The sequence below is a fragment of the Portibacter marinus genome, assembly GCF_021533195.1.
Taxonomy (GTDB): Bacteria; Bacteroidota; Bacteroidia; order Chitinophagales; family Saprospiraceae; genus Portibacter; species Portibacter marinus.
The window spans coordinates 57,672-115,342 of the sequence record NZ_JAJNKB010000010.1 but is presented as its reverse complement, the minus strand read 5'-3'; the positions used below and the strand labels follow the sequence as shown (position 1 = coordinate 115,342).

The window sequence follows — 57,671 nt, the reverse complement described above, 5'->3', positions numbered from 1 at the left end:
ACAGGAAGTATTTATTCAGTATCTGGAGAACCAATTGTAGAAGCTTACATTTTCACTTCAGAAAAAAATATTCATAGTCATTCTGATATTTCAGGAAATTTTATTTTAAAAGGTGCAGAAGTAGGAGACACAGTTCATTTCAGCTACTTAGGTTTTGCCACTGCTAAGCACATCGTCACGGATGAGGATTTTGAGCGAGAAGTAGAAATCAAGATGAAGCCTAAATATTTCGAGCTCGATCAGGTTTATATATCTAATTCAGTTAAAACACCTTACCAGGTAGCAAATATAGACCTTAGCGTTGACCCAGTTAGTTCTTCTCAGGAAATTTTGAGAAAGGTTCCAGGATTATTTATTGGCCAACATGCAGGTGGAGGAAAAGCAGAGCAGATTTTTTTGAGGGGCTTTGATATCGATCATGGAACTGATATTACGTTATCAGTAGATGGTATGCCTGTAAATATGGTGTCACATGCACATGGTCAGGGATATGCAGATCTGCATTTTGTAATTCCTGAAACCATTGACCAAATTGATTTTGGAAAAGGTCCATATTATGCTGATCAAGGTAATTTTAATACTGCTGGTTACGTAGCTTTCAAAACAAAGGATAAGATCGATGAAAGTAAAGTTGGTGTAGAGTATGGTCAATTCAACACATCGAGATTTTTCGGATTGTTCGATATTTTAGGTTCAGAGAAAAACAAGAACGCTTATGTCGCCTCTGAGTATTTGTTGAGTGATGGTCCGTTTGAAAGTCCTCAGAATTTTTCCCGGTTAAATGTGATGGCGAAATACAATCAAACTTTCAATTCAGGAAACAGGCTTTCTTTACTTTTCAGTCGGTTCCAAAGTAAATGGGATGCCTCTGGACAAATTCCGCAAAGACTGGTTGAAAACGGAACGATATCAAGATTTGGAGCAGTAGACGATACCGAAGGGGGGAATACTGCGAGAACCAACGTTTTATTGGATTATACGAAAATTATTGGCATGAACAGTTTCGTAAAAACCAAGTCATACTATGTCAAGTATGATTTTGAACTGTTTTCCAACTTTACATTTTTTCTGGAGGACCCTGTTAACGGAGATCAAATCAGACAACATGAGGATAGAGAAATATATGGATTAGAATCCAGTCTTTTTCAGACCATTGACAATAGTTTTGGTGACATTGAACTCAATTTTGGGGTGGGAGTTAGACATGATGATATAGATGATAACGAATTATCGTGGACGATAAATAGGAAGACATTGAGGGAGAGGGTCGCTTTCGGAGATGTAAATGAAACCAACTTTTATTCCTTTGCCAATGCGGAATTTGACTTTGGACCATTTATGATTAATCCAGGACTTCGATTTGATTATTTTAATAGTCATTATGTAGACCGTCTCAGTACGGCATATAGCTCTGAAAAAGCCTCTAATGCAATAGTTTCTCCTAAATTAAATGTGATCTATAATCCTGGACCTACGCTTCAATTGTACCTGAAATCTGGAATAGGTTTTCACTCGAATGATACTAGAGCTGTTGTTGTTAAAGATGGTTTGGAAATACTACCTCCAGCCTACGGGATCGACTTGGGGACTACATGGAAACCGATAAAAAGACTTTGGATCAATACAGCTCTCTGGTATTTATTTTTGGAACAAGAATTTGTATACGTAGGAGATGCAGGGATCGTGGAGCCAAGTGGTAGAACCAATCGTAGAGGCATTGAATTTGGCATGAGATACCAGATTGTGGATGAAGTTTTCTTTAATTCAGATATTACCTATACCCATGCTCGGTCTGTAGAAGCCGAAGGAGAAAATTATATTCCTCTTGCGCCCTCATTTACGGCAACTGGAGGGCTCAACTACAAATCATTTAACGGGCTGCAAGGAGGGCTGCAATATCGATATATCAGTGATAGGCCTGCAAATGAAGACTTTTCGATAACAGCATTAGGTTATTTAGTCATGGATTTGAATATGAGCTATCGGATTGGTCAGGTTACTTTGGGTTTTAACATAGAAAACCTGTTTAATACTGAATGGAATGAAGCACAGTTTGCCACAGAATCAAGGCTGAGAAATGAAAGTGTACCTGTGGAGGAATTACACTTTACTCCAGGTGCTCCATTTTTCTTCAGAGCTAATGTAGCCTATAGTTTTTAGATTGGGATTCTGATTTAGGTTGGTTTGGGAGAAAAGAATGAATGACCTCCATATATTCATTGATGATAAGACTTTCATCATATTGTCTGATCATTTTTTTTCTCCCAAGCTTACCCATCACAATTTTATCCTCTTCTGAAAGCGCTAAGAACAGCTCAATTTTATGGACTAGATCTTCTACACTCTTCGGTTTAGTAATAAAACCATTAACTCCATCATCTACAAGATCTCTGCAGCCTACATTATCGGTTGTAATAATTGGAGTTTCCATTGCGGCGGCCTCCATTAAAATTCTTGAAATGCCCTCCCTGTAAAACGAAGGGAATACTAAGCATGAGGCTCTTTGCAGGACTGGCCTGATATCTGAAGTTTCTCCTAGATATCTAATTATTTTCTGCTTTTGCCACTCTGCAATTTCATCGTAGCTAACAGCCTTAGGATTTGAAGAATCTATAAATCCTATCATTTCAAATCTCGTTCTCGGATGTCTGGATCTAACTATTTTAGCTGCTTCAACAAACTCACGTATTCCTTTATCCCAAATTAATCGACCGGCAAAAAGAAATCTTTGTACACCCTGAAAGCTTTTATTCTTTTTGGGTGAAAACCATTCAGTATTAATGCCTTCACTTTTTAGAACTCTGGCTTTTTTGGAACGAACGATTCGCTTATAAACAAAAACATCCCGATCATTTTCATTTAAAAACCAAAGCTCTTTGCTGACGTATGCAGCAAATCGATAAAGAAAAACGGTAATCCACCTGATCATGAAATTCTTAAATTCAAATAAGTGACCTAATCCTGTTGTAATGGATATAGAAGGAATTCGATGCCAAAAGGCCGCGATGCTCCCGTAGATATTTGGTTTGATTGTATAATGAAAAATGAGTTGAGGACGAATAGTTCTGTATATTTTCGACAATTGGAATATAATTTTCAGATCGTCGATGGGATTAATACTATAATTTTTGATGAATATTTCTCTGTAAGTGATACCCTCGGAAATAAGTTTAGAAGTAAATCTGTCTCGTGGCGCTACCACAGTTATATCAAAACCTTTTCTGGTCAAGGCACGGATTAGCCCTAATCTGAAATTGTAAAGACTCCATGAAGTATTGGAGACCAGTATTATTTTTCTCTTGTTTTTCAATCTTTTGTAAAGTACAAAGACTTTACCATTTTTATTTTAGCTTCTTTACTACTGCTTTGATCTCTTGCTCACCCTTTTTCGGATAAATCAAAAGTGCTCCAGGTTCGTCTACTACGATAAAGTCATCCAAACCCTTTAAAACCACGACTCGTTCGTTTTGAGCCCTAATAAAGGTATTTTTAGTTTCTGTGACATGATATTTACGAGCTTGAATCACATTTCCGTTTTCATCCTTTTCTAAATATGCATGAAGGCTATTCCAGGTTCCCAAGTCACTCCAGCCAATGTCAGAAGGAATGACATAGGTATTGGTAGCCTTTTCCAAAATGGCATAGTCCACTGAAATTTTAGAAGTCTTAGGGTAGACTTCGTCAATGTAATCTTGCTCATCTGCGGTTCCAAACTTTTGTTCTTCTTCACAAAGTGTTTTCAAGATATCTGCTGCATATTTTTCGTAGGCGTTTAAAATAGTCTTCAAACTCCATACAAACATGCCAGCATTCCAATAGTAGTTTCCAGCCGCCAGGTACTGTTGTGCAGTTTTGCGATCAGGTTTCTCACGGAAAGATTGAACTGGAAGAGGAGTATTTTGATCAGAGAGCTGAGAGGCTGCCTGTGGGGGAGCTGAGCGTTCTAAGTGCTTACCATCAAGATCGAGCTTCGAGCTTTTGTTCGTTTCGATATAACCGTAACCAGTATCCGGCCTGGTCGGCTGAATGCCTAGTGTCACAATGGCTTCATGGGCAGCAGCAAACTCAAAAGCGGCACTCAACTTCTTCAGATATTCGGTCTCCTTCAAGATCACATGGTCAGACGGTAATACCGCAAATACCGCATCGGGATTTATCGCTTTAATATGAAGTGCAGTATAAGCAACACAAGGTGCGGTATTATTCATTGATGGCTCACATAAGATGTTTTGCTCAGGCAGCTCAGGCAAATGTTTTTTCACCAGCGATTTATACCGAATATTGGTCACAATCAAAATCTGTTCCACAGAAACCAGTTCAATGCAGCGCTCAAATGTCAGTCGGATCAATGATTTTCCTACTCCTAGAATATCCAGGAATTGCTTTGGATGATCTACAGTGGATGCAGGCCAAAATCTGGATCCAATCCCTCCGGCCATAATGGCGATGTAATAATTATTGTTTGTCACTTCGATGAATTAATGGATATTTTTTGCTTAATAGTATACTCATCATTAGGTTTGATTTTTACTGGATCCAGATGTGTATTCGCAGCTTCTACACATACAAATTGCTCGAATCCATCGTCAGGCAGGTCTTTGATCTCTCGTGATTTTTTTGCTCCCGGATTCCAAATCACTGTGGATCCTGATCCTTCTTTGCTCACGGTAATCTCCCTTTTAAGAATAGGATCTTTTATAATGGATGGTTTAGCTGTCAAGTAGATGCGATCTGTCTCCCCATTGAAAATTAAGGTTCCCTTTTGCTGTTGATGTTCGTTCAAGACTTTATCGTAGTAAGCATTTTCCTCGTGTCCGTGAATACTGATCTTATGAATATTTCCTACTTGAAAATAAGTATGTAATGCTTGAGTGACCTCAAAGGTACGAAACATCGTGTTTTTAGTGATAAGGGTTAAGGTCAATGTTGGCCCGTCTTCCTCCACCAGCAAGGTAAGTGTTGCTTCATTAGTGAACAATTTGAATTTGTTTTCAGACTTTCTTTGCCAGGGACTGATTCTCGCTGTACCATGGGATGGTTTGCCTTGTCGTGGTCCAAACCACGGCCAACAAATGGGAACACCACCTCTGATGGCTTCACCCTCTTTCATGATCGCATTTGGACTTAGGTAAAGCACCTCTTGGTGTCCTTCAGGAATCCAGGAAACTAAATGAGCGGTATGTTCTGCAAATTTTAGCATAATAAAGATTTTTAAATAGGGCTACTTTAGAATGAACAGCCAAAAATGAATCAATAAAATGTTACTCAGGTTAAAATTCAAAGTGTACGTCGCAAATCTAATTTACAACCCCAACATTGATCTTAATTCCGAATCTTCAAATTCTCCACCTGCGAAATCATCGAAAACCTTTTTTGTTGCTTCGATGATGTGGCTGGCAATGAAAGGTGCTCCTTCTCTGGCACCTTGTTCCGGACTCTTGATACAACACTCCCACTCCATGACAGCCCACACATCGCGTCCGTATTGGGTAAGTTTCGAGAAGATGGTTTTCCAGTCGATCTGACCATCACCTGGTGATCGGTACCTTCCAGCCCTTTCACTCCAGTCCAGGTAACCACCAAAAGCGCCTTTCTTTCCTGTAGGGTTAAACTCAGAATCTTTGACGTGAAATGCTTTGATGAATTCATGATAGTGGTCTATGTATTCTAGATAGTCCAATTGCTGTAGTATAAAATGACTGGGATCATATAGAATACTCACTGCTTCATGATGGTCGGTTTCTTTCAGAAATCGCTCAAAGGTTACACCATCATGTAGATCTTCACCAGGATGTATTTCATAGCAACAGGCGACACCATTATCCTTAAATACATCCAGTATCGGTAACCACCTATGGGCTAATTCTTTAAATCCGAGATCAACCAATCCTTTTGGTCTTTGTGGCCAGGGATGGGCTGCATACCATAGCAAAGCTCCTGAAAAGGTGGCATGTGCATTGAGCCCTAATCTTCGGCTGGCGATCGCTGCATCTTTCACTTGTTGGATTGCCCATTCCGTGCGCTTTTGAGGATTTCGCTTACAGTCATCGGGCGCAAAATTGTCAAACATAAGATCATATGCAGGGTGTACTGCGACAAGTTGACCTTGCAAGTGCGTAGATAGCTCGGTGATTTCTAAGCCGTAACCGTTCACTTTCCCTTTAAGCTCATCGGCATAAGTTTGGCTTTCAGCTGCCAGACTAAGGTCCATCAGTCGAGACTCTCCTGTCGGAATTTGTATTCCCTTGTAGCCTAGGTCTGCTGCCCATTGACATAAACCGTCTAAAGAGTTAAAAGGAGGATGGTCATCCATGAATTGTGCTAGAAAAATGGCGGGTCCTTTGATTGTTTGCATATGTTTAAAGTTTTAAGTTATAAGTATTGAGTTGAAAGTACTTAGCTAGATTTTTTTATTGCAGAGATTTAATCAGACCGTTGAGCATTTTATTTACCTCTATATTCTTTTCTTGCAATCGAATGAAAGTTTCTTCCGATAAATATTCTAAATCTCTGGCTAGTAAAAGTAAATAGCTTGCTTCCTGATTAGAGCCTCTAGCTATATATAAACCTCAAAAAGTCTTTCGTTGTGTTTCTGGCTTGTCCTTCTACTAAGTTGATCCCAACGGAAGCAGACGCCCTTCTCAATTGACTAGTCAACCCATACATTTCTTCCTTAGGAAATTGTTTTGTAGCCTCGTATATATCTATCGAATTCAGATGAGCCTTTTGCCATACTTTTAATTGTTTATAATCACTCAAAACTCAAAACTTACATCTAGCAACTAACATCTAACTACTCCTCCTTATACCTCACCTCCTCATTTCTAAAAAATATAGAAAATAATATCATTACAAGTAAAGCAAAAGCCGCTGGTAAGAGCCATACACCTTGCCAATTATGTACACTTTCGCTTAAAAGATAGTAATCGGTGATTTTTCCGGCGACCCAGAATCCTATCAACATACCCACTCCATAGGTTGCCAAAGTGATTAATCCCTGAGCAGCGCTCTTTACTTTTTCGCCTGCCTTTGAGTCGGTATATATCTGGCCGGAAACAAAGAAGAAATCATAGCATATACCGTGCAAAGCGATGCCAATGATCAACATGAAGGCCAGCTCACCAGCATTACCGTAGGCAAAAAGGATATACCTGATTACCCAGGCCAACATGGCAACTAAAATGGTAATTTTAAATCCAAATCTCTTAAAGAATACCGGTAAGAGCAACATAAATATGACCTCGGATACCTGACCAATGGCCATTTTCCCTGTTGGATTATTAACCCCGATCTCTGCTAAAAAAGGATTGGTCGTCTGATAATAAAAAGCCAGTGGAATACAAATTAAAACAGATGAAATAAAGAAGATCAAGAAGTTGCGATCTTTCAGTAACCTCAGAGCATCCAGGCCCAATATAGTTCCCAGGTCAACCTTGTCCTTTTTATCGTACTTAGGAGGCGTTTTCGGGAGGGTAAAGCTGTAGAGGCCAAGAACCGCAGATGCTATGGCGGTCACGAGAAATGTATTTCTGAGTAGCCCTTGTTCTATTTGTTCGGGTGAATCCCAATGAAATAAAAAACTGATGGAAAGACCAGCTAATATCCAGCCTACGGTACCCCAAACCCGTATCAATGAAAATTCCTTTTCCGGATCTTCCATTTGATTAAAAGAAATACTATTCACCAATGCCAAAGTGGGCATATAAGCGATCATGTAACCCAGAACATAGGGATAGAAGCTGGTAAAATCAGTGCTATTATACATTTGATACATCAGAAAAGCACCAAGAAGGTGAAGAATGCCCAGAATTTTTTCTGCATTGATGAACCGATCGGCTATGAGTCCGATGATAAAAGGTGCAATGATGGCACCCCAGGATTGAGTAGAGAATGCCATGGCCGTTTGGCTTCCATTGGCCCCCAAATTATTAAAAAGGAAAGTACCTAAAGTGACGAACCAGGCCCCCCAGATAAAGAATTCGAGGAACATCATGATGGATAGGCGGGTTTTAATGACTGTTTTCGCGTTCAATTGTTATTTCTGTTTTGATTTCATGACTAAAATAGCATTAGAAGAAAAGTACGGATTATTTATCTTTCTGATAATGAGACAGTATAACTTTTCTATTTCATGTAGCCATTTAATGCTGCCGAGGTAACTGTGACCCAGGTAGCCATCAAAGGAGAGGACTTTGTAGCCTATGGAATCAAACCAACTAATTGTCGATTTAAGAGGTCCAGTACATTTTTTATAATAAGCTTTGAATTTTCCATGATCAATGGGATCGCGTTTCTGTAGCTTATAAACTATGAAATTCGAAAGCCGAGAGGGAAGTAGGAGATTCAGCAAGCTGGGAAGTCCGTATTTTGTAGCGAAGAAATGACAGACTATACTTTCGGGTTTCATCATGGACAAGATATTTTGATGAAAAGACATTGGATCATTAAGATGCTCAAGTAGCATTTGGGAGAAAATCAGGTCGAATTTCTGTGAGAGGGGCTCTATACTAAGATCATGAACAACTCTGGTTGATTTTGCAGTCGTAGCCTTTTGAAGCTCTAGCGGGTCTATGTCAAGAATGGTATACTCGAGTTTTAACGCCTCGACTTGTTGATCCGAAAAGAAAGGGTTTGCTCCTGCGCCTATCTCAAGAACAGAGGAGATTTTGTCATCTTTTGCTACCTCAGTGATCAGCTTTTCAAAATCCAGCCAGGAATAGTCAACAGACTTCAGCAACGGATCATAATTTTGAAATAATCTGTACTATCCGCTTCGCTGTTTGCCCGTCCCAAAGTTCTGGTATTTCACCCTTCTTCCATTGACCTGAAAGAAGCTTTTCTAAATAAGGAAGAATGTTCTTCGGATTGGTACCCACAATTTCATTGGTACCGATCGTTACTGTTTCAGGACGTTCAGTCGAGTCTCTCAAAGTCATGCAAGGAATACCCAGCACAGTAGTTTCTTCGGTGATGCCGCCAGAATCCGTGATGACACCCATGGAATGTTTTATAGCATGAATAAATTCTAAATAAGGCATTGGACCGGTGATAACGAGTTGATCATAATTCATGTTCAGTTGGTCGTACATTTTCTTCGTCCTGGGATGCATAGGGAAAAGTACTTTATGGTCTTTAATGTTCTCGTTAATGAGCCCCAGTAGATCACCAAGGTTTTTCATTGCATCTACGTTAGAAGGTCGATGAAGTGTCATAACGAGGTATTTTCCTTTCGTTAATTCCAGTTCAGGATCTTTAAGTCTTTCCAAATTCCCTAATAAGGAGTCGATCATGGTGTTTCCCACAAAAAAAACCTTTTCATCAGCGTGTCCCAGATCCTTGAGGTTTTGATTAGCAACCTCAGAAGTGGTGAAGAAAAAATCGGTAATAGCGTCGGTTACCATTCGATTAATTTCTTCCGGCATAGACTCATCGCCAGATCTGATACCACCTTCTACATGAGCCACTTTAACACCTTCCTTCTTAGCGGTGATGGAGCAAGCCATGGTAGAGGTTACATCTCCCACGACAATGCACAGTTCAGGTTTCCAATCCTGGATGGCTTCTTCATATCGAAGCATGATTTTTCCTGTCTGTTCAGCTTGAGTCCCGGATCCAACGCCCAGATTGATATGTGGTTCAGGGATGTTCAGCTGTTCGAAAAAGTCCTCAGACATTTTTTTATCGTAGTGTTGACCAGTGTGGATAAGGCGGTATTCGATGGGCGTCGAAGCAGTTTCATTAAACCGGTGAATAGCATGTATGATGGGACCTATTTTCATAAAGTTAGGTCGTGCGCCGGCGATGATATCTATTTTATTCATTTAAATGGCTTATATGATTTAACATGGTGGCTGCAAGTCTTTTTCTACTATAATCACTGGAAAGCTTTTGGCAACCTATTACCAGGTCCTTATAAATATGCGGATTTAGCATTTTATCTAATGTATGAATGAAATCTGCCTTGTTTTCTGGTTCAAAGCATAAACCAGCATTATATTTTTCAATTATCTTTTTTGACTCTCCTGAAACACCAAGAAGTATTGGTTTTTGCATAGCTGCGTTTTCGAAAATTTTCGAAGGAATTACGGACTTAAATGTATCATCCTTTCGAAGATTTACGAGAGCCACATCGAGGAGACTGATATAGTCAGGAATACTTTCCTTGGAAACAAAAGGCAAGAATGAAGTATTGCTTAATTTCAATTCTTTCGACCTTTTAATGAGTTTTAATTTTTCAGAGCCATCACCGAGGAAAATAAAGTGAAATTTATCTGATAAATTAGGATCGTTTATGGACTCAACAATAAATTCCAGGGCATGTGCCATTCCAAGGGTTCCAATGTATCCAACAATAAATTTTCCCTGAAGACCAAGGTGGTGCAAAAGCTGCTTATTTTTAGGAATAGGTTTGAATAATTCATGATCAACACCATTTTTAACTACATGTATTTTAGATGTATTTGTGAATTTTGAGATGTACTCTTTGAAGGAGTCTGTTACAGGTATGATTAGAGAGGCACTTCTATATAACTTTTTTTCAATCCAATGCAAGAATTTGAACAATTTGGAAGATCTCTTCATGGAACCTACGGCCACGATAGATTCCGGCCATATATCTCTCACTTCAAAAATCCACTTTTTTAATTTGAAAAACGCTAAACATCGTGCTGAAATAGCTGTAAAAAATTGAGGAGAAGTTCCAATAATAACATCACATCTTACGAACAGTCCCACAATAAATGACATGATTGCATAGCTCGCAAAGTCAAGAATTCGCTTCAGAAAACCACTATTGGGAGCTATGTATGACCAGACCCTTATCACTTCAATTCCATCCATGGTTTCTTTTTGGATCGCTTTATTTTTGTATCCATTATATAACTTACCCATTGGAAAATTTGGAGCACATGTTATCACAGTAACTTCTACTCCGAGTTTGACCCATTCTTTACAATGTTCATATGTTCTACTTGCAGGGGCGTTTACTTCAGGGGGGAAGTTATCCGTTAGAAAGAGAATTTTCAAGTTGTGTTTGTCATTAAAGCTTTAAATAAAATTCCAGCAAAGCCCTATTCTAATTCCAATTAACTAGTGTTTCTAATTTATTTGAAAAAGTGACTTTGATACATTTTGCCGTTATAAGCTGATTAAATGCGCTGGCAAACTGATAATCTTCTATTTTAAATTGATCTGTTGAAAGTTCTATACACGCCCCATCAAATAGGATACGCTTCTTTTCCACTTTCTCAATAGAGATATCTGGATGAAAGTGCAACGTAGCACAACCACGGATTTTCGAGTCACGTAGTAAATCGATGATTCTCATGCTACCAATTTCTTTAATCCAGGATCTTCGATGAATAATATTAAATTTTTTAAATCCATCATGTTCTGCCTGAATATGATCATCAGAAGCAATGATGATACGGGTATTGGCTCTTTTACCTACTCTGAAGCCACTCCATACGTCACTTGAGTTTTCACCTTTAATGGTCACCGTATTATGTGCGGCCGTTGACCTTTCAGAATGCCTTCTTTTGTTTTTCTCATAGGTTGATATACCAGTGTCTACGATAAAGGGTTTATTCCTTATATTCATAACAAATGAAAGTGAATCAGCATGAGCATGTCCTGGTTGATAAGCAGGTGTAATATTACCTACATTGACCACACATTCCATTTCGGGTGATGATAATTTCCGAAAACCTGAAGAATAAAGTGCTATATTTTGCTTTCTAATCTTTAGAGAACTAAAGTATTTATTTAATACCAAGGGAGTCAATGAAGAATTTCTAGCAGAATCATTAAAATGCGGAAGACATCCATTAGAAAAAGTCATTTGAGTAAGCCAACTTTGCATTTTTCCCGCAAAGTCTTCTAATGTATTTTGGATTTCTTTTCCTTTCCACGGGTTTAAATTTAATAGCAGAATGAGATCTAGAAGTCGTCTAAAAATGATTAGGTGGTACATGGGGCTGCGTTCGTAGTGAGCACCATCGTTTAGAATTTGCTCTTCTAATTCTTTGAGAAGTAATTTTTTTGATTTCTGATATAATCTTTCATCTTTTAAATAATAAGAAGTGAAAATCAAGGCAAATGCATTTTCCAGAAGATGGTTAGCAAGTAGGTGATATTCTAAATTTTTCTCCAATCTTTTGGTATCTAAGGCGATCAGTTTATCCAACAATGGAATATTAAGATGATAAACACCTACAAATTTTATAAGATTGATTATTCTTAATGAGGTGGGGTAGGGTTCGAGACCATCTTTTAAATTGCAGTAATTCTGATAAAAGTCTGTAAGCAGAGATATAGAATGTTCAAGATTGCTATCTTTTTGTAGCAGAAAATCAAAATAGTTGAGATGATAGGTCCAGAGCTTGCCAAATTTTGAAAAATTCCAATCGACACGCTCACTAAAAGAGTGAGTCAGATTAAGAAATGAAAATGATAGTTTATGGTTAGAGGAAGAGTGAGGTATCAGGTTTTGAAAATAAATTTCTGATTTAAAGCTAATACTCGTTCCGTGTATCTCAGGTACCTTGTATGCAGGCTTCATCCTATACCATAACTGATAAAAGATTTGAATAGGTTTTAGATGAATGATGGTATGGAAGTATCTTGAAATGGATATCACCCCAGCTGTTAAATTTGAATCCAAACTTTTTCCTGCAAAGACTTAACACAAGCAATTGAAGCCTTACTCGTATTAATTATTTCATGAAATGGGATGAGATGTTGATCTCCTGATTGAATCATTTCACTCCACCTTCGAAACTGTTCAAAATGCCCTTTATCCTGTGATTTTTTTCTATTTCTTGAACGGTATCCGTAATACTTAATACTTCTAAAATTATCAATGATGATATTCTTTCCCTGATCATATATTTCAATTCTTTCTTTGGAATAGGACTTATTACCATCGGAAAAGTAATGAATCACACCTTGTGACCCATTCGCATAACGCAGTAAAATACTTGCATTGTCTGTCTGCGCACCAGGTTTTTTACCTTGTGCGTTCATGACCACCTCATCCACAAGGCTACCAGTCAGAAAAGTGATAAGATCTATGTAGTGACATGCCTCTCCAATTATTCTTCCCCCACCTTCATTTAAATCGTGAACCCAATGATCCTGAGGAATGGCACCAGCATTCATAGTTGCGATAACATTGATAGGTTTTGCAGCGCTTCCTAACTGGGTCTTAGCACTTTGAATAAAAGGAGAAAATCTTCTATTGAAACCTACTGTCAGCGAAGAATTTGCATTTTTGTATGCTTCCTCAATTTGATTGATTTCTTCAAAAGTAAGCGCTAGAGGTTTTTCTACGAAAACGTGCTTGTCTTTCTGTAGCGCCTTTATAACCATTTCAGCATGCATGCCATGACGAGTCGTTATAATAACAGCATTGCAAGCAGGATCATCCAGCACATCTCTATATTCAGTCGATGAATAATTAATTTGATATTTTTTAGCTAAAACAGTCCCTGATAGCCCTTTTGAAGAGACTATGTATTTCATTTGAACACCTAATTTGCTTAATACAGGTGCAATCATAGATGCCGTGAAATTACCAGCCCCGATGATGCCCACTATTCCTTTAGAAGGATTAAAAGGATTGTCTTTTACTTTAACTGTTGAGATTTCTGTGTCTACACTATCTGTATACTCCAGAATGGATGCGATCGACTTAGTGGAAGACATTTCGCCATAGATTCGATGGTATTCTAAAAGTGGAACTTTGTCTGTGATTAAAGGAAGGGTGTTGATGCTTTTTTCAGATATTGCTTTTAACACAGCTTCAAAATTTCTTTTTTCAGTCCACCTTACAAAACCTATTGGGTAATCCAGGCCTTTATTCTCATAGTTGTAATCATATCGTCCAGGACCGTAGCTACATGAAACTTGAAAAGTAAGCTCCTTTTCATACATATCAGCTCGATTCATATTCAGACCTATCACACCGACCAGCACAATACGCCCTCTCTGTCTGGACATTTGAGCCGCTTGTGAGATGATATCATTACTTTTTGAGGATGCGGTAATAAGAACAGCATCCGCTCCTATGTTACCTGTTCTTGCAAGAACCGAGTCTACCACATTGATGGTTGAAGCATTGTAGGCAGCAATTCCCCAACTTTTTGCCAGTTCTATTTTTTTAGTGTCAAAATCCAAACCAATAACCTGGCAACCGTTCGCTTTAAGAATTTGAGAAGCAATCAGACCTATCAAACCAAGTCCTGTAACCACTACCGTTTCACCAAATGATGGGGCAATTAATCGAATACCTTGTAAGGCAATGGCACCAATAACTGTAAAAGCAGCTTCTTCATAGCTGACATTATCAGGAATTTTAGCAATGAGATTTTCTGGAATGCATACCACTTCAGCATGGTGACCATTACTAACTACCCGATCACCTAGTTGGATGCCTTTAACTCCTTTACCTATCCCGATCACCTGACCAGCATTACAGTAACCCAGTGGCAATGGTTCTCCAAGTTTTCGAAAAACGGCGTCCAAAGTAGGTTTTAAACCGTCTGTTTTAATCTTCTGAATGACTTGCTTTACTTTTTCCGGTTGTTGTCTGGCTTTTTGTATATAATTTGCCTTACCAAACTCGACCAACATTTTCTCCGTACCAAGTGACACTAAAGATCGGTGGGTTTTGATTAAAACATGTCCCTCTTTAATCGATGGCACAGGAACATCCTCTAATATGGTTTTTCCGGTTTTAAGGTCTTGAATGATTTGTTTCATTTAATCGGTATTGATTTTTCTACTCGACACTCACATTGTTCCAGAGCGGTATTTACTGCCACATTTGTTGCGATTTTAAGCTGTGGATCTGTCCATTTCTTGATTTGAAAAGAATAATTTTCGAATTGAGACAATTCAGAGTTTTTATCCATCTTGTTTCTTGGCCGGATTTTAAATCTTAGGTCATTTGCCTTGTAATCAAGCCATATATTGCAATTGTATTCACTTGATTTATTCAAATTATAAAAAGCGCCTCTTCGGGTACCTATAAAAACATTGTAATCCAATTGATGTCGTTTTTTATTATTTTCAATAATGAGTGGGACATCTATACCTTTAAGGGTATTATTCACTAATCTTGTATTACCAGATAAAATGAAACCTATTCCATCTTTTTTTTCATCTGCGTGGTAGAAATCAAATAATAAGTTATTAGAGATGGTGATGAGGTCTACTTCCTCGTCTGGAAATCTATTATTTTTCCATCCCACAGTGACGCCTCTGGATGAATCAAAAATGACATTGTCTTTAAGTAGAACATTTTTAGCATTTCTATGAATCGTAATGGCCTCTCCGTTAGAACTCCCTGAACAAGAAGAATCTGTATCCCTAAATCCCCACAGATTGTTATTTTCAATGGTAACCCAATGAAGTGGATTTTTTGAAGAGCTTCCAACTTTGATGTCTATTCCATTTTCAGCGCAAGAAAAGAGTCTGTTTTCTTTTTGACGATAGAGATCGGGGGTTATGTAAATATCGTTGTATCCAATATATGTTCCAGGTAACTCTCCTGTGACTGGTTTGTTACGCGACGGTGTTGTGTAGTAAAGTAATTGAATACCATCTGTATAGTTTATGATTTCATTATTATAAATTTTGGTATTTAATGAAACTTGATTTTCTACCGCTCCGACTAAAATTCCCACATTGTCGCCTTTTAAGCCTTCTACTTTATCCCGAATAACTGAATTTGAAATAACGGTATGATTAGATGTAGAAATGCGTATGGCACCACTGCGAAGTACATTTTCGATAATACAAAAGTCTATTGTAATCCTGTCAGAGGAATTTATGATTAAATTGCTTATACCGCCTTTCAAATTATTAATTTGATCTTGCTTGCCACTGAATGTCAGGCCATAAATTTTCCAATTAGCGATTTCATTGAAGTTGAAGTTTTCAAGAATCGCGGCTTCATCCTTTTGTAGTTGAACCGGGTGGAGAGCTTTAGATTTTAATTTGGGATTATAATAATGGAATATCTTAGGGACCTTTAATTCTCCGGATTTGTGAGGTCTTAGTTGACCCCACTTCAAATAATCGCCAGGTGTGATTAAAAAAAGATCGATTTCATCATTTTTAAAGATAAGTTCTCGCCAGGAATCATATTCTAAATTGGGGGTAACCACTAATGTCCGATGTTTGTACCTTCGCAAGGTGGCATTATCAGGGATGGGCTGAAATTTGTATGTTGATTCTTCTAATCGGTCATGTTCAACAGATCTGTATCCTGGAATTTCAGATATATTTTGAGTACGACTATTACATGAAATCAATATCAGGAGGAGTGACCATATGCAAAAGTTGTATTTCAAGAGGCTTGCATTTATTTTAAATTATCAAAAGAATGGATACAACAGTTTTTATGATTTTCAGCTAAAGAATTTTTTTCATGACTGTTATGGCTGAATTTTGAGAATGTTCGCACTCGATTTTCATCCGTGCCTTCTCTCCCATTTCTTCTACCATACTTGGATTATCTATAATTGTTTTCAATTTGTCAACAATTTTACTGACATCTCCTGGCTCAATCAGAAAGCCATTTTCGCCATCATCTATTACTTCGGGTATGGCACCGACATTAGACGCGATAACCAATAATTTAGAAGACATGGCTTCTAACAGTGCGTTAGGAAGACCTTCGCGATAAGAAGGCAATATCAATACGTCAGAATCTGCCAACAATTTAATTTTTTCCTCTCTCAATACCCAGCCTAATAGTTTGACATTCTTTAGGTCATTATTTCTTACAAAATCCCTAACACTTTCGAATTCTTTCCCATTTCCTGCGATATTGAATTTTAAAGGTTCAGACTTTAAGTGTTTTGCCGCTTCTAAGAGATCGTAAATGCCTTTATTTTTGTCGACCCATCCTAAAAATAAGACCTGAATATGTTTTTCTTTTCTTATCTTTTTTCTAGGCGAGTATTTATGAAAATCTATCCAATTCTTGAGGACAACTAGCTTGTGATCCTGGATTTCGAAGTGATTTTTGAAAAAAGTTTTCCAATATTCTCCCTGACATAATACATAATCGCATTTGTTAAAAACGGTTCTTGCAAAATTTTTAAATCTTGGATTGCTCTGCAAATCGTCTATGATAAAACCTGAACGAGGTGCAAGGATTTTTTGAGCATGGAATAAATGAGCAATTCTGATCATCATTCCCTTTTCATAGAAACTCCAACCTGAAGAAGTAAAAATCAGAACGGATTCTATATCATATCTAATCAACAGATATGTAAACTTCAGCATTCTTTTTAATGCTTTAAATATTCTTATCAAAGTGTTTCTTTTGAGATTACTTTCAGCGGTAGTATCTACCAATTTCCAATCGACCTTCTCAGTGATATCACTATTTACCAATGATTTACAAGCAAACATTTGACCACCCACATTTCCAGAAGAGCCAGTTTTTTTAAATGATCCAACGAAAATCACTTTCTTCTTGACTTTAGATGAATTGATCAATATCCCGGCTTCACTTTTGTTTCGTATAATGGTTGCAGAAAATACGCTAAATATTTATTGCTCAACTTTCGCCTGATGTGGTCCCATTCATTTAATTTCAAGTGATCCTTTATTGTACTGAGGCCAGTTTTATGGTAAGTGCTGTAAAATACTTCTTTGATATATTGATAAGTGGCCATATCCGTTGCATTATATTGAGTAATTTTCTGAATGTAATCTTCACTCAGATCTGCTCTGCTGATCGCTTTTTCCCTCCCGGGAGTCACATTTGCTTTTTCATATTTAAGATATGAAGGGTCATTGAAAATTTGATTTGATAAAATGGATATGGAAGAATCGTAGTCTTCAAAGATGCCAATAAACCCATACCTATCATTGATGATGGAAATGGCTTTATGATAATCTCTTGAGCCCGTTAATCTAAAGCTTTGAAAGTTTTTAAAATATGGTTCAGAGATAAAATCATCAAAGCTTTTTTGATATTTCTTTTTAGATATATGCCAATTGTAATGGCTTATCAATCTATCGATGGGGTTTCTTACGATAGAAAATAGAAATTGATCAGGAAAGTAATTATACTCAGGGTGTAATCGATGACCTCCAATTGAGCTGGGCCGGGGAAAAATATATTTCTTAATAGAATTGAAAGTATCGACGGTAAAATAGGGACCGAATCTGGGACTTGGGGAGATATAACCATCAATATGATAGTGGAACATATTGTGTAAGGTGATTCCTCCAGCTTTTTCGACATGTATGAAGACTAGGGGCTTAACTAGCTTCACCTGAAATCAATGTTAAATATTTCTTGGACATTTGATCTGGATTGAATAAATTTTTTGCACGGGCTCTTAATGTAAGCCCAATGTCTTGTAGTTGTGATGGTCTTAAACCAAGTAGGTTATTGAGCTTTTGGTACAGATCATACACATCATCTGGGTTGAACAAAAGATCTTTATGGTGATTGACTAAATGAGGGTGATCTAAAATATTGGAAATCAACACGGGCAGACCGGCACTCATTGCTTCACAAACAACGTTCGGCAGTCCTTCCCATAGACTTGGATGCAAAAGCAGGTCAAAGTCAGCATACTTTTCCTTGATCTTAGGAGTAGATTGATGAAAGATCCATTTAATTTTTAACCGTTTTGCTCTACTCTTACATTTTTCAGCATGTGAGTTCATCTTATCATTGTTAAATTCTGTTCCGCCGAACCAATGAATTTCAATGCCATCTACCTTATTGTTTTCAAGCATGGAAAGAACTAACTGAGCATTTTTTAAAGGTCTCAATTTGCCAACCATCATTATTCGTTTAATGCTATTATAACTCTTCTTTTCCTTTACTGAATCGAATTCAATTCCGTTATAGATGGTATAAAACTTTTTAGCTAGAACAGGATTAGTGTTGACCCAATTTAATCTTTCATGAATACTATTGGAGACCAGATAGGTCGAATTTTTGTTGATAAAATGGTATTGTATTTTTTTTAAAAAAGGGAGTGTTCCAATTTCAGTTTTACTCCTGTATGAAGCAACGATTTTTAATCTTTCTTTTTTTAGCGCTGACAAGACTGAAGCGTAAAAGTTTGGGGTATCTAAAAAAGATATGATGCCATCATAGCCATATGTTTTATCCAATTTGTTTAATTCATGGATAACGTTTAGGCCTAATTTGTTTTTTTTTTGACACAAAAACACTTTAATATCACCTTCTGATAGGCGATCCTTAAAGAAATTAATATCGTGATAATAGAAGACATGGACGAGGTGTCCTTTCGCTTTCAATGTTTTGGCTAACAGAACAAGTTGGTTTTGCGCACCACCAGGCCCAAGACTATCAATGAGCAATAAAATTTTCAAAGGATTACTTTAAGAATGGTTTTGGAATTTTATCCACAATTTCTAAAATTGATTGTTTGTAAGAGGAATGTTTATTTTTATCTATTTCTGAAGGATAAGATGCCAAAGCTTTATTGTGATAATCTTCAAATAAACCTATTTTTTTTGCGGGATTACCACCAACGATATATCCTTTAGGTATTGATTTTGTCACAACGGAACCAGCCGCTACAATCACATTGTCTTCTATAATGACACCCGGCATGATGATGGAATTATTACCAATAAAAACATTGTTTCCAATACTTATTGGTTTGTAGTCAAACCTTCTTCCCTTTTCATCTCTTATTAACCAAGTAGAACCATTATGAGTTAATAATCGAACACCTGCAGTTATGGTTACTCGTTCCCCTATTGAAATCAGGAATGGTTCAGACCCAAATCGAGTAATATAAATTCTGCAGTCTTTACCTACATTTACTCCTAAGTATTTTGCATATCCTATTGTTCCTTTTGTAGCCAGAATAAAATACTTAGTAATATTTAATCTTAAATGTTTAAAAATTTTCGATATCAAAGCCATTTTTCACACCACATTTGAAACATTAAAGTTGACCAGATGATATTGTTTCTTTCTTTTCCATACTTTTCTTGAAACCTCACTTTACTTAGTACTTCTTTGCTATCAAGAATATCAAACTTATCAATTGCCTTAGTATTAAGATAATCATGCACCATGTCATTTAAATCATCTTTTAACCAACTATTTAAGGGTATACCAAAACCTTTTTTAGGGCGATCCATGATTTCTTTGGGAATATACTTATGCGTTATTTCTTTCAGCAGATACTTAAGTGTGCCATTTTTCATTTTAAGATCAGAGGGTATTGAGGAAACGAATTCATATAACTCATGATCTAACAATGGTTCTCTTCCTTCCAGGCTGTAGTGCATTGTAGACCTGTCTACTTTTACCAGCATATCATTTGTCAAAGTAGATTGATAGTCAACACTCAACATTTTATTTAAGTTATCATCCGACTCAATAGGATCTCCTAGGACCAATTGAGGATCATATTTTACTTTATGATTGGAAATGAAATTTGCTTCTGAAGCCGTTAAGTTTTTTGAATATTCGTTGAAAATATTAGCGAGACTAATATCGATAAGCAAATTTTTACTTTTTTCCAGTTTTCTATTCAGATCATCCGGATATAATCCTAAAGACTGACTACCGGAAATCAAGTGAGCTAATAAATTTTTAAGTTTGCCAGGAATTCTATTAAGTGAATTGCTAATCTCTAAAAATCGAGTGTTTCTTTTATAACCCGCGAATAATTCGTCTCCTCCGTCAGCCGAAATTGCAACTTTGACATGTTTAGATGTTAATTTGCTTACAAGCAAAGTAGGAATCGCTGAACTATCTGCAAATGGTTCATCAAAGATAGAGGCCATTTTAGGAATTAGTTCAATAGTATCCTTTTTTGAGCAAATGTATGACGAATGATCTGTTCCTAAATATTCAGCCACTTTCCTGGCGTATGAGGATTCATCGTAACGTTTGTCCTGGAATCCAATAGTAAAAGTTTTTATCTTTTCAGTGCGATCACTTTGTAAAACGGCAGTAACTAAAGAACTATCATAACCACCACTCAAAAACACCCCAACAGGTACATCAGCTACCATTCTATAATTGATAGCCTTTACTAATTTTTCTTCTATCAAAGGAAGTAGTTGTTTTTCACTATAGGCTAAGCCTTCATTTGTAACATATTTATTCGGATCCCAATACCTGTGTTCTTTTACTGCCCTACTTTTTAGATTTATAATCAGATAAGAACCAGGTTTGACCTTTGTGCAATGATTAAAAATAGTAATAGGACTGGGAACGAATCCGTATTGAAAATATAGGTTTACAGCGTCTTTGTTTATACTTTTATAGAATGCTTGACATTTATGAAAGGCTTTTAATTCAGAAGAAAACATGATTATGTTATCTTTTCTATAAAGAAATAGAGGCTTAGCACCTGGTCTATCCCTACATAAAAATATCTGATCTTTTGTTTGATCATAAATCGCAAAAGCAAACATTCCTGTGAACTTTTTAACGCAATTTTCTCCCCAATAATCATATGCTGATAGAATGACTTCGGTATCAGAAGTGGAAGTGAATTTATAGTTAGCTTTTAATAGCTTTATCTTTATTTCCTTATAGTTGTAAACTTCTCCATTGTATACTATTGTTAAACCATGTTTTGTCATTGGTTGACTTCCCGATGAGGAAATATCAATAATAGATAATCTGCGATGACCCAACCCAACTTTAGCTAAAGATGTGTTAAAAACTTTATATCCAGCACTGTCAGGACCTCTGTGAATAATAGAATCTGTCATTCTAACTAAATCTTCGTCACTTACACTTGAACTGTAATCTATAAATCCTGCGATTCCACACATATGATCTTATCTAAATTTAATAAAGGCGAGTGAAACTCCTATTAATAGATTTGATATTCTATCATCCAAGGCATTGTGTCCAGTACCAGCTACATTGACAAAATACACAACGCAAACACCGAGAATAAAGAAACCCAATGCTGAATTTGAATGAAACAAGGCCTTTAAACCCAAGGAAATAAAAAGCAAAATAAAAATGAGAAAGGGCAATACTCCACTTTCGCCATAAATAAGTAGATGCGTATTATGTACTCCGTATTTTCGATTTCCAGGCAGATATTTTAATCTATGAAATGATCCAATTCCATATCCATATAAAGGTCTTTTTAAAATTTCATTGATAGCAAAAGCATAAACATCACTTCGGTGAGAAGTTGTCTTTCTATTAATCTGGCCCTCCAAGAGACTCACAGTTTGAATCACCCTCGTTCTCTGACCATAACTTAAGTTTTCTACCATATTGCCTACTCTTTTTGACACTAAAAAGATTCCTAGTGCAATAAAGACGATGAATAGCGAAATCTTTGGTAAATGTTCGAGATTAATCTTTGATATGTTCTTTAATTGATAAATTAAATAGAATACAAAAATGAGTATAATCGTGATAATTGAAGCTCTTGAAAAAGTAGAAAAGCAGGCGTAAAATGCTAATCCTATGAGAGGAATAAGCAATATATTGTATTTAGAAAAATAACTATAACAAGATAAAACTATTACTAGAAAGTAAACTGAGAATGCTCCTGTTTCATTGGGGTTTCCAAATAACCCTGTATCTCTATTTGAATCAAAATCAACAGGACTAAATTGAAAGTAATCATATACACCTAACTCCTTTCCTATGATTATAAATAAAATTGAAACAAGTGAAGTGTATAGTAAAAGCTTGAATAGAAAGCTGAGCTTTCCAGCTTGCATAAGAGATTTTGTTGCTATAAAAGACGCTACAATAATTATAATTGACGAAATATAAGATCTGTATATTTTTATTAACGATGTTTTTGGATGTAAATAACTATCATCGATAAGAAGAAAGGCGAAGCCTATTATTAAGTATGATAAGAAAAATAAGACAATAGCAATAAGGTAGTTGTCTTTTATTGAAACATTGAGGTTGAATACGCCCAAAGAAATGATAATAAAGGAAAAGACTAAAATTAATGGCGAAAGTGGCGCATTGATTCCAAATGCCATTTTCAAAACGCCATTTAGATTGCATAGGAAAATGATTGACAATGCGACAAAGCACCATTTAATGATGGTATGGTACGAAATACTCAAAAGTCAATTAAAATTTTAAGCCTTGAAGCAATTCGATCTATTTCAAACATTTCACTGGTTTTAAGTGCATTGGAAACTAATTCATCAACATACATTTTATCCGTTCGCAACTTTTCCACGGCATCTAATATTTCAGCCTCTGACTTGACAGTTACATTTAATGCGCATTCATTTTCATTTAAGAAGCTTGTCAAGAATACATCCTTCGGACTATGGGCTAATATAGGTTTCCCACTCCTTAACAAGGGTATGGTTCGGGTCGGAAATATGGTTTCATACTCAACTGTGGTTCTTTCACCGTCAAACCCATGCGGTAAAAGCATGATGTCATATTTGGGTAACTGGCCATACAACCGATCTAATTCAATGAATCCGTGATAGATAACATTTTCACCTAAAATACCTAAATCTGAAAATCTTGCTTTAGGGTTTCCTGAATAAATATGAATTTCATTTGTAGGTGATTTAATCAAGGCTTTCATTAACCGCACTGAAGCATCTCTGCAAGATTCGTTTAATGACCCTGTAAACACAAAAGTTGTTTTATCGGAATTACTGGAATATGTATTTTTAGGAGGTGGAGGAAGAGGAAATCCATGACGCAATGTATGGCTCTCCAATTGCGGATATTGCTTGTCATAAAACTGCTTCATGCCATCACTCATCACCATCACTCTCTCTGATTGTTGAAAAACCTTAGGTTGTAACCATCCAGCCAATATTTTTTTTAATCCGGTTTCATTGTCATAATAAGTATTGTGAAACCAAGTGTAAAAAGGAATTTGCTTTTGCTTGCTAACCTTGTAGGATGCATATAGAAAGAAGTCATTGGGGTAAACGCACAAGACTTTATCTACATCTTCGCTCTCTATGATGCGTTTTATAACTTTTACAAGTCTATTGATTTTGAACCATTGAAGATATTTTTGACCACGACCATATATACTGATTTCTGCATCAAAATATTTTATCTCTGGATAGTCATCTGGCCAAGTGTGTTTTAGTTTGGCCGGAGGTTTCTCTCCAAGAATTATTAACTCTTCTCTTTTGAACTGAGAAGCTATATTATTGATGATCACTGAGGAGCCTGTGGGCCAAGGGTGAACAGTCCAACTGACAATTAACAATTTACCCATGCACAGCTAACCTTCTTTCCCAGCTGTCCACAATTTCTTCAAAGACCAATTGTAAAGGCTTCGTAATATCCCATTCAGGATAGTGTTCTTTCATTTTGGACAAATCTGATATGTAGCAAATGTGATCTCCTTCTCTGTTTTTTTCGCTGTAGGAATACTTCATTTTCTTACCTGTAATCCCTTCGACCCGATCAAATGCTTCTAATATAGAGGTTGAATTAGCTCTTCCTCCACCAATGTTGTAGACTTCACCATATCCAGGGTTATTAAAGAATGCTTCTATAAATTTTGCAACATCATAGGAATGAATATTGTCTCTTACCTGTTTGCCTTTGTAGCCAAAGATGGTATACTCGCCTTCCACTATATTCGTTTTAATCAAATAACTTAAAAATCCATGTAATTCTACTCCGGAATGATTAGGTCCGGTTAGACAACCTCCACGTAAAGCACATGTAGGTAAGTTAAAATACCTCCCATATTCCTGGACCATTATGTCAGCGGCTACTTTTGAAGCGCCAAACAGGGAATGTTTTGATTGATCTATCGTAAAACTTTCTTTGATACCATCAAAGTATTCTTTATCCCCATATTCCCATCTGGACTCTTTTTCAACCAAGTTCAATGAATTAGGCGCATCTCCATAAACTTTGTTGGTGCTCATATGAGCAAATGGTGAATCTCCACAGAATTGTCTGCATGCCTCCAGTAAATTTAGGGTACCCACAGCATTGACATCAAAATCATCAAAAGGTCTGGAAGCCGCTAAATCGTGCGATGGTTGGGCAGCTGTATGGACGATGTGAGTAGGTCTAAGCTCTTCAAAAAGCTTGAGAACTCCTGCTCTGTTTCTTATATCCAATTCGATATGTTCAAAGTTATCACAATTCTTTAATAACTGATTTTGATTCCATCTGGTATCTCCCTTAGGGCCGAAAAAATCTGCCCTCATATTGTTATCTACACCATAGATTTTCCAACCAATCTGGTTAAAATGTCTTACCACTTCTGAGCCAATCAAACCAGAAGAACCTGTTACCAATAATTTATTCATATACTTGATTCATTAAGTTTTTTGTAAGAAAATTAAGTCTAATAGCCTTAGTATCCGCTTTTCCTTAATAAATGTTTGGAGTGAAATACTAAAAGCTTCATAATTAAAAAATAGTATTAAATAGGTTGAAATCACGGTAGCTAACAAGCCAAGTATCAAACTGAGATAATTAATAGTGCATACTGTCAGTATTAATGTAAGAACCACTATTAGTGCAATGTGACGAGAAAAAAGGACAAGTCTATCACCTAAAAATCGAAAATAAGAAGCTTGCATCAGTTGAAATCCTCTATATGCACACAGACCATCTGAAATGGTTGAAATTGTTACAAAAATAATTGCATAGGTAGCTATTTGATAACCCATAAAGGAAACATATATTAATATCGGTATAGTGATAACAAATGAAATTATGGTTATTCTGGCTTTGATATCAGGTCTACCCATTGAAGTAAGGATTCCATTCGTGGGATACAGTACAACCTTGAGTAGATAATAAATAGAGAAAATCTGAAACAAAAAAACCGCTCCTTCCCACTTACTTCCAAATACAAGAGGAATGAGTTGCTTGGCAAATATTATGACATATAGGATTACAGGACATAGGAGAAAAATAGCGACCACCCCATAATATTTAAAGAGTTTTAGTAAATATTGAGTATGCTCTCTATTCTTAGCCATAAGTGACAGCACCATACTGGTCTGAGGAGCAATAACAGCATTAAAAGTATAGGAAGCGTAATTATTAGCGAATTGGTAATTACCTTGAACGTTTTTATCAAAGTAAGATGCGACGAAAAATTTATCTACTTGTTTCGTAAAATAGGAGCCTGATGTATTGAGGAATAAGTTGAAACCAAACTTTCTAATCTTACTGTATTCTTCTACCTTATCGGCAAATGTTGTTTTTCTCAATAATGATAAATTATGTTTTGCCTTTATCATCAAAGAATAAACAGTATTGCCTACTAAATTTCCATAACTAAAAGTAAGTGGGCCTAAACCTGCAAAAGCAAAACCTATTTTTGAAAGTGCGGCTCCTACGTCTCTTGCAAATCTCGAAATAGAAATTCTTTTAAAATCCAGTGATTTGGATAATTGAGCTTCTTCAGGTTTAGAAATAAGGGCAATCAAAAACAGAAAAGAAGATATAGATAAGAGTTTCGCCAGAACGGGATCGTTGTAAATCCATATATAGAAGGCAATTCCATTGGTTATGATAAACAGCAGAATTGATTGGATGATACGTAGATTAAAAACCTGTCTCAGCAACACCATTTCTTGGTCACCTTGGTAGTCCTTGTTTTGTATGAAGTAAAACTCATATCCACTTATGGAAAATAAATTAATGAAGCCAAAAAGTATATTTAAGGTTAGTAGATAACCAAAGTCTTCTACGGATAAAACCCTTGCTAAAATTATGCTTCCAAAAAATAGGACAATTTTCGAAAGAATATTGGATATAAAGATATATCGAGCTGAAATGGCTCCACCTTTCATTCATCAATTTCTTTTTCTAAAGAAATCACATTCTGTATATACTGTTGATCTCCTCGATAGATTTCCTTTAAATGCTCGCTGTAAAACTTTTTTACTATAGATAAGTAGCCTTGGGCGTCCATTCCAAAAAACAACTCAGCGTAATTTGCTCGCTTTAGAAATTTACTATTGTAGGCGTTTAAACCGATAGTAAGATGCCTATAATCTTTAAAGTTTACATTTTGGGACTTAAAGCAATCGATCATTCTGGACTTGTCATCTACATGGTCTGTAATGTCAATCACAATATTAGGATATAGGTGGTTATGGACCTGGTATCCCCAGATTTCGCAATGGTCACTTATAGAAATAATTGAATCTGAAAGCAATAGCATATGGTTGGTTAGTCTGTGCTTTACAGGAATGTCTAAAAACCAGGGAAGCAGTATCAAATCGGGCTGTAAAGTCTGTATCAAATCAGTCAATGACTTAATGTGATGTAACGACAATTTAGGTTCAAGATTAGAAATATCTAATTTCTCAATTCGTACCTTCAGCCCCTTAAGGGCTTCTGATAATTCACGATTTCTTACCTCAACTGATTCCTTTGCTGAAACTCCTAAATTATCTTGTGCACCATCCGTTGTGTATAATATCGTTACGGCAGCATTTAGTCTCTTTAATTTATGGAGAAGGCCTCCACATCCGATACTTTCATCATCTTGATGTGGCGCAATTAGTAAAACCTTATTATAGTGACTTAAATTAGGTTGGACAGGTTCCATTTCTCTATAAAAGAATTCAGTACTAAAAATTTTTTCCAATACAGAAATATCGTTAATTGAATCCCAATTTTTAATTAGAAAGTGTTGGGAGCTTTCCGCTGCCATAAATTCGGCGATTTTCCGCTTAAATTTTGTAACTATCTTTTTAACCACTCTCCTAAATCTAAATCAAGCATTTTTTCAAGCTCCTTGATGTGAGGGGAATAAATTTTTTCTAAATATTCTCGATCTTCTTTCTTCATTATGAAATCTTCTTTAGAGTTTCTAAAAGGTTTTGAAATTTTTTTGACAAAGTTTCTTCTGCGGTAGATATTTCTTCTGAATAAAAGCAATGACAATTTATTTACAGTGTAGAAGTATTTATTCTCCAACTTTTTGAAGAATGGAACTTTGTTCAAAACAGGTTTCTGAATCATAGTCCAATTTCTATTGTATTTCTTGTCAACATTAGAATAACCGATATCCGTATTTACGTCTAAAAAAGAATAAATAGACTTCAAATGAGATGAAGGGTGTATTTTTGCTTTTTCCAATATGGTGACCAAGACATTTTGAGGATCAAACACCTCAAATAATTTTTGCAAACTTCTATCATAGAAGCCCCTCGTTACATATGAAAGATGATCCCTTGCGTAATCACTACTTTCAATTCGCTTACTTTCAGCTCTGATTGCTTTAGAAAAACTTAAAGATTCCCGACCTTTTCCTACCTCATTCCAATACATAGACCATGCTCGTTCAATGGGATTTCTTAAAGTGACCAAGAGCTTAATGTCGGGAAAATAGTTCTTTATTCTTTGATGGCTTTGATGCCAGAAAAAGTAATCTGCACTTTTTTCACCAATTGCTTTGTGAGTATTTGCATTTTTGAAAAAATCCAGATACTCTTCTCTTGAATGAGTTACCCCCCAAATTTCATAATCAACTTTTCCCTCTTGGTACTTTTTACTGCCGACTAATTCACTATCTATGAAGTAACCGAGGTCCATCTTGGGGTTCAAATAAATTTCAGGATGATCTTCTATCCATCTGGCAAGAGTCGTTGTTCCACTTCTTCTTTCACCAATAATTAAAAAGGTAGGTTCCTTCATTCAAATAAATGATTGTATGACTTCAACACAATTGGTTGTTGAATTGGGAAAAGTACATTCTGCTCTAATTGTTTCCTTCCTTTTGGATTGATTATAACTACTATCCTCTAAATATCTATGAAGTACCAAAGTCATTTCTTCGAAATTCTCCACCACACTTACCCCACCTAGTTCTACTAATTTTCTAAGATGAGTATAATCTATCAGTCTTCTAGCTGATTTCCAGTATTCTAGCTGTTTGTCTCCATCAAACGAAGTTAGTACCACAGGTACTCCACACATTAAAGCATCAATTGAAAGCGTGCTACCTGAGTTTAGAGATACGGAACATCCAGCAAGAAGGTTTGACATTCTATCCATATCATTTTCTCTCATAGACCAGGGCAAATCACTCTTATTTAAATCTGGAAAATCAACTCCTACTCTTGAACTCACCAGGGATTTTAATCTGGGCAACCAACTTTCATCTGCCATTGACCCTTGAACATTTTGTGGATGTGGCCTCACTATCAATTGCATTTCTGTACCAAACTGGTCAGCTTCAACATTCTGAGCCAGCCATTCCACAATGTCTATTTCATGTGGCGCAAATCTAGGAGAACTCATTCCAAAAAAAAGATATGGCTTATTGCGATCCAAACCTAATTCTTCCAGATATGGTGCTGGATGTGGATTTAATCTGGAATCTAAATGAATGTCAAAATGTGGAACGCCACATTCATAAATGTCATCTTCACTGACGCTATAAAATTCCATTAATTCTTCTTTCATGATAGGGCCCCACGCAATGTATTTATCAGCAAGGTGGGGAAATCTTCCTTTGCATGTGATATTATCCCAACTTAGTAGGTGGATCACGGTTTGTATGCTTTGTTTTCTTGCGGCATTCAAAAGCATGCTCTCAGAAAAATTAACCGGATATGTAGATATGACGGTTTGGGGATTGATTTCCTTTAAAAGGTCATATGCCATTTCCGACTCCAGCATTGTTGACTCCTTTGCTGAATACCATTTTTTAATGCCGGGAAAATTTTTCTTTAAGTCATGAGTAATTTTAAGTAAACGGGGTCTTAACCATCTATAGATTGATTTATGTTTAGATCTGATATCATAAATATACTTTTCATAAAGGGCAGGATTTTTATTGATGTCTTCCAGAAAGTAAGCTCTTGCTTTCATGTAATGATCAGACCAGAAATTACTCTTAGGTCGAAATTCATATAGGTGAATGCCATATTTTTCACAATATGTTTTAAGATTTATATCGTCAGAGTCAGGTGCGATGAGTGCTACTCCCAATCCTTTTTCTACTAACCTTCCCAGCAAATTGGTTTGTGTCACCATCCTTGCAGCAAAACCATGAGAGACCATATAAGCCACATCTATTTTCATTTACTTTTCTGCAATAAGGAGGAGACAAAGATTGAAGAAGCGATTTGTCTTAAAAGACAGAGATTGATGCCTTTTAAATGTATTATAATGCCATTTGTAAACAGGAAGTGTTATTTTTTTTTCTAAATCCTTATTGATATTTATTTTCCAATAGGGATTGTACGGCAGGCACTGCACATTTTGATAACCAAGAGATGCACTTATTTCGGTATAGTATTCTTTATTATAATCCGTTCTCAAGATTTTATTGTTTTCAGACTTCTTGCCATATATCGATTTTATGATAAACTTTGCCAGTCCTATTGGATTCAGAAAAAGTCTCTGTAAATACGATTTTTTTAAAGATTGTTTGGGTACAATGGGCATAAAAATTAATCCACCTTTTTTTAGAAGTCTATAGGCTTCCTGCAATGTTGGTGTAGGGTCTAAGAAGTGCTCTAATAAACCAATATTATAAATACAGTCAAATGACTCATCATGAAAACTAGTATTTTCTACATTTTCTAAAATCAGTCTTGGAAGTTGAACACCATATTTTTTAAAGGAATGCTTAGCAACCTCAAAACCTGTTTCAGATAAATCTACCATCGTGAGATCTTGGTATCCATTTTGCGCGAGATATAGGGTCGTAGTGCCTCTCCCTGACCCTAATTCGCAAAATGAATTATAATTCCTGTCCTTTATTAGTGAAATCAAATCACTGGCGTAGCCCCTTTGCCAGAACTGAAGAATATCTGTTGGTTCAGCATCTGTGTAAATAGGATTATCCAGGTTTTCCTCCAACTGGGTTTCCCATATTTCGTCCCAACCTGAAGTGCTCCCATGTTTTTTATCCTTCATGTGAATTATTGAATAAAAACTTTGCAAATTCAAAATCGATCGGATCATTGATATCTAGAGATCGTTCTCGAGGCATTTCATAACCCAGACAGTGATCACCTATTATGCGATTCTTTTTAATGGTGGATATTCTACTCACATAAACTGATCCATTTCTCACGTACAATTCAGGTAATTCATGTTCTGCCATACGATTGTTTTCTTTTTCAAAATATGGAATAAGAACTTTATTTTCCATTTTCTTAATCTTCGCAGGTTGAATAACATGATCTAGTTTCATTACACTTACTGCGCTGTCCGCACTTTCGAAATTTTGCAACAGTTTTATTGTAGAATCAATATCGAACGCTGTAGTGAATGGTGAGCTCGGCTGAATTATGGCAATCATATCATAATCTGTTTCCATATATGCTAAGGCATCCTGAACGTAACTAATTGCGAGTGCCTGATCACCAGAGATTTCAAATGGTCTTACCCTTTTTATAATGGAAGGATAGGATTCGCCAATTTTAAGTATTTCGAGATCGTCAGAAGTTAATAATATTTCATTTATTAATGTAGATTCTAAGCCAGCCTGTATAGCATACTCTACCAGGGGTTTGCCTCCTAGTAATTTCTTATTCTTTCCAGAAATTCTTTTTGAACCTCCTCGAGCAGGAATGATTCCAAGTATATTCATCTAAACATTATAATTTTTACCTACCCATCTATAAATTTTATCAGCGATAAATCTTTCTGTTTTATTAAAAGATTCATAAGTATTGCCACCGATATGAGGAGTAATTATGATGTTTTCGTGGTCTTTTGCGTAAATGAAAAGGGGATTTTTTGCAATATCCGGTTCACCATATAATACATCAGTGGCATACCCACCGAGGTGGCTATGTTTTAGAACATTGACAAGCGCTTCTTCATCTATCACACCACCTCGGCTTGTATTGATCAACCATTTTGAACCAGTAAATCTTTTTAAAATCGAACTGTCAAGCACCTTGTGATTCTTTTCATTGTATGGAATATGAAGTGAAACAATGTCTGAGAGTTCTATGAGTCTTTCCATGCTATTCACTTCATGAAAACCTTCGAGGTTCTGTCTTTCAGCGGTGTCAAAGTATAGTATATGGCAGCCCATTGCTTTAAAATAAGCAGCGACAATTTGACCTAGTCTACCCATTCCTATTATGCCTACTTTTTTACCATATACTTCGTACCCCCTGAAATCATCTCTTTTCCAATGTCCAGCCAGCACACTGCTAATGGATGAAAGTCCTTTTCTCAATAAAGCGAGAGTTAAGAAAATGGTATGTTCTGCGGTGGCACGAACCTCTTTTAAGAATTCTGTTTCTCCCCTTAAGCAAACAATCTCAATATTGTATTTTCTACATAGATTTTCATCAATATGATCGATTCCAGTGACCGGTGTTGCCAAAACCCTGCAACGGGTATGATTGGTCAATACCTTTTCATCAATTTTATAGGCAAGTCTAAACCAAAAAACATCTACAGTTTCCAGTAGGCTTTTTAAATCAGACATCAAAACAGGTCCGGTACTCAAAGTATACTTACCGTCCATTTCATCCAGGATGTCTCTTGAAAAATCCTGTGTTTCTGCAATATGAATCTTAAGATTTTTAATAAGTCAACCGCTTCGTATACCCAATCTGTATTTGGGCGATTTTCTGTGCAATTTCATCACCGGATTGACCATCACCATAAATGTCGTCATGTTTCCTGACCATTGAAATTGCTTGATTAATTGCTCCTTTTATTTTATCACGATTATGCTCAACATCAACTATATTCTGTCCTCGTTCTCTTCCACTTTGCCTACTTCCAATATTTACAACTGGAACTCCCAAATAACTACACTCTCTTATACCGGCACTTGAGTTTCCTATCAGACATTTTGAATTGTATAATAGCTTAAGAAAGTCTTTTCCTTCCATGTTTTTGAAGAAGTGGATATGGTCTATATTATGATTTTCTCTAAAACTTCTGATTCCCTTCGATGTACCATCAGAACCGGCATCTACATTCGGCCAAAACCAAAATGTAGGAATATTAAGTTCATAGATGGCATGTAATGTTTCCTCTATTTGAACTCTGCTTTTCTGATATTCTGTGGTGACGGGATGTTGCAATACGACCAGGTATCCTTGTTCCCAATTTTTAATCTTACCTACACCACCGTATTGTTTAAATAAATCAAAGTCAATTTTTGGGTTTTTTAGAACCATGTCTGCCAGATCAATGGATGGACAGCCGGTATTAAAGACCATATTCGGATCTTCACCCATTTTTATAACCCGCTCTTTGGCTTTTTCAGTAGCGACTAAATGGAGATCAGCTAATTTAGTGATGGCATGTCTTACTTTTTCATCTATATTTCCGGTCACCTCTCCTCCCTGAATGTGTATCAAAGGCAAATTCATATAGCTCGCAGCTATAGCTGTAGACATTGTTTCAAAACGATCAGCAACGGTTACAACAGCGTCCGGTTTTAATTGCTCAAAAACTGAAGCCAGCTCAATGATTCCCAGACCTGTAGTCTTGGCCTGTGCTGTTAGATTTTCACCTTCGAGAACATTGAAAACTTTAGCGTCTATTTTAAAACCATCCTCTTCTATGTATTTGACGGCTGTGCCATATCGGTCCAGCAATGCAGAAGCAGCTACCACTAACAGCAAATTAAGCTGCGGATGATTCTTGATTGCAGTTAAAGCTGTTTTTATCCTGCTATATGATGGCCTTGCCGTAACTACTACACAAATATTCTTCAAACTCAATTTTTTATTAAATGATCTTCCGTCAGAAAATCCCATTTGTTTAATGACTTGCTGATGCGTCTACCAATGACCTCTTCATATCTGTTGGCGCCGATACCTCTACCAGAAGGTTTTTTAGCTTCCAAATCCTCAAATTTCAATTGATGACCAACTTCAAGATCTTTATTTACGGCTAGTGTTTTTTCAAAAATGTCCTTCAACTTTGTAAATGGTTTTAAGTCATTTTTATCAATTGGATTATTTAAACTCTTTTCTATTGACCTCACCCCGCTTACCAGGGTCGATATCTGATCGATCGTAAGAGAGGAGGTTGAATCAGGTCCAAACATTCTTTTATCAAATACAGCGTGAAACTCTAAAATTTCAGCCCCCAAGGCTACTCCTGCAACACCTGCATATATGTCTCCTGTATGTTCTGAAAGACCAATCTTATAATTTGGATATCGCTTTTTTAATTCAGTAATGATATTAAGGCCTAATCTCTCATAGGGTGTGGGATAGGCTGTAGTACATTGCAGGACAGAAATTTTGTTGTGATGTTTTTCTAAATGTTCTATTGCTCGGTCTAATTCTTCAAAAGAGCTCATTCCCGAGGAAAGAATTACTTCTTTGTTAGTCCTGGCTATTTTTTCAAGAATCAAGAAATTAGATATCTCTCCGGATCCTACTTTATATCTTTTTACATTTAATTTTTCCAATAGATCTACGGCCTCTTGCGAGAAGGGAGAAGAGATAAACTCCAAACCCACTTTTTCGCAATGATTTTTAATTTCAAACCACTGCTCGAAACTAAACCCCATTCTCTTCCAATAGTCAAACCTGGTCTTATCTTCATAACTGAAATTAACTCTGAAAGGCTCATAGATGCTACTTTCTGCTTCAGCAATGTGTGTTTGAAATTTGACAGCATCTACACCCGTTTCGGATATAGCATCAATGTAAGAATGTAGAATTCCTAAACTGCCATCATGGGCTTGAGCTATTTCAGCAATTATAAAAGTTTTAGCCATTGTCCTGGTAGTATTTATAGGTCAAATTCAATCCACTTTTGACATCAATTTCCGGTTTATATTTTAAAGTGGTTTTTACTTTTTCAATACTGGCTAAACTGTGTGGTACATCTCCTGCCCTCGTAGGGCCATAAACCGGTTCAATGCTTTTCCCGGCTATTGAAGTTATGTACTGCCACAAGTCATTCAAAGAAGTTCTTTGACCACATGCGATATTAAATATTTGATTTAAGGCGCTTTTTTCCTCTGTGAATAAAGCGAGCAAGTTCGCTTGCACCGCGTTCTCCACATAGGTAAAATCCCGACTAAACGAACCATCTCCATTAATAGTCGGCGCCACTTCCTCCATTGCCGCTTTGAAAAACAGGGGTATAACAGCAGCATAGGCTCCATGCGGATCCTGCTTTGGACCGAAAATATTAAAATACCGCAATCCTATAAACTCCATCTCATACAGCTTTCCAAATACGCTTGCATATAATTCATTGACCAATTTAGTAACTGCATACGGTGAGATAGGAGAACCTATATTCTCTTCTCTCTTAGGCAATTCATTGGAATCTCCGTAAGTAGATGAGGAAGCGGCGTACACCACGCGTTTAATTCCTCTATCCTTTGCGGCTGTGAAGATATTTAACGTCCCTCCAATATTCACATTGTTAGTTGTCACCGGCTGCTTAATGGACCGAGGCACAGACCCCAGTGCCGCTTGATGACAAACCATGTCCATATCTCTACATGCGTCATAACAGGTATTGTACTCGCGAATGTCACCCCACATAAACTCAAATTTGGGTTGGTCCATGAACTCTTCTATATTTCCTCGTTTGCCTGTAGATAAATTATCAAGTACTCTGACAAATGAAATCCGGTCATCTTGAAGCATTGCATCCAAAATATTAGAACCAATAAACCCCGCACCTCCTGTCAATAAAACTTTTTTTCCCATAAATGTATTCTCCGCTATTTCTAATTAATCACTTTTTTTTGGACATTGCTATTTATAAGCACAACCCCATACACATACCCCACAATTCCAGTCATCACCAACATTTCACCCCAATCCTCAATTAATGCCAATATTTGATTCACATACTCTGAATCTATGTCCGTCAGATTATATAATGAATGCAAAAAATCAATGCCCACTCCGAAAATGGCCAAAAAGACTACCAGCAGCATTAACTTTTTTGAAAATAATTCATATTCCGAATCCACTCCCGATTTAATAAAAAACCATATTAAGATTGCAAAAATAATGAAGACAAGAAAACTGAACACGACTTGAATAACGACCATTGGCAACTTACCTGCTTCCGGACTTAAAAAAGTCTCTTTGAAATAGACGCCAGCTCCTTCATGTAATCCCATCATGTCATCTGCAAGCAAATAAACAAAAAGCAAACCCAGAATGGCAAACAACACTTGTTTTGTATTGAGGGACATCATGAATAGAAAAAGTGCAATCTTAAACTCTTTGATATATTGAAATACTTCCGCATAACTACGATCTCGTGTCATCAAATAGAAATCAAAATCATCAGTATGTCTCATATAAAATGCAGCAAATACATGCAAGATTAAAAAAGCCACATCTGTCAATAGAAGAGCCAGCAACAGTATCTTTACACCATTTTGGAGATTGTTAAAATCCCCGAACAGGCTGTTAACTAGGTCTTTGATCACCTCTTAAACGGATGTTTAATTAATTTCTTCTCACAAAAAGGATGATAATGACCCTTAAGTCCAATGGGATCAGATTGCCGAATTTCATGTACCAGTTCAATGGCTTTTCTTGATTCTTCTATACCGTAGCCTCCGCCATTCAGTATATCCTGGTAACTTTTAGTATGTAATTCCGTGAATCCCTGACTGAATTCAATCTCTCTTCCATCAATGGTAACACTTCGATAAGTACGTTGACCATTTGCCTTTACAGCTTCGGGTAATGTATCATAATTGATGCTTAAAAACCATTTTACCCGTGCATGGTCAAACTCGAGATAGCCGGCAGCCCGATCGTGTGTATGTATGTGCACCAAATTGTTTCGAACCTCTCCGAAAACCCATCCGAGCATATCAAAAAAGTGCACGCCGATGTTGGTTGCGATTCCTCCTGATTTAGATTCGTCTCCTTTCCAGGAAGTGTAATACCAAAGACCTCGAGAGGTCTGATATGTCAAATCAAATTCAAATATTTTATCCTTAGGTGCATTTGAAACCAAGTTACGCAAATCAATAATGCTATCGTGTAATCTTAATTGCAGGATGTTATATATGCGCTGTCCAGTTTCCTGTTCCATTTCCTGAAGTGCATCAATATTCCATGGATTCAGGACGACCGGTTTTTCACAAATCACATCTGCCCCATACCTCAAGCCGAAGCGAATATGCGCGTCGTGCAAGTAATTCGGGGAACAAACGACCACGTAGTCTACTTTTTCTTTTCTCCTCTTGAGCTTTTCCAGGTGTCTGTCGAATCGCTCAAATTCTGTGAAGAAGGCAGCATCCGGAAAGTATGAATCTATGATGCCTACCGAATCATTGGGATCATAAGCGGCAATCAATTGACCACCTGTATCTTTAATGGCTTTCATATGCCGGGGAGCGATATATCCGGCAGCACCTATCAGAGCGTATTTCTTCATAGTATATTCATTATCTCGCCAACAATTCTATCTGCGGCATACCCATCTCCATATAAGTTGGAGTCATAGACAATCTTTGATTTTTTAGAAATGAGTGCATTTAATTTCTCCAAATCTTCAAAAAGCAATTGGTTGGCTCCTCTTTCCAAAGTTTCTACCCATTCCGTTTCAGTTCTAATCGTTATGCAAGGTTTCTCAAGCCAATAGGCTTCCTTTTGCATACCACCACTGTCTGTGATCAATCCATCTGATGCGCTGAGCAACGATAGATTATTAAAATAGGGTTGGGGGTCAATTAATTTAATATTTGATCCGATGGGAATATGATATGCTTGAATACTTTGGCGCGTTCTTGGATGCACAGAAAAGATGACTTGCTTCCCCAATTGCTTCAGTGATTCAAGAACATATTTTAATCTTTCTTCGTGGTCAACATTATAGGGTCGATGTAAGGTTACGTAAAGATAATCCCCTATTTGGTCAGATGAGAGGACATCACGCTCTCTACTAATTCTAATCAGGTCTTTCATTATGTCACCCACCATGAAAACACCCTTTTCAATACCTTCAGCTTTTAAATTTTTAACTGCCGTTTTGCTAGGTACCAAAAGTAAATCAGAAACGTGATCGGTCAAAACCCTGTTTACTTCTTCCGGCATCGCTTTATTATAACTGCGAAGGCCAGCTTCAATGTGTACCAATTTTATGTGTAGCTTGGAAGCTACAAGAGCACCTGCTAGTGTAGAATTGGTGTCTCCGTAAACTACGATGACATCAGGCTCTTCTTTGAGGACGATGTTTTCTATTTCGATCAACATTTGCCCGGTTTGCTTGCCATGACTCCCCCCTCCCAAAGACAATTGAAAGTCTGGTGTTTTCATACCCAATTGATCAAAGAAAACCTGACTCATATTTTCATCATAGTGTTGGCCAGTATGAATCGTCATCAGATTAAAATGGTCAGAAGCGGCCATTTCCAAAGGAAAATGTTTGATAAATTGTGGTCTCGCACCAATGATGGCGATTACTTTTTTATTCATCGGCATACTTCCTCTATTAATTCACAATATTCTATTGCCAATTGTTTTCTGCTGTATTGCTCGATCCCTTCTACATCGGCAGGAGCATTGTTTTTCATTAATTTTTTAATGATTTGTGTGCATTGATCAACTTCACCATATGAAATATAGTAGGCGTGATTAAATGGGTGTAATAAATCTTTTACATCTCCTTTTTCAGGACCAATGGCTAGAATAGGACGTTTGGAGCCCAAATATTCAAAAACCTTTCCGGTCAATATTCCTGCCGCATTAGGTGTATTATTGATCACCAATAATAAAACATGCGCTGATTGCATGACCACTACGGCTTCCGAATGTGGGATAAAATCTTCTAGTTCTACCTGATCACTTACTCCAAATTCGGCCAAACTATTTTTTACAGATACATCTGTTTTACCAATGATCCTAACCTTGGGGTAGAACTCTTCTTTCCGTAACTGAGATAGACTTTTCCATAAAACATTTGGATTTCTGTCTTTATTCATTGAACCAAGGTGCATAATGGTAAATTGAGGATCAAGTTCAACCGATTCTTCAAAATCCAATGGGTCGAAACCATTCGTAATGACATCTACATGATCAGCACCCAGCGCTTCTAATTCTTTGGCCATGGTAAAACCCACAGTAACAATTCGATCTGCTTGACTAAGAACCAATTGTTCCATTCGCCGGTGCCTGCGATCTGCCCATGAAGTCAATTTTAGTTGATCATAAAAATCTATATTGGTCCATGGATCTCGGAAATCTGCAATCCATTTTATTTGAGGGAATTCTTTTTTGACGCCATGTGCGATCATATGCATGGAATGAGGGGGCCCGGTCGAAATAATGACGTCGAAATTATTATTGACCTGTAATTTTTTCAGGTATCGTCTGGAAGGGTTTATCCAGAGCATTCGAGCGTCTGGAATAAACAAATTCCCTCGAATCCAGACAGATAAGGATTGTGCCAGGGATTTCTTTTCGTTAATAAAGCCTGAATAGACTCCTTCTTTTTTGTTTTTACCAGTAAATTTCTTGTAGATGGCATAAGGCTCTCTTATAGAATGTTTGATAATGGTCAAACGATCATCAATTTCATTTACCAATGATGGATCATAGGCTGGATATTCTGGATTAGAGGGTGTATAGATGTGTAGGTCAATGTTGCAGTCTGGAAAATACCTGCTCATTTTTAACCACCGATGAACGCCACCGCCTCCGGATGGCGGCCAGTAGTAAGTAATTAGAAGAACTTTTAAATCAGACAAATTTAACTTTGTTTGCTTACTTTCCCATCTATCAATAAATAGACTTCTTCGCTTTCAGGGCAAATGGCCTGATTATTTTCATCGAAGTGTAAACGATGGCCATATTCACTCATCCAACCTATTTGCTTTGCCGGGTTACCTACCACAAGCGCATAATCAGGAATTTCCTTGGTTACTACTGCGCCTGCCCCTATAAATGCATATCGGCCAATGTCATTTCCACAGACGATGGTTGCATTTGCTCCGATACTTGCACCTTTTCCGACTTTTGTTTTTTCGTATTGCCCTCGCCTATTCACGGCACTTCTGGGATTGGTTACATTGGTAAAAACGCAGGACGGACCAAGAAAAACGTTATCCTCACATATGACCCCTGTATATATGGAAACATTGTTTTGAACCTTAACATTTTTGCCCAATACTACCTTAGGAGATACGACAACATTCTGTCCAATATTACAATCCTCCCCAATTACTGCTTCTGACATAATGTGTGAAAAATGCCAAATTTTAGTTCCTGCTCCGATAGAACAGTTTTCATCAATATATGAACTAGGATGAACTTGTATCTTATTGCTCATTTTCTTTTGTACGTAATTCAAAAAAATGATGGTAACGATTTCTAGGTTCGAGATACGATTTATCTATATAAAGGTATTTAGAAATAATTCTTTCAATTTCTTTGATAGTAGTTGCTTTGCTGTAATTAATCTCCCAAAAATGACCTTCCCATTTCACTCCTCTTGAGGGTGACCTTAGTTGGAAATTAAGATTTTTTGTGCGCTGGTTTCGTATTCTAAATGATAAACTGAGATCAAGAATATTTTTATGTCGGTTTGGCAATGTCAAGATTACCCACTTTTGAGAAATTTGAGAAATTTGTTTAATTATGCCTTCAAACTCATCAAATGGTAAATGTTCTAGTACTTCTGCACATAAAATTAAATCAAATTGATTTTTAGTAAAATATTGATTTAATTTTGTTAAATCGCCTACAACTGTTGGGTTTAGCTTTTCATTTATATCAAATGTAACAACCTCAAAGCCACCTTTTTTCAGAAAATCTGAAACAAATCCATTACCAGGACCGATCTCCAATATTCTGGAGGGTTTTTTCTCATGCACTAATATGAGTTGTGTCGTCAAGGAATCAATTTGGGAACGATTGAAGTAGCCATCACTGAAATAAAATTGCTCATCAATAGCTTTTTCTTTTTCTTGTCCTTTCATATTGTAAGCAGGTCATATTGAAAGTATGAAAACCAATTGGATATCAATAACCTCAGTAGGTAAAAGCATCCAAAAATAAAGGCCATTATCAATATTGATTTTATAAATAGTGGTATAGCATTGATATCCAAAAGTGCAAATGTGGAATTGAGAAAAAAGGCGTATCCAATGACACTAGAGAAGGAATAAATAGCTATTGCAAGAAGCAAGTGACTAGTGGATATACCTATGTAAATTCCAAGGATTCTACAAATAGCAATAACAATCTGTAATATAAGTAGTTGGTCCTCTTTGTGTGCTACATTGAATAAATTCGAAAAAGGACTGCTTATGATTTTGAAAACGTAAAATACACTGATGATTGCGGCAACTTTACCTGCAGTTAGCCATTCATCGCCTAAAAAAATTTTAAAAATAATGTCACCAAATCCAAAGATTAATCCAAAACCTAGACATGAAATAACTAACAATTTAAAAAATATACTCTTTGTCAATTCTTTAAGTCGGGCTTTGTCATTCACATAAAGTGATGCCGCTTCCTTAAAATATACAGGAGCAAGTGCTTGGCCTATCAGGTTATAAGAAATATTCAAGAGATTTCTGGCCATTCCAAAAAATCCAACTGCAGCTATGCCAAACTTACCTACTAATAAATATAAGGGAAGGTCCGAGGTAAACGTACTAATCAGTGTGGATGGCAGTACTCTAGTTGGATATTTAATAAATTCCCGTGCTTTTTGAAAAACCTCGAAATTAGAAATGGAAAACACGTTTCTCATTTTTTTTACGAGCGAAAATGATAGTAATGTAAAAATCCTCGCAATATTACCGACTACATTTGCGAGAACAAGACCAATAGCACTTGGAGTTAATATTTGTGATAGCAATAAAGCAGATCCCTTTTCGCTACCACTCCACACCACCATAGAAGACGAATTCTTTTTAAACAAAGCTTCTCTAATATTAGAGTAGTTACAAATCTGTGAAATACAAATGAGAAACATAGAAAATGGCAAAAGATGAATAAGCTCACCTATATTTTCAGTATTAGTAGCTGCCATAAATTTATCTCCAGCGATCAGAATAACAATTTGAAGTGTTAATGTACCTATAATTGAAAGTGCGATTACTAACTTAAGAAGTTTAAGAAACTCTCGTTCCAATTTAGGGATGACCAATGCCACCGGGTATGTTCCTAATATAATTGTTGAAATAATTGTAGCAAGCGAAAAATACTGATAGTATACGCCGAATTGTTCTTCCGAAAATATCCTAGTTAGTACAGGAGTAAGAATGAAGACAATAAGAAAATTTGCAAAAGCCCCTGAAGACATAATCAAGAAATTTTTCTTGAAAGGACTAAATGATTTGTAGTCAAAATTTAACATTTAGGATGCAAACTTAAGTACCTCTTGCATTTTTGCCGTCCAACTAAAATTCTTAACAGCAAAATCCTGAATATATTGATTGTTTTCATTTTTCGAAATAAGCTTTTTGTAAAACCTTACAACATCATTTATATCGATGATAGATTCATCATAACTTATTAAATAAGCAAAATCAACATTTTTGAAGTCTGGGTCCTTAGGATCCACCAGTATAGGTAGACCATTTAAGGTGTATTCTTTAGATTTTAATGTACTTGTGCTATCCAATTTGAGTCTATGCAACCCAAGAGATCCAACACCAATATTAGATTGAGTTATTAACCTTGACAAAGAAGTTCCGGATTGGAACCCATGGAAAATAACATGGTCTTCAAGTTTCAGTTTTATTACCAATTTCTCAAGGTTTTTCTTCTCTGAAGAATCTCCTACAACATGAAAAAAAACCTTTGAATTATGATCACTTTTGTAATATTCAGCCAAACCTTTGATTATTCGGTCGTAACCATGCCAAAATGAAATATTAGCAACCCCTATTAGATGAATTTCTTGATTTTTAATGCCCCAGTTAGATAAATTTGGTAAGGGTTTAACCTGTATTCCGTTAGAGATAGGTATTGAGGGCTTATTTTCTATGATCTTCAAGTTATTGAAGTTTACCGTTAAATCAACATGTTTATTGAAAGTTTTCTTTAAAATGCGATCGAGTAAGGAATAATATTTAGCTTTTAACCCTTTGTCTTCTACGGAATATGGATATGAGGGATATTCTACAACGACAGTGAATTTTTTTCTTTTTAAATACCTCAAGAATCTAATTACTGAATAATTCACTTTCAAAAACCTGAGATAAAGGATTGAGTCCGATTGCCATGCCACATTATTACGAGTAATTTTAAAAAACCTACTTGATTTGAATTGCTTGACCAACCTGTTCCTTAAATGCTTTGTAAAGCCTATTGTTTTGCCATCTATCTGAACTTCTTCGTCATACAATGAAATGAGATGAGCATCAACACCCAAATCTTTAAAAGCTTTCAATTGCCCCTTTATCTTCTTAATAACTCCAAGTGATCTATCTTTCGAAAGGTCTCTAATGGTTACATAATAGACCGTTTTAGTCATTCAGGTGTATTAGTCTATTGGCAAAATCAGTATAATTAACCAGAGCATTGTAGTTTTCTGACCAATAATCGATGATTAATGCTCTCTGATAAATATGACTATTGGCAACCACTACTTTATCTAAAATATCAGCTAATTCATATATGCTTGCAGAATGGCTTAAAAAATGTCCAGTAACTTCATTTACTATTTCCGTATTACCGCCAACATCTGATGCAACAATTGGAATTCCATAGGAGATTGCTTCCATGATTGAAACCGGTACACCTTCACTTGTACTGAAGTTAATGAAAGCGTTAACGTAGTTTTCGCTATAAAATTTTTGAATAAGATCGTTTGCTTGAAACCCTCTATAGTGCACATTTAGATTACTTAACTGTAATTGGTAAGTTTTTTCAATCAGATCTTCCAGTAAGGGACCACTTCCAAAATGAATGTATTCAAAGTTTAATTTTGGATTCTTCATAGCTAGCTCTGTAACAGCCATCAAGATCTTATCTAATTGTTTTAAAGGTATGCAGTTAGAACAAGAAACCAGTCTTTTTAGGTTTCCAGAGACATCATTAGATATAGGTTGATACAACCTGGTAGTTCCAAGTCGAGATAATTTTACGCTCTGTTGTGGTATTTGATACGTTTCTTCTAGATATTTTTTACCAACATTAGAAACTGAAAAGATCATAAGTTTCTTTCCAATAAAGTGATGCAACGGATGAATATATTTCAGAGTGTAAATATCTGATCCATGTGCTCTACTAACTTTTCTTATCTTTTTATCCAATAGAGAAACTGCAAAAGCTGTGCTTTTTAACCAATAACTATAAAAGATACTGTCTGTTGAATCTATAATTCTAATTTTTTTATAGATGGATTTGCCCTCAGAACATATTTTGAAAAAATATCTGAGAGATCGAATCAGCCGAACTCTTGTACTCTTATATTGTAAGAAAAAGTCTTTAAAGTACTTAACAAAGAAAAAATTGATGACCATCTCTTTTATTAGTGACCGTAAGTTTATGGATGTTAATCTATCATCAATTTGACAGTTAACTGGAATCTCTCTACTTATGGTGTATTTTTTCTTAGGTAATAAAATAATGTGATCAAAAAAAGGAGCTATGATCTCAAGTTCAGATTGCAAGAATGATTCACCGTTACCATATGGGAAGGACTCAGTCAAGATATACAATTTGCTCATAGAATCTTTACTTCCACCTCCTCGCGACTACAATGGCTGCTCCACATGCTCAGTGAATTCGCTCCGGCGTCTGTAATAATGATGAAATCTCCAGCATCTATTTCCGGAAGTTCGATTCCCCTTTTTAGAAAATCCCCACTAAAACACAATGGTCCCCCTATATCGTATTTCTTTTCATTTCCCAACTTAAGTTGACCTTCCTGATTAATTACTAAATAGTCATGATGGGGCGGAGCGGAACTGTATATCTCGCGCGGAAATAAATCTGCTCCAACGTGAATCAAAGCAATATCTGTTTCAGACCGACTAAGTAAATATTCCACCTTACTAATTACAAATGCACAATGGGTCTGAACAAATCGACCGTACTCAGTAATGATCTGATAATTCAGAATCTCCGGACTATGAGCTATCAGTGCTTGAAAAAACGATTCAAGACCTTCCAATGAAGCCGAGATACCTCCTCCAATATCTATGAATTCGAGTTTTTTTCCCTTACTCGCTATTTCTTCAGCTATTTGCACGACAGAGCTGATGGCTTTAATGTGGTTTACCCTACTGCCGATTTCAGATCCCGCATGAATATGCAAGCCACTAACGTTATCCATCTTTAAAGCATACTGCACGATCTCCGAACGCTGACTAATGGGAATTCCAAATTTGGAACCCGTATGGCTTACATTATAAATACCAGGAGATTCAATGTCGACCAAAGGGTTGATCCTGATACCTACGTTGACCTCCATCATACCTTTAAGTCGATTTAACTCTTCAAAGCAATTGGCATTTATGGTCATTCCCGGATAATTTTTGGCGCAGGATTCTATTTCCTGAACAGTTTTTACCGGGGAATCAAAAACAATCTTATCAAAAGGGCAGTTGGCCTGAGCTGCAAGCAATACTTCTTCATATGACGCTGCCTCCAAACCACAACCCTGCTGTGTAATTTCTGCCAGTACCTCAGGGTGTGAATTAGACTTAATGGCTACGGCATGATTTGTACCTGCTGGAAAAACAGATTTCAAATGATTAAGACGGTCATTCAATAGCTCACGGGAATAGACGTAAAGTGATCTTTCTATAGGTCGTGTCGCTAGAATATCAGAGGTAATTCTGCTCATTTGCTTTGGAGAATACCTTCGTAATCGTGCTTCATTACTTGTGTTTATGGTACTTTTACTTTCCACAATCTATAAGATGGGATTTGTCATTGATCAGTGCTCCACACTTTGTGCGTCAAAATCAACCTTTAGCAAAGTTTTGCACAATCTAATCTAAGAATGCCCACGATTCACAAATTCTATAACCTTGCGATCTAATAAATCGACTAAAATTCGGTCATTTTTAAATCGTTCGTCTTTGGACCTCTTCAGTAAGTTAAAGATATTGTTACTGCCCAGCGCTAGTCTGATAAAGGCTCCGTGACCATACCTGACAGGCTGACCAAAAAACACTTTATGGAACCGATCAAAACAGTGATGATCCTGCTCCACTACAAACTTGAAAAACTTTCTGAGTTCATCATATTCCAGATACCCGCCGTCAGGGTGGCGTACTTTAAATGATATGATGGTAGAATTGGTCTGATCCTGATGGGGCATTAGCTCAAAATGCTTACTTGCTTTTATTTCTTCATTGACAATGTCATTCCATCGATAAAGCAAGCTATTGACCTCATCTACTGGAATAGCATTAAAACGCTCCATCTCGTCGATCGCTATTTCCCACCTTAAAGTCAATCCGGGATTCTCTTTTTTAGGGAAAAATTTTCGTAAATTTTCATACGCTTCGGGAAAGTCATAATAGGAGAATATCCTGTCAAAGCCCTTCACCAGTTCGGGATCGACGGTACATCGCTGAACAAGTCGTGCATATGCTTTGGGAATCAACATCACTCCACAAAACGGTGGTGCCATATAAAATTTGGACCCAGTAATCATGACCATGCAATTCATGTCCAAAAGTTCATTTACCAATTTCTTGGAGTTCCTGAACTGGCACAAATCTACCACCCACATGACATTATTATCGATCTTGGGGATCAGGCTAATATCGTCCTCAATTCCGGATTTACTACCGATGACCAGCGCACCAATTTTAGCCATTTTCGGGTGCTTATCGATTTCCTGTTTTATGTTTGATGCATGGTCGATAATATGTCCCTCCTTCGTACGTGCTGTGAATCGGCTCAAACTGATGTTGTAATGAGGATTGATATCTTCTCCTTTCTCAACGGGCTCTCCAAATTGGTTCTTGTCTCCAAAATATTTGCCTAAAAATGCCATTTGTGAACCTGAACCTAATTCTTCTGGACAAGTCAACAAAACCAATTGCTCTTTACCGGGTTGTAAAATCTCAGAAATAATAGAAGGTAGATAAGCCAGATCACTTCCTGAAGGAGCGAAAACCACATCAAAAGCATCCTGGCCTTTAAAATTTAAGAGTTCTTTCAGTCGAGTGCTTTGTGTTTTCCGGATCGTCGAATAATCTTCCTGTTCGATATAATCACAAAACTGTCCTAAGAGTGCTCCGGATTGTGGATTTAAATTCGAACAAGTACAAGACCCTCTGCTAAACATACCTTGATAATCACAAGGTGCTATATGGTATTTGTGTTTACCGTTTTCGAGTAAATCGATACGTTCATCTCCCCCATCACTAATTAGTTTTTCGTGATTGAGGGCCTTTAATTCCTCTTTCAGATTTCTATTTATTTCAGTATTAATGACTTAGTGGCATTTTTTGCGAGAGGCAAAGTTAAGATAAAAGCTGATTTATTATATACTCTTGCTGACTTTGAGTCAATTCAGTATGCATGGGTAGTGAAATGACCGATTCACATAGCTTCTCTGTATTTTCCAGGTATAAATTTTCGTTCCAATTTTTAAAGGCTTCTTGTTTATACAGCGGAATAGGGTAATAGACATTGTGTGGAACTCCAGCTTCCTTCAAATGCTCTTTAAGTTGATCTCTGTGATCTGATTTTAATGTATATTGATGAAAAACATGAGTGCTATCCGGATTTCTGTACGGTGTAGTTATGTCAATGTTTTTCAGAAGACGATCGTACAGGTCTGCTGCATCACGCCTGGCTGCAGCATAGTCATCTAGATACTTAAGTTTAATATCTAAAATAGCTGCTTGAATGGCGTCCAGGCGGGAGTTTACTCCAATTCGCGCGTGGTGATACTGCTTGGATTGACCATGGTTGGCTACCATTCTAATTTTTAGTGCCAATTCGTCATCGTTGGTAAACAGGGCGCCACCATCGCCCATACAGCCCAGATTTTTGCTTGGAAAGAATGAGGTACAGCCAATGTGTCCTATGGTTCCAGATTTTTTACCTTTGTACTCTGATCCAATGGATTGTGCAGCATCCTCAATTACAAATAGACCATGTTTTCCGGCAATAGCCATAATAGCGTCCATATCTGCATTTTGCCCGAATAGGTGCACTGGAACTATAGCCTTTGTTTTTTCGGTGATGTATTGTTCCAGTTCATCCACTTTGATATTGAAATCGTCCAAATTGACATCTACCATGACGGGCTTGAGTCCGAGAAGTGCTATTACCTCTGCTGTTGCTACATAAGTGAAAGCCGGAACAATCACTTCATCACCAGGTTGTAGTTCCAGTGCCATCATGGCTACTTGTAAGGCATCTGTGCCATTGGCGCAGCCTATCACATGTTTACAATGGAGATATTCTGCCAGGTTTTTCTCAAATCTGTTGACCACAGGACCTTTAATAAATCTGGTGGAATTGATGACATCGAGCACTGCCTGGTCGATTTCCGATTTAATTTTAAGATATTGACCTTTCAAGTCGACCATTTCAATGTTCATAACCGTCTAGTTTTTATTGGAACGAAGCTCAAAAGTTTCATGTTTGCTCAGATTTTTTCTTCTTTACACCAATCCATCTTCTCAATGTTCCTCTTGGCAACATTAGCCACGCTCTTTCATGGAGATAGTATAGAAGCAATTTGATAAAAAACTCTATACTAGCTACTTTAACAGCGGTATCCATTTCTCCCGTAGTGAAATAAGTGATGAGAAGAATGGTGGTGGATGCGATGATCCTCCATGTTATTCCTTTGACAATACTTCGTAGATGTGATTCTTCTACGTATTCATGTTTCTTATTCATGAGGTTATTTTGGCTCGACCGATACTTTCATAATGAAATCCTTCTTCATTCATCGCATCTAAATCATAGAGGTTTCTACCATCAAAAATAATAGGTCTTTTCATTACTTTTTTCATCGTCTTGAAGCTTGGAGTTCTGAATACACTCCATTCTGTCATAATGGCCAATGCATCTGCATCTATTATGGCTTCATATTGGTCGTTGACGAGCTCCAATTTATCTCCGTAGATTTCACGAATGTTATCCATAGCCTCTGGATCAAAAGCCTTGATTTTAGCTCTTTTTGCTAATAATTTGTCAATTGTGTAAAGCGCAGGAGCTTCTCTGATATCATCCGTATTAGGTTTAAATGCCAATCCCCAAATGCCAATGGTCTTTCCTTCAAGTGATTCAAAATGGTTAATGATTTTGTCTGCGATTCGCTCACGTTGAACAGCATTGACATCTAAAACGGAATTCAGAATTTTAAACTCATAATCATGATCTTTGGCTGTCTTACTTAATGCCAGGACATCCTTGGGAAAACACGATCCACCAAATCCCACACCAGGAAATAAAAAGCGCTTTCCTATTCTAGTGTCACTGCCCATTCCTCTTCTCACAGCATTTACATCTGCGCCAACCTCCTCACATAGATTGGCAATTTCATTCATAAAGCTAATTCTGGTAGCCAGATAGCTATTTGCAGCATACTTGGTCATTTCTGCCGACCGTTCATCCATAAAATATATGGGGTTTCCGGTTCTCAAAAAAGGGGCATATAGCCTGTCCATGACTTTTTTCGCCCTTTCCGAAGATGTTCCTATCACTACTCTGTCAGGTTTAAGAAAATCATCGACTGCAACACCTTCTCTAAGAAATTCCGGATTCGAAACCACGTCAAAAAGAGATTCATCCAGATTGCTAGCCAATGCAGCATGAACTTTTTCGGCAGTACCAACAGGAACGGTACTTTTATCAACGATAACTTTGTAATCAGTTATGATTTTACTGAGGTCTTCTGCCACCCCCAAAATGTATTTTAGGTCTGCGCTACCATCTTCTCCAGGAGGCGTAGGCAAAGCTAGGAAAATCACTTCAGCATCTTTGATGCCTTCTTCAAGTGATGTCGTGAAACTAAGTCTACCTTGTTTGGTATTTCTCTCGAATAAGAGTTCTAGTCCCGGTTCGAAAATAGGGACTTCACCATTTCTCATTCGATTTACTTTGTTTTCATCGATGTCTACACACACTACTTCATTCCCGGTATCTGCAAAGCAAGTTCCTGAAACGAGCCCTACATAACCTGTGCCGATGACAGAAATTTTCATTGTTGTTTAGAGTTTAAAGTTGAAAGTTTGCATTATTTGAGATGTCATATTTTCGGTTTTTCATTTTTTAAAACAGGGGTTAAAAAAGTTAAAAAGTGAATGTGTTAAATAGGTAATTCTTCATGTTTTTTGGTGCTTTATGAATTTTGAGAATTACGATTTTAGATTTACGGGTAATTTGGATTTCAATGTTTTGATAGACTTCACAATTATTGAAAGAAGTACATTGTTTTCGATAGACTCTTTCTTAGTTTCTATATCTGGAAACCTGTTATGGATCAATTCTAACCAAAATAACGACTCATCCAGTTCCTCCTCAACAATTTTAAGCTTGTTGATCATATCTTTTGTAGATTTTGCACGATAAGCAGAGCGATAATTGACAGCAGAAGATGTGCTAGATCGTATAAGTTGATTCTTGAAAACTTTAGATTCTTCATTAAAAGGTACTTGTTTCAGGACATCTAAAACTGATAACCCAATTGAAAAATCGTTTTTTTAATTGCTCTTTATTCAAATGCTATTTTCCGCAAATCGCAAATCGCAAATCGCAAATCGCAAATCGCAAATCGCAAATCGCAAATCGCAAATCGTAAATCGGCACGGCTTCGCCTTTGATAAGTCGCAACAACTCTCTCCTAAAAAATCATTATTTTATCTTTCTACACTCCGCCAACAAGTAAAATGAAGGACACAAACCTCCTTCTAAACTTCAGTAAACTACATTGTCATATTAAGTAAAATGACTTTCTTTCATTCCGAGTGTTCTCAAACTTCCTTCTTCAATAACCATTCTAAATTGCCATCCCACACTATCCAACTCAACTAAAAATTCTTTTTTACCCTGTTTTTCTAGCAACTTACCTTTCAATCCGGTTAAATTTCCGGATATAATCTCCACAGGTTTTCCGGGCTCGAATGTAATTGCTTCTCCTATAACATCGTTCTTTTCGCCCACTATTTTTCTCATCATCTCGATTTCCTCCTCTCTTACTTCATTCAGGTTGCCCCGATTTTTCAAAAATCCAGATACATATTCAGTTTCTAAAACCTGGACATATTCCTGTTTGGTAATATGGACAAAAACATAACAATTGATCAATGGAACCTCATAGTGCTTGATTTTCCTGGTCCATTTTTTCGTATACCTAAGTAAAGGCAAATAGGCATTGATGCCTTTTCTTTTTAGCTTATCGACCACGTATTTTTCCGTCTTATACTTGGTATAGATCACAAACCAACGGTACTCCTTTTCATCGAGCCGATTTTCCTTTTGTTGATATGTTGTTAATCCACTACTCATGACTCTATTGCCCAAAGCAACAATGGTTTTGGCTTAAATTTTTCCCAGTCTATTTTATCGGCTTCCTCACGGGAGTAGGTGATGTAGCGAATTTTCTTGGAGATAAATTCTTCCGCTTTTTCTATTAATTCTATGAGATAGTTTTTGTCGATATTGCCAATAAATAAAAGGTCTATAATTTCACTATTCATTCCTCTGGACAAATCTCCTGTAACATAGACCTGATCCACTTCTCCTAATCGACTGACCACCCTTTCTATGATTTGATCAAATCCAACATATTTCATCAGAATGTTATGTACCTCTCCAAATAATGGATGTGAAGTGTTGGCAGAAAAGAACTTCTTGTTCCCTACTGATGTCGATTTCAACATGCCGGCATCTTCCAGCCTGTTAAGTTCTACCCTGATCGCGTTTGAAGACTCCCCAAATTCGTTAGATAAGCCACGCAGATAGGCTTTCGTGTTGCTGTTCAAAAAGAATTTGAGCAGCAGTTTAATTCGGGTTTTTGATGATATGAGTGTTTCTATCATAGAAAACGAGTAAAAATATTACTCAATAACGATACAAATGTATAGAAAATTATGAATAATTCATGATATCCATGTATAATTTCCTCAGGGATACAAACAGAATACCTATAAATCCACCTAAAATAAGTCCTCTAATGACTGCCCATGGAAATGATTCATATTCTGAGTCGATCGGGCTAATTGGTAAATCTATAGTTTGTATAAATGGGGTTTTGTTTTTAAGAGAAAAATCAGCCACTTCTAAATTTTTCGTAGCTTCTAGATACATCACATTGAGTTTCTCCACTTCTCTTCGCAATCTTGCTTCATTGAGACGATCTGTTTCTGCAAATACTCTTTGATTAGATTGTATTGCATCAGCATATTGATATTCTTTGGTTGCTAATAGTGTAGCTAACGAATCACTCTTTTGCTTAATTAATTTGTAGGTATGTAATTGTTTGGAAACTGATTGAAAAGTATAAAATTCAGCTAGATTTTCATAATACTCTTTGACAACTTTAATTGAAAGCTGTTCATCTTGAGAGGTAAAACTTAGATACAATATGTTGGTTATTTCATCATAACTTCCAGATAATAATCCAGGAACATCACCACTTCCAATCACTTTCGTGAAAAGTCGTTTAAGTGCTTTGTTTTCTAAATAAGCGAAGGCGGGAATAGAATCACTCTCAAATCGAAAATCTGCGATAGGATCCTCATAAGGTCCAAATTTAAACATGCTTTTTTTAGCCTCCCACCTGTCAATAGTATCGAGATGATTGATCAGGTGATTTGCTATATAATCCTGATGGTTGTTTACTTCAATGCGGCTAAAAAAGACTTCTTCACTTATCTTCCTTGATTTCAATAGTTGGATCATTTTGTCAAGGTTGTATTCACTTGTACTTGCACCTCCCAGACCAAATGTTCCCAGGAGCCCGGAAACAGAACTAAGAGAGTTTGGATTTTCTGAATTGATCATAAAAGAAAGGTAGGCAGGATAAGTTTCAGGAACTCTCTTGGCCTTCCATCCAAGTGCAATTGCAAACAAAATCGAACTCATCAAAATTAGCCACCATTTTCTAACGATTTCCCAGAAGTACTCTTTGATTTTAACAATGATTTCTTTGATCGAAATCTCGTCATCTTTTCCTTTTTTATGTTCTTCCATAGTTTTATATAAAAAGCAGCTACTTATAATTCAAATTAGGTGCCAGCCATTTTTCAATCTCTTTCTTAGACATGTCTTTTCTACGTGCATAATCGGTTATCTGGTCTTCATTTATGTTTCCAACTCCAAAATAAGTGGCTTCGGGATGCGCAAAAAACCAACCACTGACCGATGCCGCTGGATACATCGCATAGGATTCAGTCAATATTATACCGGTATTAGTAGTCGCATTCAAAAGATCAAACAAGATAGGCTTTTCTGTATGATCGGGACAGGCGGGATAACCTGGAGCTGGGCGTATCCCTTGGTATTTTTCCGCTATCAATGCGTCATTGTCTAGTTTTTCATCAGCTGCATATCCCCAGAGCTCTCTGCGAACTTTCGCATGAGCATATTCGGCAAATGCTTCAGCAAACCGATCAGCAAGAGCTTTCAATAAAATCGCATTGTAATCATCGTGATCCTCCTCGAATTCACGAACCTTTTCTTCTATTTTTCCACCTGCTGTCACGGCAAAACCTCCTATATAATCATCCTTAGGCGCAATGAAGTCAGCCAAACAATAATTGGATTTACCCACTGCTTTTTTTCTCTGTTGGCGTAAATGGTGGGTGACAACTTCCTCCCCGGCTTTGATCACAACATCATCTCCTTGTGCATATGCTGGCCAAATTCCGACCACTCCATTGGCCTCCAACCACTTTTCTTCTACGATTTTTTCAATCATTTTCTGTGCATCATCATACAATTGTCGAGCTTCTTTTCCAACTACCTCATCATTGAAGATCACGGGATAGCGTCCATGCAATTGCCAACTGATGAAAAATGGCGTCCAATCGATATAGGGTAGTAGTTCGTTTAAGTCAAGGTCGTTAAAGACCGTAATGCCTGATTGGTTAGGAATCGGTGCACTGTAAGACGACCAATCTATTTTAACACGATTTTGACGTGCTTCCTCTATGGATATATATTTCTTAAAGTCTTTTCTGGCAGCCCGTTTCTCACGCATATCTGCATATTCCCTTCTGGTATCGAGGAAGAAATTATTTCTGTCATTTTCATCCTCTGTAAGTAGAGCGGACGCCACACCCACACTTCTTGAAGCATCTAAAACGTGTACCACTGGTCCTGAGTATTCAGGTTCAATTTTGACTGCGGTATGTATTTTAGAAGTTGTAGCGCCGCCAATCAGCAAAGGAAGTTTCATCTTTCGACGCTCCATTTCCGCAGCCACATAGACCATCTCATCTAAAGACGGGGTTATTAATCCACTGAGTCCTACGATGTCCACTTTTCTACTTTCAGCCTCCTCCAGAATTTTATTAGCAGGCACCATCACACCCAGATCAATAATTTCATAATTATTGCAACCCAGAACTACTCCAACAATGTTTTTACCTATATCGTGTACATCCCCTTTTACGGTGGCCAATAAAATTTTTCCTTTTGTTGATGCAGCAGTAGACTGCTTAGCGGCTTCAATGTATGGCGTAAGAATCGCTACCGCTTTTTTCATAACACGTGCGCTTTTTACCACTTGAGGAAGAAACATTTTGCCCGCACCGAATAAGTCTCCCACACGATTCATGCCATCCATTAGCGGCCCTTCGATGACGCTTAAAGGTTGATCATATTTTAGCCTAGCTTCCTCTACATCTTCATCGATGAAATCAGTAATGCCTTTGATCAATGAATGTGCCAGCCTTTCTTGGACTGATGCTTTTCTCCATTCCAGATCAACAATTCTCTTTTTTCCTGCTCCTCTGACTTCTTCAGCATAAGCAGTCAATGCATCGGTTGCCTCAGGATGTCTATTAAATAAAACATCTTCCACCTTGGTAAGCAGTTTAGGCGGAATTTCTTCGTAGACTTCCATCATTCCCGCATTCACGATCCCCATGTCCATACCTGCTTGAATGGCATGGTACAAAAAAGCTGAGTGCATGGCTTCACGAACCACATTATTTCCTCGGTAAGAAAAGGAGATATTGCTTACACCACCCGAAATCAAAGCGCCTGGGCACAATTTTTTAATTTGCTTGCAAGCTTCGATAAAATTAATGGCATATTCATTATGCTCGTCTATTCCAGTAGCTACAGCAAATATGTTGGGATCAAAAATAATGTCCTCAGCTGGGAAACCTACGTCTTCTGTCAATATATCGTATGCTCGTTTGCAAATTTCAACCTTTCGCTCGATGGTATCTGCCTGACCTTTTTCATCGAATGCCATCACGACAGTAGCAGCACCGTAGCGCTTGACAATCTTAGCTTGTTCTTTAAACTGTTCCACTCCCTCTTTCATTGAAATGGAATTCACAATACATTTACCTTGCACACACTTCAGACCTTCTTCAATGACACTAAATTTCGAAGAATCAATCATGATCGGCAGCTTGGCAATGTCCGGCTCACTCATGACAAGTAGCAGAAACTTTTTCATCGCTTCTACAGAATCCAACATTCCTTCATCCATATTAATATCAATGATCTGAGCACCACCTTCTACTTGTTGCCGAGCCACGGAAAGCGCTTCTTCATAATCTTCTTCCCTAATCAGCCTGGCGAATTTTCTTGAACCGGTCACATTGGTCCTTTCTCCAATATTGATGAAGTTGAGGTCTTTTCTGACAATAAGGGGTTCCAAGCCGGCATACATTGGCAAAGCATCCACTTTTGGTATTTCTCTGGGAGGTAATCCCTTTACTGCTTTAGCCATGGCTTGAATGTGGTCCGGTGTGGTACCACAACAGCCTCCGATAATGTTGACAAATCCACTGGATGCAAAATCTCTTATATAGCTCTGCATTTCCTCGGGACTTTGGTCGTATTCTCCAAATTCGTTGGGAAGGCCAGCATTAGGATAAGCGGAAATATAAACCTCGGATATTTTACTGAGCGTTTCAACATAAGGCCTCAATTCTTTAGCACCGAGTGCACAGTTAAGGCCTACACTGAACAATTTGATATGTTTGATAGAAATCCAAAAGGCCTCGATGGTCTGGCCGGATAAAGTTCTCCCACTGGAATCTGTTATCGTTCCTGATACCATGATAGGTAAGTCAGAACCTCTTTCTTCCTGCAATTGGTCAATGGCAAATAGGGCCGCCTTTGCATTCAATGTATCAAAAGCAGTTTCCACTAAAAACAGATCTACTCCTCCGTCCATCAAGCCTTTAGCCTGTTCGTAGTAGGCTTCTACCAGCTCGTCAAAATCCACACCACGCATCCCTGGGTTATTCACATCAGGCGAAATAGAAGCAGATCGGGTAGTTGGACCAAGAGCTCCTGCTACAAATCGAGGCTTATCTGAATATTGATTCGTGGCAGCTTTGGCAATTTTCGCAGCTTCCACATTAATTTCATAAACCAGATCTTGCATATCATAGTCCGCCATAGATATGGCATTCGCATTAAAAGTGTTGGTTTCTATGATATCAGAGCCTACATCCAAATAAGCTGCGTGAATAGATTTGATGATCTCGGGCTGCGTGAGCACGAGCAAATCGTTGTTGCCTTTAATGTCTTTATGGAAACTTGCAAAGCGTTCACCTCTAAAATCATCCTCAGTGAGTTTATGGCGTTGAATCATGGTGCCCATTGCGCCGTCCAGGACCAGGATCCTCTTCTTTACAACTTCTCTAATTGACTTGGATGTTTCCATAAGAGCGCAAAATTACGCAATAGGATTGAGGAATTAGTAAAGAAAACATCGGTATTGCAGTTAAGTAGCGTTGAACAAAGGATGAAATTTGAAATGTACAGCCGATAGATATTTATCGATGTAGTTCTTCCATAGGTTAGGAATAGACTTAAAAGAACATTTTAGGTTCCCAAAAATTGACCCTGATCGCACCTTCTAATGTCAGGTTATTAAAGTTCAGTTCTGACACTTCTGACCTTTGAGACCGAAAGTTTAGCTTAGCATCGAAAAAGTAATTGGGAAATACTTCATAACTTAACTTATTCATGGATAGTATGGTACGAGATGACTGTCCTTGAAGTAATGTATTTCCAAATTCTGCCGGCTTTTCATCTGAGGACCTCAAAATATTAGCTCCAAAAAGAATTTCAGGGGTATCCAGACCTTGTAACATGAAATAGTTTGATGAACTTAATTTTAATTTTGGTGTAATGTAATAGCTTGCTGAAAAATTTACCTCACTAAAGTTAGCGCCTAACGGATGAGCGAGTGCTTGATTAGCGTGTGAATAATTGGCCAATATATTGTTCTGGATAAAACGATGTCCATATGTATATGGCCTGACTCTGTTGTATTCTGTTTGTAAGTCTAAACCTTCGATATTGAATGCATCTACATAACGGACTCCGGCTTGAATACCATATTTGTTGGCCCACCATCCTTGTCGATCGGGATCATTGGTAGTAAATTCATTGAGCTTAAATTCATCCATAATGACCTGTCCATAAAGCTGAAATTTTCGGCCAATATTCCACTTTCCATTAAGTCCTATCAAGACATTGTCTGAACTTGCCAGATTGTATTCTACTAATCTATATAAAATCACAGGGTTGAGATACTGAAGATCAAAACCATCATCACGACCAAAAACGACAGTCTCAAATACCCCCAATTCAATATTTTTATGTTTAAAGCTTAGGTAATGAGTAGTCATGTACTTGCGGGAGATAATCTGGCCAGA

50 protein-coding genes and 1 pseudogene (2 of these 51 cut by a window edge) are annotated in these 57,671 nt (G+C 37.0%); 1 reads left to right on the top strand and 50 read right to left on the bottom strand.

Translation table 11 applies throughout. The features are described from left to right. Positions 1-2,160, top strand: partial view of a TonB-dependent receptor gene (locus L2567_RS18420; RefSeq protein WP_235299309.1) — the 3' portion only. 66 nt of this gene lie to the left of the window's left edge; 2,160 of the gene's 2,226 nt are visible here — the last part of the coding sequence; its start codon lies off the left edge, out of view; its stop codon occupies positions 2,158-2,160. On the opposite strand, the gene L2567_RS18415 is transcribed toward L2567_RS18420, so the two are convergent. From L2567_RS18415 to L2567_RS18170, 50 genes and pseudogenes are all read right to left on the bottom strand, one after another. Next, on the bottom strand, positions 2,138-3,310 hold the full coding sequence (locus tag L2567_RS18415) for a glycosyltransferase family 4 protein (RefSeq protein ID WP_235299307.1): 1,173 nt from the start codon (positions 3,308-3,310) through the stop codon (positions 2,138-2,140). The two genes, L2567_RS18420 and L2567_RS18415, sit on opposite strands and share 23 nt — an antisense overlap. Positions 3,311-3,341: 31 nt before the next feature. Further along, positions 3,342-4,469, bottom strand: a complete 1,128-nt coding sequence (locus L2567_RS18410) for a mannose-1-phosphate guanylyltransferase (protein ID WP_235299306.1) — start codon at positions 4,467-4,469, stop codon at positions 3,342-3,344. Beyond that, positions 4,466-5,200, bottom strand: a complete 735-nt coding sequence (locus L2567_RS18405) for a D-hexose-6-phosphate mutarotase (RefSeq protein WP_235299305.1) — start codon at positions 5,198-5,200, stop codon at positions 4,466-4,468. The genes L2567_RS18410 and L2567_RS18405 overlap by 4 nt, the downstream gene beginning before the upstream one ends. Positions 5,201-5,302: 102 nt before the next feature. Next, positions 5,303-6,355: a sugar phosphate isomerase/epimerase family protein gene (locus L2567_RS18400; RefSeq protein WP_235299304.1), complete on the bottom strand. Its 1,053-nt coding sequence runs from the start codon at positions 6,353-6,355 to the stop codon at positions 5,303-5,305. A gap of 55 nt (positions 6,356-6,410) precedes the next feature. Next, positions 6,411-6,759, bottom strand: a pseudogene (locus L2567_RS21365) (four helix bundle protein). A gap of 34 nt (positions 6,760-6,793) precedes the next feature. Further along, complete coding sequence (locus L2567_RS18390; protein WP_235299301.1) at positions 6,794-8,032, bottom strand: nucleoside permease; 1,239 nt, start codon at positions 8,030-8,032, stop codon at positions 6,794-6,796. 3 nt (positions 8,033-8,035) lie between these two features. Next, on the bottom strand, positions 8,036-8,737 hold the full coding sequence (locus tag L2567_RS18385) for a class I SAM-dependent methyltransferase (RefSeq protein WP_235299300.1): 702 nt from the start codon (positions 8,735-8,737) through the stop codon (positions 8,036-8,038). Between the two features lie 4 nt (positions 8,738-8,741). Next, entirely contained in the window at positions 8,742-9,821 is a 1,080-nt protein-coding gene (gene wecB / locus L2567_RS18380) for a non-hydrolyzing UDP-N-acetylglucosamine 2-epimerase (protein ID WP_235299299.1), read from the bottom strand. After that, positions 9,814-11,025 (bottom strand): glycosyltransferase family 4 protein, encoded by a 1,212-nt coding sequence (locus tag L2567_RS18375; protein WP_235299298.1) that lies wholly within the window; start codon positions 11,023-11,025, stop codon positions 9,814-9,816. The genes wecB (L2567_RS18380) and L2567_RS18375 overlap by 8 nt, the downstream gene beginning before the upstream one ends. A gap of 49 nt (positions 11,026-11,074) precedes the next feature. Beyond that, positions 11,075-12,661: a heparinase II/III family protein gene (locus L2567_RS18370; protein WP_235299296.1), complete on the bottom strand. Its 1,587-nt coding sequence runs from the start codon at positions 12,659-12,661 to the stop codon at positions 11,075-11,077. Further along, positions 12,646-14,760 carry a bi-domain-containing oxidoreductase gene (locus tag L2567_RS18365; RefSeq protein ID WP_235299295.1) on the bottom strand — a complete coding sequence of 705 codons (2,115 nt, stop codon included), beginning with the start codon at positions 14,758-14,760 and terminating at the stop codon, positions 12,646-12,648. The genes L2567_RS18370 and L2567_RS18365 overlap by 16 nt, the downstream gene beginning before the upstream one ends. Then, complete coding sequence (locus tag L2567_RS18360) at positions 14,757-16,355, bottom strand: right-handed parallel beta-helix repeat-containing protein (protein ID WP_235299294.1); 1,599 nt, start codon at positions 16,353-16,355, stop codon at positions 14,757-14,759. The genes L2567_RS18365 and L2567_RS18360 overlap by 4 nt, the downstream gene beginning before the upstream one ends. Before the next feature lie 61 nt (positions 16,356-16,416). After that, positions 16,417-17,511, bottom strand: coding sequence for a glycosyltransferase (locus tag L2567_RS18355; protein WP_235299293.1), 1,095 nt, complete (start codon positions 17,509-17,511; stop codon positions 16,417-16,419). Next, entirely contained in the window at positions 17,508-18,296 is a 789-nt protein-coding gene (locus L2567_RS18350) for a sulfotransferase family 2 domain-containing protein (RefSeq protein WP_235299292.1), read from the bottom strand. Before L2567_RS18350 ends, L2567_RS18355 begins: the two co-directional genes overlap by 4 nt. Next, positions 18,283-19,374: a glycosyltransferase family 4 protein gene (locus L2567_RS18345; RefSeq protein ID WP_235299290.1), complete on the bottom strand. Its 1,092-nt coding sequence runs from the start codon at positions 19,372-19,374 to the stop codon at positions 18,283-18,285. The genes L2567_RS18350 and L2567_RS18345 overlap by 14 nt, the downstream gene beginning before the upstream one ends. 4 nt (positions 19,375-19,378) lie before the next feature. Beyond that, on the bottom strand, positions 19,379-19,936 hold the full coding sequence (locus tag L2567_RS18340; RefSeq protein WP_235299289.1) for an acyltransferase: 558 nt from the start codon (positions 19,934-19,936) through the stop codon (positions 19,379-19,381). Then, positions 19,927-21,810 (bottom strand): asparagine synthase (glutamine-hydrolyzing), encoded by a 1,884-nt coding sequence (gene asnB, locus L2567_RS18335; RefSeq protein ID WP_235299288.1) that lies wholly within the window; start codon positions 21,808-21,810, stop codon positions 19,927-19,929. The genes L2567_RS18340 and asnB overlap by 10 nt, the downstream gene beginning before the upstream one ends. Positions 21,811-21,816: 6 nt before the next feature. Then, the gene (locus L2567_RS18330) at positions 21,817-23,001 is read right to left on the bottom strand and encodes an O-antigen ligase family protein (protein WP_235299287.1); all 1,185 of its coding nucleotides are present in this window, start codon (positions 22,999-23,001) and stop codon (positions 21,817-21,819) included. Between the two features lie 83 nt (positions 23,002-23,084). Further along, positions 23,085-24,224: a glycosyltransferase family protein gene (locus L2567_RS18325; protein ID WP_235299286.1), complete on the bottom strand. Its 1,140-nt coding sequence runs from the start codon at positions 24,222-24,224 to the stop codon at positions 23,085-23,087. Further along, the gene (locus L2567_RS18320; protein ID WP_235299284.1) at positions 24,217-25,278 is read right to left on the bottom strand and encodes an NAD-dependent epimerase/dehydratase family protein; all 1,062 of its coding nucleotides are present in this window, start codon (positions 25,276-25,278) and stop codon (positions 24,217-24,219) included. Before L2567_RS18320 ends, L2567_RS18325 begins: the two co-directional genes overlap by 8 nt. Positions 25,279-25,290: 12 nt before the next feature. Next, positions 25,291-26,778: an oligosaccharide flippase family protein gene (locus tag L2567_RS18315; RefSeq protein WP_235299283.1), complete on the bottom strand. Its 1,488-nt coding sequence runs from the start codon at positions 26,776-26,778 to the stop codon at positions 25,291-25,293. Further along, complete coding sequence (locus tag L2567_RS18310; RefSeq protein ID WP_235299282.1) at positions 26,775-27,647, bottom strand: PIG-L deacetylase family protein; 873 nt, start codon at positions 27,645-27,647, stop codon at positions 26,775-26,777. Before L2567_RS18310 ends, L2567_RS18315 begins: the two co-directional genes overlap by 4 nt. A 32-nt stretch (positions 27,648-27,679) precedes the next feature. Further along, positions 27,680-28,633, bottom strand: a complete 954-nt coding sequence (locus tag L2567_RS18305; protein ID WP_235299281.1) for a sulfotransferase — start codon at positions 28,631-28,633, stop codon at positions 27,680-27,682. Beyond that, positions 28,634-30,025 carry a glycosyltransferase family protein gene (locus L2567_RS18300; protein ID WP_235299280.1) on the bottom strand — a complete coding sequence of 464 codons (1,392 nt, stop codon included), beginning with the start codon at positions 30,023-30,025 and terminating at the stop codon, positions 28,634-28,636. It abuts the gene before it with no gap. Beyond that, positions 30,026-30,865 (bottom strand): class I SAM-dependent methyltransferase, encoded by an 840-nt coding sequence (locus L2567_RS18295; RefSeq protein ID WP_235299279.1) that lies wholly within the window; start codon positions 30,863-30,865, stop codon positions 30,026-30,028. Continuing rightward, positions 30,855-31,544: an acylneuraminate cytidylyltransferase family protein gene (locus L2567_RS18290; protein WP_235299278.1), complete on the bottom strand. Its 690-nt coding sequence runs from the start codon at positions 31,542-31,544 to the stop codon at positions 30,855-30,857. The genes L2567_RS18295 and L2567_RS18290 overlap by 11 nt, the downstream gene beginning before the upstream one ends. After that, positions 31,545-32,438 carry an NAD(P)-dependent oxidoreductase gene (locus tag L2567_RS18285; protein ID WP_235299276.1) on the bottom strand — a complete coding sequence of 298 codons (894 nt, stop codon included), beginning with the start codon at positions 32,436-32,438 and terminating at the stop codon, positions 31,545-31,547. Between the two features lie 58 nt (positions 32,439-32,496). Further along, a complete protein-coding gene (gene neuC, locus L2567_RS18280) occupies positions 32,497-33,651 on the bottom strand; it encodes a UDP-N-acetylglucosamine 2-epimerase (RefSeq protein ID WP_406626725.1) in 1,155 nt (384 codons plus the stop codon). Next, entirely contained in the window at positions 33,648-34,661 is a 1,014-nt protein-coding gene (locus L2567_RS18275) for an N-acetylneuraminate synthase family protein (protein ID WP_235299274.1), read from the bottom strand. Before L2567_RS18275 ends, neuC begins: the two co-directional genes overlap by 4 nt. Next, positions 34,654-35,610 carry an SDR family oxidoreductase gene (locus tag L2567_RS18270; protein ID WP_235299273.1) on the bottom strand — a complete coding sequence of 319 codons (957 nt, stop codon included), beginning with the start codon at positions 35,608-35,610 and terminating at the stop codon, positions 34,654-34,656. Before L2567_RS18270 ends, L2567_RS18275 begins: the two co-directional genes overlap by 8 nt. A gap of 20 nt (positions 35,611-35,630) precedes the next feature. Beyond that, entirely contained in the window at positions 35,631-36,347 is a 717-nt protein-coding gene (locus L2567_RS18265; RefSeq protein WP_235299272.1) for a hypothetical protein, read from the bottom strand. Further along, on the bottom strand, positions 36,344-37,309 hold the full coding sequence (locus tag L2567_RS18260; RefSeq protein ID WP_235299271.1) for a Gfo/Idh/MocA family protein: 966 nt from the start codon (positions 37,307-37,309) through the stop codon (positions 36,344-36,346). Before L2567_RS18260 ends, L2567_RS18265 begins: the two co-directional genes overlap by 4 nt. Beyond that, positions 37,306-38,349, bottom strand: a complete 1,044-nt coding sequence (wecB, locus tag L2567_RS18255; RefSeq protein WP_235299270.1) for a non-hydrolyzing UDP-N-acetylglucosamine 2-epimerase — start codon at positions 38,347-38,349, stop codon at positions 37,306-37,308. The genes L2567_RS18260 and wecB (L2567_RS18255) overlap by 4 nt, the downstream gene beginning before the upstream one ends. Beyond that, positions 38,346-39,620, bottom strand: a complete 1,275-nt coding sequence (locus tag L2567_RS18250) for a glycosyltransferase (protein WP_235299269.1) — start codon at positions 39,618-39,620, stop codon at positions 38,346-38,348. Before L2567_RS18250 ends, wecB (L2567_RS18255) begins: the two co-directional genes overlap by 4 nt. 2 nt (positions 39,621-39,622) lie before the next feature. Further along, complete coding sequence (locus L2567_RS18245) at positions 39,623-40,201, bottom strand: acyltransferase (protein ID WP_235299268.1); 579 nt, start codon at positions 40,199-40,201, stop codon at positions 39,623-39,625. Next, positions 40,191-40,850: a class I SAM-dependent methyltransferase gene (locus L2567_RS18240; RefSeq protein ID WP_235299267.1), complete on the bottom strand. Its 660-nt coding sequence runs from the start codon at positions 40,848-40,850 to the stop codon at positions 40,191-40,193. The genes L2567_RS18245 and L2567_RS18240 overlap by 11 nt, the downstream gene beginning before the upstream one ends. Beyond that, complete coding sequence (locus L2567_RS18235; RefSeq protein WP_235299266.1) at positions 40,847-42,238, bottom strand: lipopolysaccharide biosynthesis protein; 1,392 nt, start codon at positions 42,236-42,238, stop codon at positions 40,847-40,849. The genes L2567_RS18240 and L2567_RS18235 overlap by 4 nt, the downstream gene beginning before the upstream one ends. Beyond that, on the bottom strand, positions 42,239-43,276 hold the full coding sequence (locus tag L2567_RS18230; protein WP_235299265.1) for a glycosyltransferase: 1,038 nt from the start codon (positions 43,274-43,276) through the stop codon (positions 42,239-42,241). A gap of 76 nt (positions 43,277-43,352) precedes the next feature. Next, positions 43,353-44,540 carry a glycosyltransferase gene (locus L2567_RS18225; protein WP_235299264.1) on the bottom strand — a complete coding sequence of 396 codons (1,188 nt, stop codon included), beginning with the start codon at positions 44,538-44,540 and terminating at the stop codon, positions 43,353-43,355. A gap of 14 nt (positions 44,541-44,554) precedes the next feature. After that, the gene (locus L2567_RS18220; protein ID WP_235299263.1) at positions 44,555-45,679 is read right to left on the bottom strand and encodes a type III PLP-dependent enzyme domain-containing protein; all 1,125 of its coding nucleotides are present in this window, start codon (positions 45,677-45,679) and stop codon (positions 44,555-44,557) included. Between the two features lie 153 nt (positions 45,680-45,832). Then, positions 45,833-47,137, bottom strand: a complete 1,305-nt coding sequence (locus L2567_RS18215; RefSeq protein WP_235299261.1) for a hypothetical protein — start codon at positions 47,135-47,137, stop codon at positions 45,833-45,835. Positions 47,138-47,315: 178 nt separating this feature from the next. Further along, positions 47,316-48,404, bottom strand: coding sequence for a DegT/DnrJ/EryC1/StrS family aminotransferase (locus L2567_RS18210; RefSeq protein ID WP_235299260.1), 1,089 nt, complete (start codon positions 48,402-48,404; stop codon positions 47,316-47,318). A gap of 37 nt (positions 48,405-48,441) precedes the next feature. Then, positions 48,442-48,708, bottom strand: a complete 267-nt coding sequence (locus tag L2567_RS18205; RefSeq protein WP_235299259.1) for a DUF2061 domain-containing protein — start codon at positions 48,706-48,708, stop codon at positions 48,442-48,444. Next, a complete protein-coding gene (locus L2567_RS18200) occupies positions 48,705-50,018 on the bottom strand; it encodes a UDP-glucose dehydrogenase family protein (protein WP_235299257.1) in 1,314 nt (437 codons plus the stop codon). The genes L2567_RS18205 and L2567_RS18200 overlap by 4 nt, the downstream gene beginning before the upstream one ends. Positions 50,019-50,171: 153 nt before the next feature. After that, positions 50,172-50,477, bottom strand: a complete 306-nt coding sequence (locus L2567_RS18195; protein ID WP_235299360.1) for a four helix bundle protein — start codon at positions 50,475-50,477, stop codon at positions 50,172-50,174. A 274-nt stretch (positions 50,478-50,751) separates the two neighbouring features. Next, entirely contained in the window at positions 50,752-51,336 is a 585-nt protein-coding gene (locus L2567_RS18190) for a UpxY family transcription antiterminator (protein ID WP_235299256.1), read from the bottom strand. Continuing rightward, on the bottom strand, positions 51,318-51,797 hold the full coding sequence (locus tag L2567_RS18185) for a helix-turn-helix domain-containing protein (RefSeq protein ID WP_235299254.1): 480 nt from the start codon (positions 51,795-51,797) through the stop codon (positions 51,318-51,320). Before L2567_RS18185 ends, L2567_RS18190 begins: the two co-directional genes overlap by 19 nt. Before the next feature lie 106 nt (positions 51,798-51,903). Continuing rightward, positions 51,904-53,007 (bottom strand): GumC domain-containing protein, encoded by a 1,104-nt coding sequence (locus L2567_RS18180; protein WP_235299253.1) that lies wholly within the window; start codon positions 53,005-53,007, stop codon positions 51,904-51,906. Between the two features lie 19 nt (positions 53,008-53,026). Further along, complete coding sequence (gene metH, locus L2567_RS18175; protein WP_235299252.1) at positions 53,027-56,671, bottom strand: methionine synthase; 3,645 nt, start codon at positions 56,669-56,671, stop codon at positions 53,027-53,029. A gap of 148 nt (positions 56,672-56,819) precedes the next feature. Continuing rightward, positions 56,820-57,671: the end of a hypothetical protein gene (locus L2567_RS18170; RefSeq protein ID WP_235299251.1), read on the bottom strand. Its footprint extends 915 nt past the window's final position; 852 of the gene's 1,767 nt are visible here — the last part of the coding sequence; its start codon lies beyond the right edge, outside the window — the gene reads right to left on this strand; it ends in the stop codon at positions 56,820-56,822.

Coding starts and splice junctions, on each gene's coding strand:
- L2567_RS18290 (WP_235299278.1), bottom strand. CDS start 31,544: ATGAATATACTTGGAATCATTCCTGCTCGAGGAGGTTCAAAAAGAATT.
- wecB (WP_235299299.1), bottom strand. CDS start 9,821: ATGAATAAAATAGATATCATCGCCGGCGCACGACCTAACTTTATGAAA.
- L2567_RS18320 (WP_235299284.1), bottom strand. CDS start 25,278: ATGAATAAATTATTGGTAACAGGTTCTTCTGGTTTGATTGGCTCAGAA.
- L2567_RS18295 (WP_235299279.1), bottom strand. CDS start 30,865: ATGAAGGATAAAAAACATGGGAGCACTTCAGGTTGGGACGAAATATGG.
- L2567_RS18270 (WP_235299273.1), bottom strand. CDS start 35,610: ATGGGAAAAAAAGTTTTATTGACAGGAGGTGCGGGGTTTATTGGTTCT.
- L2567_RS18340 (WP_235299289.1), bottom strand. CDS start 19,936: ATGGCTTTGATATCGAAAATTTTTAAACATTTAAGATTAAATATTACT.
- L2567_RS18275 (WP_235299274.1), bottom strand. CDS start 34,661: ATGGCTAAAACTTTTATAATTGCTGAAATAGCTCAAGCCCATGATGGC.
- L2567_RS18240 (WP_235299267.1), bottom strand. CDS start 40,850: ATGAAAGGACAAGAAAAAGAAAAAGCTATTGATGAGCAATTTTATTTC.
- L2567_RS18220 (WP_235299263.1), bottom strand. CDS start 45,679: ATGAGCAGAATTACCTCTGATATTCTAGCGACACGACCTATAGAAAGA.
- L2567_RS18365 (WP_235299295.1), bottom strand. CDS start 14,760: ATGAAACAAATCATTCAAGACCTTAAAACCGGAAAAACCATATTAGAG.
- L2567_RS18205 (WP_235299259.1), bottom strand. CDS start 48,708: ATGAATAAGAAACATGAATACGTAGAAGAATCACATCTACGAAGTATT.
- L2567_RS18315 (WP_235299283.1), bottom strand. CDS start 26,778: ATGAAAGGTGGAGCCATTTCAGCTCGATATATCTTTATATCCAATATT.
- L2567_RS18325 (WP_235299286.1), bottom strand. CDS start 24,224: ATGGGTAAATTGTTAATTGTCAGTTGGACTGTTCACCCTTGGCCCACA.
- L2567_RS18330 (WP_235299287.1), bottom strand. CDS start 23,001: ATGGCATTTGGAATCAATGCGCCACTTTCGCCATTAATTTTAGTCTTT.
- L2567_RS18235 (WP_235299266.1), bottom strand. CDS start 42,238: ATGTTAAATTTTGACTACAAATCATTTAGTCCTTTCAAGAAAAATTTC.
- L2567_RS18200 (WP_235299257.1), bottom strand. CDS start 50,018: ATGAAAATTTCTGTCATCGGCACAGGTTATGTAGGGCTCGTTTCAGGA.
- L2567_RS18405 (WP_235299305.1), bottom strand. CDS start 5,200: ATGCTAAAATTTGCAGAACATACCGCTCATTTAGTTTCCTGGATTCCT.
- L2567_RS18260 (WP_235299271.1), bottom strand. CDS start 37,309: ATGAAGAAATACGCTCTGATAGGTGCTGCCGGATATATCGCTCCCCGG.
- L2567_RS18285 (WP_235299276.1), bottom strand. CDS start 32,438: ATGGACGGTAAGTATACTTTGAGTACCGGACCTGTTTTGATGTCTGAT.
- asnB (WP_235299288.1), bottom strand. CDS start 21,810: ATGTGTGGAATCGCAGGATTTATAGATTACAGTTCAAGTGTAAGTGAC.
- wecB (WP_235299270.1), bottom strand. CDS start 38,349: ATGAATAAAAAAGTAATCGCCATCATTGGTGCGAGACCACAATTTATC.
- L2567_RS18210 (WP_235299260.1), bottom strand. CDS start 48,404: ATGAACATTGAAATGGTCGACTTGAAAGGTCAATATCTTAAAATTAAA.
- L2567_RS18180 (WP_235299253.1), bottom strand. CDS start 53,007: ATGGAAGAACATAAAAAAGGAAAAGATGACGAGATTTCGATCAAAGAA.
- L2567_RS18300 (WP_235299280.1), bottom strand. CDS start 30,025: ATGAAAATAGATGTGGCTTATATGGTCTCTCATGGTTTTGCTGCAAGG.
- L2567_RS18305 (WP_235299281.1), bottom strand. CDS start 28,633: ATGAAGGAACCTACCTTTTTAATTATTGGTGAAAGAAGAAGTGGAACA.
- metH (WP_235299252.1), bottom strand. CDS start 56,671: ATGGAAACATCCAAGTCAATTAGAGAAGTTGTAAAGAAGAGGATCCTG.
- L2567_RS18310 (WP_235299282.1), bottom strand. CDS start 27,647: ATGGCAGCGGAAAGCTCCCAACACTTTCTAATTAAAAATTGGGATTCA.
- L2567_RS18400 (WP_235299304.1), bottom strand. CDS start 6,355: ATGCAAACAATCAAAGGACCCGCCATTTTTCTAGCACAATTCATGGAT.
- L2567_RS18215 (WP_235299261.1), bottom strand. CDS start 47,137: ATGTTTAGCAGAGGGTCTTGTACTTGTTCGAATTTAAATCCACAATCC.
- L2567_RS18245 (WP_235299268.1), bottom strand. CDS start 40,201: ATGAGCAATAAGATACAAGTTCATCCTAGTTCATATATTGATGAAAAC.